At 73.5% G+C, this 57,671-nt stretch carries 45 protein-coding genes (2 of these 45 cut by a window edge); 20 read left to right on the top strand and 25 right to left on the bottom strand.

Features of this window, described 5'->3' with window-relative positions; all coding sequences use genetic code 11:
- The 6 genes from ACH5A8_RS08300 to ACH5A8_RS08275 all read left to right on the top strand — a co-directional run.
- Positions 1–3,672, top strand: the 3' portion of a protein-coding gene (locus ACH5A8_RS08300; protein ID WP_398999275.1) for a hypothetical protein. The gene continues 2,406 nt to the left of window position 1, outside the view; 3,672 of the gene's 6,078 nt are visible here — the last part of the coding sequence; its start codon lies off the left edge, out of view; it ends in the stop codon at positions 3,670–3,672.
- A complete protein-coding gene (locus ACH5A8_RS08295; protein WP_398999273.1) occupies positions 3,669–5,219 on the top strand; it encodes a hypothetical protein in 1,551 nt (516 codons plus the stop codon). The genes ACH5A8_RS08300 and ACH5A8_RS08295 overlap by 4 nt, the downstream gene beginning before the upstream one ends.
- A 204-nt stretch (positions 5,220–5,423) precedes the next feature.
- The gene (locus tag ACH5A8_RS08290; RefSeq protein ID WP_398999271.1) at positions 5,424–5,789 is read left to right on the top strand and encodes a DUF6479 family protein; all 366 of its coding nucleotides are present in this window, start codon (positions 5,424–5,426) and stop codon (positions 5,787–5,789) included.
- 171 nt (positions 5,790–5,960) lie between these two features.
- Positions 5,961–7,091, top strand: coding sequence for an ABC transporter ATP-binding protein (locus ACH5A8_RS08285; RefSeq protein ID WP_398999269.1), 1,131 nt, complete (start codon positions 5,961–5,963; stop codon positions 7,089–7,091).
- On the top strand, positions 7,088–7,807 hold the full coding sequence (locus ACH5A8_RS08280) for an ABC transporter permease (protein ID WP_398999267.1): 720 nt from the start codon (positions 7,088–7,090) through the stop codon (positions 7,805–7,807). Before ACH5A8_RS08285 ends, ACH5A8_RS08280 begins: the two co-directional genes overlap by 4 nt.
- Positions 7,804–8,472, top strand: coding sequence for an ABC transporter permease (locus ACH5A8_RS08275; protein WP_398999265.1), 669 nt, complete (start codon positions 7,804–7,806; stop codon positions 8,470–8,472). The genes ACH5A8_RS08280 and ACH5A8_RS08275 overlap by 4 nt, the downstream gene beginning before the upstream one ends.
- A 71-nt stretch (positions 8,473–8,543) precedes the next feature.
- On the opposite strand, the gene ACH5A8_RS08270 is transcribed toward ACH5A8_RS08275, so the two are convergent.
- From ACH5A8_RS08270 to ACH5A8_RS08255, 4 genes are read right to left on the bottom strand one after another with little or no spacing between them, the layout of a single operon-like run.
- The gene (locus tag ACH5A8_RS08270; RefSeq protein WP_398999263.1) at positions 8,544–9,149 is read right to left on the bottom strand and encodes a GTP-binding protein; all 606 of its coding nucleotides are present in this window, start codon (positions 9,147–9,149) and stop codon (positions 8,544–8,546) included.
- Positions 9,136–9,552, bottom strand: a complete 417-nt coding sequence (locus tag ACH5A8_RS08265; protein ID WP_398999261.1) for a DUF742 domain-containing protein — start codon at positions 9,550–9,552, stop codon at positions 9,136–9,138. The genes ACH5A8_RS08270 and ACH5A8_RS08265 overlap by 14 nt, the downstream gene beginning before the upstream one ends.
- A 35-nt stretch (positions 9,553–9,587) precedes the next feature.
- Entirely contained in the window at positions 9,588–10,064 is a 477-nt protein-coding gene (locus tag ACH5A8_RS08260) for a roadblock/LC7 domain-containing protein (protein ID WP_398999259.1), read from the bottom strand.
- A complete protein-coding gene (locus tag ACH5A8_RS08255) occupies positions 10,061–12,766 on the bottom strand; it encodes an ATP-binding protein (protein WP_398999257.1) in 2,706 nt (901 codons plus the stop codon). Before ACH5A8_RS08255 ends, ACH5A8_RS08260 begins: the two co-directional genes overlap by 4 nt.
- A 339-nt stretch (positions 12,767–13,105) precedes the next feature.
- Here ACH5A8_RS08255 and ACH5A8_RS08250 point away from each other — a divergent pair, with 339 nt between their 5' ends.
- On the top strand, positions 13,106–14,071 hold the full coding sequence (locus tag ACH5A8_RS08250) for an ABC transporter substrate-binding protein (protein ID WP_398999255.1): 966 nt from the start codon (positions 13,106–13,108) through the stop codon (positions 14,069–14,071).
- Between the two features lie 303 nt (positions 14,072–14,374).
- Positions 14,375–15,835, top strand: a complete 1,461-nt coding sequence (locus tag ACH5A8_RS08245; RefSeq protein WP_398999802.1) for an aromatic amino acid ammonia-lyase — start codon at positions 14,375–14,377, stop codon at positions 15,833–15,835.
- A gap of 113 nt (positions 15,836–15,948) precedes the next feature.
- On the opposite strand, the gene ACH5A8_RS08240 is transcribed toward ACH5A8_RS08245, so the two are convergent.
- A complete protein-coding gene (locus tag ACH5A8_RS08240; protein WP_398999253.1) occupies positions 15,949–16,404 on the bottom strand; it encodes a tellurite resistance TerB family protein in 456 nt (151 codons plus the stop codon).
- Positions 16,405–16,823: 419 nt separating this feature from the next.
- Between ACH5A8_RS08240 and ACH5A8_RS08235 the strand changes: the two genes are divergently transcribed.
- The 5 genes from ACH5A8_RS08235 to ACH5A8_RS08215 all read left to right on the top strand — a co-directional run bounded on the left by ACH5A8_RS08235 (position 16,824) and on the right by ACH5A8_RS08215 (position 22,578).
- Positions 16,824–17,507 carry a ScbR family autoregulator-binding transcription factor gene (locus ACH5A8_RS08235; protein ID WP_398999251.1) on the top strand — a complete coding sequence of 228 codons (684 nt, stop codon included), beginning with the start codon at positions 16,824–16,826 and terminating at the stop codon, positions 17,505–17,507.
- Positions 17,508–17,611: 104 nt separating this feature from the next.
- Complete coding sequence (gene cyc2 / locus ACH5A8_RS08230; protein ID WP_398999249.1) at positions 17,612–19,801, top strand: germacradienol/geosmin synthase Cyc2; 2,190 nt, start codon at positions 17,612–17,614, stop codon at positions 19,799–19,801.
- A 46-nt stretch (positions 19,802–19,847) separates the two neighbouring features.
- Positions 19,848–20,072, top strand: coding sequence for a hypothetical protein (locus ACH5A8_RS08225; protein ID WP_398999247.1), 225 nt, complete (start codon positions 19,848–19,850; stop codon positions 20,070–20,072).
- Between the two features lie 378 nt (positions 20,073–20,450).
- Entirely contained in the window at positions 20,451–21,578 is a 1,128-nt protein-coding gene (locus ACH5A8_RS08220) for an aminopeptidase P family protein (RefSeq protein WP_398999244.1), read from the top strand.
- A gap of 46 nt (positions 21,579–21,624) precedes the next feature.
- On the top strand, positions 21,625–22,578 hold the full coding sequence (locus ACH5A8_RS08215; protein WP_398999242.1) for an aminoglycoside phosphotransferase family protein: 954 nt from the start codon (positions 21,625–21,627) through the stop codon (positions 22,576–22,578).
- A gap of 137 nt (positions 22,579–22,715) precedes the next feature.
- Here ACH5A8_RS08215 and treZ read toward each other — a convergent pair whose 3' ends face one another.
- Positions 22,716–24,470: a malto-oligosyltrehalose trehalohydrolase gene (treZ, locus tag ACH5A8_RS08210; RefSeq protein ID WP_398999240.1), complete on the bottom strand. Its 1,755-nt coding sequence runs from the start codon at positions 24,468–24,470 to the stop codon at positions 22,716–22,718.
- Positions 24,471–24,799: 329 nt separating this feature from the next.
- Between treZ and ACH5A8_RS08205 the strand changes: the two genes are divergently transcribed.
- Together ACH5A8_RS08205 and ACH5A8_RS08200 are read left to right on the top strand one after the other, a co-directional pair.
- The gene (locus ACH5A8_RS08205) at positions 24,800–26,119 is read left to right on the top strand and encodes a M14 family zinc carboxypeptidase (RefSeq protein ID WP_398999238.1); all 1,320 of its coding nucleotides are present in this window, start codon (positions 24,800–24,802) and stop codon (positions 26,117–26,119) included.
- Positions 26,116–26,565, top strand: a complete 450-nt coding sequence (locus tag ACH5A8_RS08200) for an SSI family serine proteinase inhibitor (protein WP_398999237.1) — start codon at positions 26,116–26,118, stop codon at positions 26,563–26,565. Before ACH5A8_RS08205 ends, ACH5A8_RS08200 begins: the two co-directional genes overlap by 4 nt.
- Positions 26,566–26,726: 161 nt before the next feature.
- Here ACH5A8_RS08200 and ACH5A8_RS08195 read toward each other — a convergent pair whose 3' ends face one another.
- The 3 genes from ACH5A8_RS08195 to glgX form a co-directional block, all read right to left on the bottom strand.
- Entirely contained in the window at positions 26,727–27,977 is a 1,251-nt protein-coding gene (locus tag ACH5A8_RS08195; RefSeq protein ID WP_398999236.1) for a M14 family zinc carboxypeptidase, read from the bottom strand.
- A 177-nt stretch (positions 27,978–28,154) separates the two neighbouring features.
- The gene (gene treY, locus ACH5A8_RS08190; RefSeq protein WP_398999235.1) at positions 28,155–30,521 is read right to left on the bottom strand and encodes a malto-oligosyltrehalose synthase; all 2,367 of its coding nucleotides are present in this window, start codon (positions 30,519–30,521) and stop codon (positions 28,155–28,157) included.
- Positions 30,522–30,774: 253 nt separating this feature from the next.
- The gene (gene glgX, locus ACH5A8_RS08185; protein WP_398999233.1) at positions 30,775–32,910 is read right to left on the bottom strand and encodes a glycogen debranching protein GlgX; all 2,136 of its coding nucleotides are present in this window, start codon (positions 32,908–32,910) and stop codon (positions 30,775–30,777) included.
- 310 nt (positions 32,911–33,220) lie between these two features.
- Here glgX and ACH5A8_RS08180 point away from each other — a divergent pair, with 310 nt between their 5' ends.
- Together ACH5A8_RS08180 and ACH5A8_RS08175 are read left to right on the top strand one after the other, a co-directional pair.
- Positions 33,221–34,459 carry an SAV2148 family HEPN domain-containing protein gene (locus ACH5A8_RS08180; protein WP_398999231.1) on the top strand — a complete coding sequence of 413 codons (1,239 nt, stop codon included), beginning with the start codon at positions 33,221–33,223 and terminating at the stop codon, positions 34,457–34,459.
- Between the two features lie 127 nt (positions 34,460–34,586).
- The gene (locus ACH5A8_RS08175) at positions 34,587–35,309 is read left to right on the top strand and encodes a 3'-5' exonuclease (protein ID WP_398999229.1); all 723 of its coding nucleotides are present in this window, start codon (positions 34,587–34,589) and stop codon (positions 35,307–35,309) included.
- Between the two features lie 101 nt (positions 35,310–35,410).
- Here the strand turns inward: ACH5A8_RS08175 and ACH5A8_RS08170 are convergent, their stop codons facing one another.
- Positions 35,411–36,274: a phosphotransferase enzyme family protein gene (locus tag ACH5A8_RS08170; protein ID WP_398999228.1), complete on the bottom strand. Its 864-nt coding sequence runs from the start codon at positions 36,272–36,274 to the stop codon at positions 35,411–35,413.
- A gap of 99 nt (positions 36,275–36,373) precedes the next feature.
- Between ACH5A8_RS08170 and mgt the strand changes: the two genes are divergently transcribed.
- On the top strand, positions 36,374–37,618 hold the full coding sequence (gene mgt, locus ACH5A8_RS08165; protein WP_398999226.1) for a macrolide-inactivating glycosyltransferase: 1,245 nt from the start codon (positions 36,374–36,376) through the stop codon (positions 37,616–37,618).
- Positions 37,619–37,746: 128 nt separating this feature from the next.
- On the opposite strand, the gene ACH5A8_RS08160 is transcribed toward mgt, so the two are convergent.
- The gene (locus tag ACH5A8_RS08160; RefSeq protein WP_398999224.1) at positions 37,747–39,993 is read right to left on the bottom strand and encodes an MMPL family transporter; all 2,247 of its coding nucleotides are present in this window, start codon (positions 39,991–39,993) and stop codon (positions 37,747–37,749) included.
- A 291-nt stretch (positions 39,994–40,284) separates the two neighbouring features.
- On the opposite strand from ACH5A8_RS08160, the gene ACH5A8_RS08155 reads away from it, so the two are divergent.
- Positions 40,285–40,839 carry a DUF1697 domain-containing protein gene (locus ACH5A8_RS08155; RefSeq protein ID WP_398999222.1) on the top strand — a complete coding sequence of 185 codons (555 nt, stop codon included), beginning with the start codon at positions 40,285–40,287 and terminating at the stop codon, positions 40,837–40,839.
- Between the two features lie 170 nt (positions 40,840–41,009).
- Here the strand turns inward: ACH5A8_RS08155 and ACH5A8_RS08150 are convergent, their stop codons facing one another.
- From ACH5A8_RS08150 to ACH5A8_RS08085, 14 genes are all read right to left on the bottom strand, one after another.
- Positions 41,010–41,750, bottom strand: coding sequence for a sirohydrochlorin chelatase (locus ACH5A8_RS08150; RefSeq protein ID WP_398999220.1), 741 nt, complete (start codon positions 41,748–41,750; stop codon positions 41,010–41,012).
- A 6-nt stretch (positions 41,751–41,756) separates the two neighbouring features.
- A complete protein-coding gene (locus tag ACH5A8_RS08145) occupies positions 41,757–42,647 on the bottom strand; it encodes an ABC transporter permease (RefSeq protein WP_398999218.1) in 891 nt (296 codons plus the stop codon).
- Positions 42,634–43,413 carry an ABC transporter ATP-binding protein gene (locus ACH5A8_RS08140; protein WP_398999216.1) on the bottom strand — a complete coding sequence of 260 codons (780 nt, stop codon included), beginning with the start codon at positions 43,411–43,413 and terminating at the stop codon, positions 42,634–42,636. Before ACH5A8_RS08140 ends, ACH5A8_RS08145 begins: the two co-directional genes overlap by 14 nt.
- Positions 43,414–43,449: 36 nt before the next feature.
- On the bottom strand, positions 43,450–44,562 hold the full coding sequence (locus ACH5A8_RS08135) for an aliphatic sulfonate ABC transporter substrate-binding protein (protein WP_398999214.1): 1,113 nt from the start codon (positions 44,560–44,562) through the stop codon (positions 43,450–43,452).
- A 226-nt stretch (positions 44,563–44,788) separates the two neighbouring features.
- Positions 44,789–46,144, bottom strand: a complete 1,356-nt coding sequence (locus tag ACH5A8_RS08130) for a sulfate adenylyltransferase subunit 1 (RefSeq protein ID WP_398999212.1) — start codon at positions 46,142–46,144, stop codon at positions 44,789–44,791.
- Positions 46,145–46,146: 2 nt separating this feature from the next.
- Entirely contained in the window at positions 46,147–47,085 is a 939-nt protein-coding gene (gene cysD, locus ACH5A8_RS08125; RefSeq protein ID WP_398999210.1) for a sulfate adenylyltransferase subunit CysD, read from the bottom strand.
- Positions 47,082–47,618, bottom strand: coding sequence for an adenylyl-sulfate kinase (gene cysC / locus ACH5A8_RS08120; protein ID WP_398999209.1), 537 nt, complete (start codon positions 47,616–47,618; stop codon positions 47,082–47,084). The genes cysD and cysC overlap by 4 nt, the downstream gene beginning before the upstream one ends.
- Positions 47,619–47,644: 26 nt before the next feature.
- Complete coding sequence (locus tag ACH5A8_RS08115; RefSeq protein ID WP_398999207.1) at positions 47,645–48,355, bottom strand: phosphoadenylyl-sulfate reductase; 711 nt, start codon at positions 48,353–48,355, stop codon at positions 47,645–47,647.
- Positions 48,352–48,534, bottom strand: coding sequence for a hypothetical protein (locus ACH5A8_RS08110; protein WP_398999205.1), 183 nt, complete (start codon positions 48,532–48,534; stop codon positions 48,352–48,354). Before ACH5A8_RS08110 ends, ACH5A8_RS08115 begins: the two co-directional genes overlap by 4 nt.
- A complete protein-coding gene (locus tag ACH5A8_RS08105; RefSeq protein ID WP_398999203.1) occupies positions 48,531–50,222 on the bottom strand; it encodes a nitrite/sulfite reductase in 1,692 nt (563 codons plus the stop codon). The genes ACH5A8_RS08110 and ACH5A8_RS08105 overlap by 4 nt, the downstream gene beginning before the upstream one ends.
- A gap of 591 nt (positions 50,223–50,813) precedes the next feature.
- Positions 50,814–51,386, bottom strand: coding sequence for a GNAT family N-acetyltransferase (locus ACH5A8_RS08100; protein WP_398999201.1), 573 nt, complete (start codon positions 51,384–51,386; stop codon positions 50,814–50,816).
- A gap of 215 nt (positions 51,387–51,601) precedes the next feature.
- Positions 51,602–53,023, bottom strand: a complete 1,422-nt coding sequence (locus tag ACH5A8_RS08095) for a hypothetical protein (RefSeq protein ID WP_398999199.1) — start codon at positions 53,021–53,023, stop codon at positions 51,602–51,604.
- A 286-nt stretch (positions 53,024–53,309) separates the two neighbouring features.
- Positions 53,310–54,584, bottom strand: a complete 1,275-nt coding sequence (locus ACH5A8_RS08090; protein WP_398999197.1) for a GAF domain-containing protein — start codon at positions 54,582–54,584, stop codon at positions 53,310–53,312.
- Positions 54,585–55,149: 565 nt separating this feature from the next.
- Entirely contained in the window at positions 55,150–56,784 is a 1,635-nt protein-coding gene (locus ACH5A8_RS08085) for an acyl-CoA dehydrogenase family protein (RefSeq protein WP_398999195.1), read from the bottom strand.
- A 276-nt stretch (positions 56,785–57,060) separates the two neighbouring features.
- Between ACH5A8_RS08085 and ACH5A8_RS08080 the strand changes: the two genes are divergently transcribed.
- On the top strand, positions 57,061–57,671 hold the 5' portion of the coding sequence (locus ACH5A8_RS08080) for a YihY/virulence factor BrkB family protein (RefSeq protein ID WP_398999800.1). 427 nt of this gene lie beyond the right edge of the window; the window shows 611 of its 1,038 coding nt (coding positions 1–611); it begins with the start codon at positions 57,061–57,063; the stop codon falls past the right edge of the window.

Genomic DNA, 57,671 nt, shown 5'->3' with positions numbered 1-57,671 from the left:
AAGAACGACATCCACTCGGCGGCCCGCGAACAACTGCGCGCTCACATCAAGACGGTCCAGGACCTGCTGAAGACGGCCTTGCGCATCGCCTCGTCACCGCGTCCGTCGGGCGGCCGCGACGTCGGCCGGGACCTGATGAGAGCGGTCGCGGCCGCGCGCCAGGCCGAGCCGCTGGCCGGGGTGGGCGGAGCCCTGCTCGCCCTTCTGCTGCGCTGGCTCGACGGCTCCTACACCCCCGAGCCTCGTGACACGGCGTTCCGGCCGCCCGCCGCAGGCCTGTTGCACCTGCCCAAGCTGCACTGGCGCGTCCGGGCGGAGGAGGACGAACCCGACCTCGGGCACCCCGACGCGCTCGCGGCGCTGCTGGGCCTGCTCGGCCCGGCCGACCCCGCCGTCGCGCTGCGACGTCACCAGGACGAGGGCGACCTCCATCTCGCCGCCCGTCTGCTCGAACAGCTCGAGCGGGGCCGCGTCGTCGGCGCGGCCCTGTCCGCGGCCCAGATCGCGGAATGGCGGCAGCGCCTCGCCGACGCGGCCGTCACCTGGCGCCGCAGGTGCGCCGAGGAACACCGAGGCGTCCAGCTCGCTCTCGCCCAGATCCGGGTGCAGAACCTGCTGAAGCCGGAGGAGGAGCACGAGTTCACCGCTCGTCTCCTCGACCTTGCGGGCGACGACCACGGCGACCGCCTCGGGGAGCGCTTCCGCGCCGTCGCCGCGATCGGCGACGAGCTGCGCGCCCTGGAGAAGCAGCAGACCGAGAAGCTCTACCGCCAGCTCGGCGCCGCCTCCCTGCCCGAGGCGGACGACCTGCGCGTCCGTCGGCTGCTGGACGGCGGCAAGACGGTCGCCGCCGAGGAACTGCTGTCGTTCGCTCGCCGTGGTGTGGCCCTGCCGCCCCCGGCGGAACCGGCCGGCGAGGAACTGGCCCGGTTCCTGGCGGGCGTCGCGCATGCCAAGGCCCCGCAGCCCACCCGGCACGGCGTCAGCGCCCGCTGGTGGGCCCAGCACTACGCGGGCGACGACTCGCTGGTGCAGAACGCGGTCGCCGGACTGGACTCCTGGGAAGGACTGATCCGCGAGCGGGACCAGCGGAAGATCCGCGGCCTGGTCAAGAGCACCCTGCGCCTGCTCGGCCTGACCGTGAACGAGGCCAACGTCGAAGAGGCGCGGCACGGCGTCACCCGGCTGGGCGTGCGCGCCGACATCACCGAGAGCACCCCGGGTTACGTCGCCGCGCTCGGCTCGCAGGCACGCCGCATGTACAAGGTCGTCGTCATCGCGGACGAACTGCGCGGCGAGGGCCCGCTGCGCCACCTGCCCGAGTCGGCCATCGGCGCCAACGTGATCCTCTACCTGCAGCCGCTCGGCATCGAGGGGCGCCGTCAGCTCGCGCTCGCCTCACGCAACCGCGGTCAGCAGGCCCTGGTCGTCGACCCTGCCGTCGTCGGCTGGATCGCCGCCCGCGCCCCGCGGTCGTTCCGGGCGACTCAGCGCGTCACCCTGCCCTGGACGGGCTACACCCCCTACACCCCGCACGTCGCCGGGCTCGTCCCGCCGGAGGTGTTCAAGGGGCGGGCCGAGGAGATGCAGGAGGTCCTCAGCCCCGACGGGTCCATCTTCCTGTTCGGCGGTCGCCAGCTCGGCAAGTCGTCGCTCCTGCGGCAGGCGGTCAAGGTGTTCCAGAAGGCCGACCCGAACCGTCACGTCGCCGTCTACATCGACCTCCTCAAGGCCGACATCGGACACGCGGAACCCCCGGAGGGGATCTGGCGGGTGCTGCTGGCCGAGCTGAAGCGCCGCGGCGTCATCGGAGCGAACGTCTCGGACCGCACCACCGACGTGGACGTGATCGCCGACGCGGTCAGGCAGTGGATCGAGGCCGAGCCCGGCCGCCGTGTCCTCCTGCTCGCCGACGAGGCCGACGCCTTCCTCACCGCCGACTCCAAGGCCGTCTACACCGGCGGCGGCCAGTCGACCTTCCGCACCGTCAAGCGCCTCCAGCGTCTGATGGAGACCACCAACCGGTCGTTCAAGGTCGTCTTCGCCGGTCTGCACCAGGTGCAGCGCTTCAACCACCTCACCAACGTGGTGACCGCCCACGGAGGGCCGGGCGTCCTCGTCGGCCCGCTCAAGCCGCAGGCCGCCGTCGGACTCGTCGAGGAACCCCTGGCCGCCGTCGGCCTCACCTTCGAGACCCCCGACCTGGTCTGGCACATCCTCGGCGTCACCAACTACCAGGCCAACCTGGTGCAGATCTTCTGCGACCACCTCGTCGCCTACATGCAGCAGCGCGCCATGCCCGCCGACGGCCGCCACGCCCCCATCACCTGGGACGACGTCCAGGCGGTCGCGAATCTGGAGCGGGTGCGCGAACTCATCGCCGAACGCCTGCGCTACACCATCAACCTGGAGGACCGTTACCGCGTCCTCACCCTCCTGGTCGCCCTGCGCAGCCTCGAGCACGGCTACGCGCACGCGTCCCGGCCCAGCGAGCTGCTGGAGGCCGCCCACGGCATCTGGGAGGAGGGCTTCCCCCTCAACAGCGAGCGCCAGCTCACCATCTTCCTGGACGAGATGGTGGGCCTGGGCCTGCTCATCCGGGTCCCGGGCGAGGAACGCGCCTACGCCATGCGCAGCCCCAACGTGGTGAACATGCTGGGCACCCAGAACGAGCTCGAGAGCGAGCTGCACGACACCGAGTTCGACCTGCCCCACGACTACAACCCCCGCGCCGCCCGCCGCTCCATCGGCTTCGCGCGGGGCGGCGTCCAGCGGATGAGCCCGCTCACCGAAGGCCAGTTCGGCGACATGTGCGGCCCCGTCGGCCGCACCACCCTGGTGCCGTGCACGCGGGCCCTCGGCGACGACCACGTCGAACGCGGGCTGCGCCTGTACGGCGACGGTTACGGCCTCGACGTCGTCAGCGTCGGCCCCGAGGACAACCTCACCGACGTGATCACCGCCAACTCGCGCCGCAAGGGCTCCCGGCTCCTCTACGTCGACCTGCGCGGCCGGACCGCCGACCAGGTCAGGGAGGCCGCCGGGCGGCTGGTCAAGCACACCGGCGGCACGGCGTCCGACACGGACACGACACCCGGGGCGCCTCGCCGGTACGCCGTGATCCTCTGCGCTCCGGACGCCGCGGCGGAAGCCGAGACGACCGGCGCCGGCCTCGTCCTCCCGCAGCGGTGGACCGTCGACAGCCTGCGCGCCTGGCCGGAGTCGCCGTTCGGCTCCCCGCAGGAACGCCGCGGCCTCATCGACGCCACCGGAGGATGGCCCGGCCTGGTGGAGACCGCCATGCACAACGTGCGCTCCGGCATGAGGCAGAAGGAGGTGCTCGAGGGCCTGCGCGAGATCATGGAGACCCCCGCGGCCGCCTCAGCCCATCTGGAGGCGGCGGGTTTCACCGCCCCCGACGTCTCCCGCCTGTCGGCCTGGGCCCAGTTCTACAGCGACGAGGAGTACGCGCAGGGCAAGGCCGCCATGACTCCGGGCGACCTCGCCGCGGCGTTCTTCGACCAGAGCGACGAGGAGGACGCCCTGCGGGAGGCCGAGCTGCTCCTCAAGCGGCTCGACGGTCTCGCGGTCCTCGACCCCAACAGGCCCGAGGGAGTCCGTCTGGACCCGGTCAGCTTCCAGGCGCTGAAGACGATCGAGAGCGCGCAGTGACCACCACGGGCGTCGGCGCCGCGGAGTCCGCGGCGCCCGCGCCGGAGCCGGCCGCCGCCACGGCCGCCGCCACGGCCGGCCCTCGGATCGAGGACGCGGATCTCGCCCGGCTGCCCGGCCCACGTCGGCACCTCGACGTGATCGAGGAGGATCTCCTGGCCGGCCGCAGTTGCGTCTGGTACTTCCCGGACACCGTCGTGGCCTCCGGCCGCGCCGATTTCTTCGTGCGCGAACTCGCCCACCGCCTCGACGCGGTGGTCCCCGTCCCCGGCGTCGCCTCCCCCGCCGCCCGTGACGCCGGGCCGGCGTCCATTCCCGCTCAGCGAGCGGCGACGGACCAGCCGCACCGGCCCTGGGCGGACGCCGAGGACGAGTGGGAGACGGAGGACGGGTGGGACACGGACCTGCCCGACGACCCGTACAGCAGCCTCCTGGGCCGTCTCGTGGTGCCCGGCGGCACAGGCGCGGGCCGGGCGGGCGTCGCTCCGGCTGTCCAGGAGACGACGACGCTGGAGGAGCGCCTGGCCAAGGAGCTCGGGGTCACGGGCGACCCCGTGGAAGCCCTCGCCGAGCGGGCAGCCGCCGGTCACACACCTCACCTCGTCGTCGTGCGCTGCTGGGACGAGAGCTCTCCCGAAGAGGCCGCCCGGCTGCTGCGCGTCGCCCAGGCCACGTTCCACGAAGCCGGTCTGCCCGGCCCCGCGAGGCCGCGCCTTCTCCTCACCGCCCGTGCCGACGACCTGCCCCGCGCCGCCCTCGGCAGCCAGGGCCGCGCCGTCGTCCACTGGTGGTGGCGGGTCTGGACCCGCCTCGACACCGAGGTCCTCATGGCCTGGCGGACGCGCACCGGCGCCGCCGACGCCGCCGGCCACCTCCTGCGCCGCGTCACCGACGCCGTCGTCGCCGAGGTCTGCGGCCCCGACATCGACCGCGCCCTCGCCCTCCGCGACACCTGGGACGGAGGCGACCTCACCACACTCCGCGACGCTCTGCGCCGCGTGCTGCCCGCACACCCCACGGACGGCGCCGAGCCCGTGCCGCACCGGCGCATGTCCACCGCCCATGCCTCCGCCCCCGATGCCGAGATCCACGACGCCTGGGCCCGGGGCGCCGCCGACAGCTGGGACGGACGCATCCGCCCCCTGCACAGCCACTCCCTCCTGGACGCCGACTCGCAGGAACTGCGCGTTCTCGTCTGCCATGCCCAGAACCGCGTCCTGCTCCCTCTCATCGAGGAGGCCCGTACAGCCCTGATCCACCTCGTGCCGGGACTGCTGCGCACGCAGTTCTTCACCCTCGCGGACTTCTGCGAGAAGGCCCGCCCCCCGCACGAGAAGGCCCTGAGCGCCACCCTTCCCGACCTCGAGGAACTGGAGATCGGCGGCCTGGACCACGCCTCCTACATGCTCAACCTGACCACCGGGCAGCGGCAGCGCCTGCACATCATGCGCAAGGCCCGTAATCGGCTGTCCCACCGGACGCCCTTGGACCACGACGCGCTCGTGGTCCTGACGAAAGCCCTGATCACGGACTGGACGGCGAGCTGACCACGCCCCTCGGGGGCTGAGCCGGGCGCGTGCGGGACGGGGTGCGGCCGTCCCGGCCCGCACCGCTGTGCGGGGGCTTCCCGGGGGCCGCCCGGTCCGCACCGCTTTGCGACGTCTTCCCGGAGTGGGACAATATGGGGCACAGGTGGTGTCGCCGACACCACCGGTACTCATGCCGCACCTCCGCAGAGGCGGGTGGAAAACATGGTCACAGCCTCCTATGTCGTCCTGGCCGCGGGACCGCACGTGTGGGCCGTCCTCGGCGCCTTCGTCGGCGGCCTCGTCATCGTGTGCGCGTTGCTGTGGGCCGTCGGGATGGGCATCGGCGTGATGCGCCGGGAGCCGGACCGGCCCGATGCCGCCGAGCAGCCGCGCCTGCCGGTCACCGGCGCCGTCGAGGAGATCAGCGAGATGCGCGAGCCGGACGAGGTGGAGTGCGAGGACGGGAAGAGGATCCTCCCGCACGAACTGCACGCCGCCGGCACCCGCCGCAGCGACGACCAGCACCGGCACCGCTGGGCCCCGGGCGGCAGCGGATCCTTCGGCAGCGGAGGGCCCGGCGCCCACTGACACCCCACCAGGCCTTCGCACGCACACGGGGCGGTCCCGCAACGGGACCGCCCCGTACGGGTGCTCGCGGCCCGCCGCGACCCGGGCGTCTAGACTCTTGGCGCAACGGCCCGCGTGACCGTGGCCGAGAGCGGGCAGCTACTGCCAGACACCCGAAGGGTATTCGGCGTCTTGATACGCATAGATACAGTCACCAAGCGGTACCCGGACGGCACGGTGGCGGTCGACCGGCTCTCGCTCGAGATACCGGACCGCTCGATCACCGTCCTCGTCGGACCGTCCGGCTGCGGCAAGACCACCACCCTGCGCATGATCAACCGGATGGTGGAGCCGACCGAGGGCGCCATCCTTCTCGACGGCGCCGACATCAGGAAACAGCCCGTCAACTCCCTGCGCCGGTCGATGGGTTACGTCATCCAGAACGCCGGGCTCTTCCAGCACCGCACCATCGTCGACAACATCGCGACCGTGCCCCGGCTGCTCGGCTGGAGCAGGCAGAAGTCCCGTGCCCGGGCCGCGGAGTTGATGGAGCGCGTCGGGCTCGACACGGCGCTCGCCAAGCGCTACCCCTACCAGCTCTCCGGCGGCCAGCAGCAGCGCGTCGGCGTGGCGCGGGCCCTCGCCGCCGACCCGCCGGTGCTGCTGATGGACGAGCCGTTCTCGGCCGTCGACCCGGTGGTGCGCAAGGGACTGCAGGACGAACTCCTGCGCATCCAGGCCGAACTGGGCAAGACCATCGTCTTCGTCACCCACGACATCGACGAGGCCGTCAAGCTCGGCACCATGGTGGCGGTGCTGCGCACCGGCGGCCGGCTCGCCCAGTACGCGCCGCCCGCCGAGCTGCTGACCGCGCCCGCCGACGCCTTCGTGGAGGACTTCCTCGGCGCCGACCGCGGCATCCGCCGGCTGTCGTTCTTCGCCAGCGGAGGGCTGGAGTTGAGGACGGAGCCCATCGTCGCCGTCGACTCCACCGCCGAGCAGATCGCCGCCCGGGCCGCGGCCGACGTCCCCTACCTCCTCGTCACCGACCTCGACGGCAGGCCGCTGGGCTGGAGCGCACCCGAGGACGTCACCGCGGGGCAGCTCGATCCGGCGCGGCTCCTGTCCTGCGGGCGGCCGTTCGAGCACGGCGGCGACTCCCTGCGCGCCGCGCTCGACTGCGCCGTGCTCTCCCCGACCGGCTGGGCGGTCGCCGTGGACGGCGACGGCCGGGCGGTCGGCGTCGTCTCGCAGCAGACCATCGGCGAGGCGATCCGGGGCGCCCACGCCGAGGGGCGCGCCGAGGTGAAGGCCGTCCGGTGAACCGCTTCTTCGACCTCCCCAGCGACCTCCAGCACGACTGGCTCGGTCTGATCGGGCTCCACCTGCGCGAGGCGCTGCTGCCGGTCCTCGCGGGTCTCGTCGTCTCGCTGCCGATCGCCCAACTGTGCGTGCGCTTCCGCTGGTTGTACGCGCCGGTGCTCGGCCTGACGACGGTCCTGTACGCGATTCCGTCGCTGGCCTTCTTCGTGGTCCTCATCGACTACACCGGCCAGACCGAGCTGACCGTGATGATCCCGCTCGCCGTCTACAGCCTGGTGGTGCTGGTCCCGGCCATCGTCGACGGCGTCCGCTCGGTGCCGCAGGAGACGCTCGCCGCGGCCACCGCCATGGGCCTGGGACCCGTACGCCGCTATTTCCAGGTGCAGTTGCCGATCGCCCTGCCCGCCATCTTCGCCGGTCTGCGCGTGGCCGCCGTCTCCAGCATCTCCCTGGTGAGCGTCGGCATGCTGATCGGCAACCAGGGCGCGCTGGGCAACCTGCTGAACGACGCCAACATCTACCACCGGCCCGAACTCGCGGTGAACTCCGTGGTCACCACGGCGGTTCTGGCCATCCTCGTCGACGCGGCCCTGGTCCTGCTGCGACTGCTGCTGACCCCCTGGATGCCGCGCGGCGGCCGCCGACGCGGGCCCCGGGCCGCCGCCGAGGCCCGGCCCGAGCCGGCCTCTTCCACAGCCGAGGAGGCCGCCCGGTGAACGTGCTGCACTTCGTCAACGCCTTCTTCAGCGACAGCGCCCACTGGCACGGCTACGACGGCATCCCCACCCGGCTGGCCGAGCACATCCGCTACTGCCTGATCGCGCTCGCCGTCGCCGCCGCCATCGGGCTGCCCGTCGGCCTGGTCACCGGGCACTACGGGCGCGGCGGCAACACCCTCGCCTTCCTGGCCACCGCCGGGCGGGCCCTGCCCAGCTTCGGCCTGCTGGTGCTGATGACCATCATGGTCGGCTTCGGTCTGCTGCCCGTCATGGTCCCGCTGGTCGTCCTCGCCGTCCCGCCGATCCTGGTGACGACGTACGAGTCGATGCGCTCCGTCGATCCCTCGCCGGTGGACGCCGCGCGGGGCATGGGCATGCAGGAGTCGCGGATCCTGTTCCAGGTGGAGCTGCCCGTCGCGCTCCCGCTGATCCTCAGCGGCCTGCGCTCGGGCGCCATCCAGATCGTCTCCACGGCGACCATCGCCGCCTACGTCGGCATCGGCGGCCTGGGCCGCTACATCATCGACGGGCTCTACCAGCGCAACTACGAGAAGGTCGTGGGCGGCGCCTCCCTGGTCGCCGCGCTGGCGCTGGCCACACTCGCCCTGTTCTGGGCGGCGGCCCGGTTCACGGTGTCCCGGGGCGTGCGGCGCGGCGCGTGAGGCGAGGGCCGCGGCCGCGCGGGCGGAGGCCGTGCCCCCGCCCGCGCGGCCGCGGCCGGCCGCCTCGGCGGTCAGCCGCCGTTCGCGGTCAGCGCCAGTTCCAGCACCACCAGCAGCGCGTCCCGTACGGAGCCGCGCTCGCGGGCGTCGAAGACGACCAGCGGGACGTGTTCGGACACGTCCAGCGCCCAGCGGACCTCCTCCAGGGAGTGCTCCAGGCGGCCGTCGAAGGCGTTGAGGGCCACCGCGAACGGGATGCGCCGGTGCTCGAAGTAGTCGACGGCGGCGTAGCAGTCGTCCAGCCGCCGGGTGTCGACGATGACGAGTCCGCCGACCGCGCCCTCGACGAGGTCGTCCCACATGAAGCCGAAGCGCTCCTGCCCGGGCGTGCCGAACAGGTACAGCTTCAGCGTCGGGTCGATGGTGATGCAGCCGAAGTCCATCGCCACCGTGGTCGTGGTCTTGCGCGGGGTGTGGGTGAGGTCGTCGACACCCGCCGCGACCTCGGTGATGGCCGCCTCGGTGGTGAGCGGCTCGATCTCGGAGATGGAGCCGACGGCGGTGGTCTTGCCCACCCCGAAACCGCCCGCGATCACCATCTTGACCGGCAGCGGCGGACGTACGGCGGGCTGCCCGGCCGTCGGCATGCCGCGGACGAGTTGTTCAGTCGGTGTCACGGAGTACTCCCCGGGAGTCGGGGATGGCCCGCAGGCCATCGATAACCCTGCGCAGGACGGCGGCGTCGTGGGTGGCGCCGGAGTCGGGCACGTGCACCGTCAGATGCCCGGCGGCGCGCAGGTCCTCGGCGAGGACCCGCACCACGTTCAGGTGCAGCCGCAGCCGGGCCGCGAGTTCCGCGACGGACTGCGGCCGGCGGCAGGCGGAGACGATGTCGTGCTGTTCGAAGGCGAGGCCGTCCAGCGCCGTGAGACCGGCGGCGGTGGCCACCACCTGGGTCTCCACGGGCACCGGCCGGCCGGCCGCGGTGGGCGCCACCCGGCCGGCGGTGACCAGGAACGGCCGCACGGCGGGGGCGGGGCCCACCGGGTCGGGGCCCGGGGGCACGGGGCCGTCCGCCATGGGTCCTTCTTCCTTCCTCGACCGGCTGCGGCCGGTCAGCGCGTCGCCGCGGCGCCGACGCTGTTCTTCAGTTCGAGCACCAGCTGCGGGCTGAGCGCCGCGCCGGCCCGGTTGGCGAACAGGGTCATCTCGTAGGCGATGTTGCCGAGTTTCGCCTCCTTGTCGGTGACCACGCCGAGCACCGCGCCGCTGCCGATCGCGGAGACCAGGACGTGGCCGCCCTCCAGGTCGATGATGACCTTGTTGAGCCCGCCGAGCCGGTAGTTGCCGGACGCGCCGGCCGCCAGGCTGGTGATGCCGGAGACGATGGCCGCCAGCCGCTCGGAGTCCGCGTGCTCGCGCAGCTGCGACACGGCGATCAACAGCCCGTCGGAGGAGACGGCGATGGCGTCGACGACGCCCGCGGTCTCGGTCGCGAAGCGGTTGAGCAGCCAGGTGAAGTCTGCTGCGGCGGCCTGCAGGTCGGTCGGCGTGGCGCCTCCTGTCGGCGTGCCACCTGTCGACGTGCTCACTGCTCGGCTCCTTCCGGGAGGTCCTTCTGGTGATGCGTGCGGGGGATGCTGGTCGGGGCGCCGCCCGGGGTGTCGTCGGGGGCGGGGTCGGGCTCGGGCCGCGGGTGCGTGCCGGTGTCGCGGTGCGCGCGTTCCACGGCGGCCTCGAACTCCTCGAGCGCGGACCGTACGGCGTCGGCGTCGGCCTGCCGTACGGGCTCGCGCGGCGGCTGGTGGGCGGTGCCGTCGGCGGCCGTCCGCAGGGTGGCGCCGCGTACGCGGCGGCGCAGGGGGCGGGAGGATGCGCCCTCGGGTGCGGCGGGGCTGGGCGCCCCGGTGTCGGGGGTGACGCCGGGCGCGGTGCCCGTCGTCGTACCGCCGGGGGTGGACTCCGTGCGGGCGCGGGGGATGAGCGGGAGCCGTTCGGCCGCGCCGTCGTGCTCCGGCGCGGTCTCGCGCCGCGGGACGCGACGGGGGAGCGGACCGGGCTGCTCGTCACCGTCGCCGGCCCGGGCGTGCTCCGCCGCCTCGGCGGCTCGCGGCGCGGCAGGGGCTGCGGCGGGCGGGGCCGATGCGGTCGGCGTGGGCGGCTGGGGGGCGGAGAGGTCCAGCGCGGCCGGGTCCGGTGCGAGGGGGCTCAGAGCGGTGCTCGTGGCGGTGGCGTCCGGGGAGCCGGGCGCGGGCCGGCCGGCGGTGTTCAGCCCGTCGGTGTCCGGCCGTCCGGCCGTGTCGCCGGCGTCCACCGCGCTCATGGTCAGCAGCAGGGCGGAGGGGATCAGCACTTCCGCCGTCACCCCGCCGCCCGGCGTGCGGGACAGGGTGACGGACACCTCCCAGCGGCGGGCGAGGGCGCCGACCACGAACAGGCCCAGCACCTTCGTCGGCACCACGTCGAGGCGTTCGCGGCGGATCAGGCGGGCGTTCTCCTCGGCCAGCCGCTCGGCGCTCATGCCCAGACCGTGGTCGGCGACCGCGATCGACGCGCCCTCGGCGCCGGAGCGCACGCCGACCTCGACGGTGCTCCCCCCGGGGGAGAACGACACCGCGTTCTCCAGGAGTTCGGCCACCATCAGCGTGAGGTCGCCGATGATGTCCGGCTGGACCATGACCTCCGTCTCGGCGTGCAGCCGCACCCGCCGGTAGCCCTCGATCTGGCCGAGCGCCGCGCGCACCACGTTGGTGAGCGCGGTGGGGCCGGAGTCCATGACCGTCTCGCGGATGCCGGCCAGCAGCATCAGGCTGTCGGCGTTGCGGCGCAGGCGGACGGCGATGTGGTCGATGGAGTAGAGGCGTTCGAGCAGGACGGGGTCGGTCTCGCCGCGCTCCACCGAGTCGATCAGAGCGAGCTGGCGGGTGGTCAGGTTGCTGACGCGGCGGCCGATGTTGCCGAACATCTCCCCGATGTTGCGGCGGCTGAGCACCTGCCGTTCCAGGAGCGCGGCGGCCCTGGTCTGCACCTGGTTGAACGCCTCGGCGAGGTCGCCGATCTCGTCGCGCGCGGTGACCGGCACGTCCCGCAGCCGCGGCGGGCCGCTGTCGTCGGCGTCGTCGTCGGCCACCCGGGCCAGTTCCCGGCCGGTGGCGGCGGAGACCTCCTGCGCCGCTCCGGTGAGCGCCTGTACGGGCCGGACGACCGAGCGGCGTACGGCCACCGAGAAGGCGAGCCACAGCAGGAAGCCGAGCAGGGCCGAGGCCAGCAGCGCGGCGGCCCGCCACCAGGCGTCGGAGGAGGCGGCGTCGGCCGAGTCGGCGATGTCGTCGATGAGCGAGGAGGCGATCCGGAGCCGGGCGGCGGCCTGCTCGGGGTAGGCGGGGTAGTCGGCCAGCGCGTCTTGGAAGGTGCGCCGGATCTCCTGCGCGCCGTTCGCCTGCAGCCCGCTGGGGTCGATCTGGAGCTCGGCGTACGCCTCGGCGATCTCGCGCTGCGCGGGGGAGTGCTCCATCTCCGCGAGCCGGTCGGCCTGCGCCTCGCCGGCGAACCGGGCGAAGCGGTCGGCCTGGTAGGTGTACAGCTGGTAGGAGCCGACCGCGGCGGTGAACTCGATGAGCGCGTTGGTGTCGCCGGTCGTCGCCGAGAAGACGCTGGTCTCGAAGGAGCTGTGGGCGGCGTCGGCGCGCAGCAGCGAGTCCAGGAGGTTGCCGGTGAAGGTCGCCGCGAGGGCGGCGTTGCGGTCGAGGCCGAGGCCGTCGATCAGGTTCTTGGCGGCGCCCGTGTAGGCCGGGTCGATGTTGTCGGCGGGCAGATGGCTCTGCTCGATGGTGTCGCGCAGACTGCTCAGGCCCTCGATCTCCCGCAGCGCCTGTGCCTCGGTCTCCGGCAGCCGGTCGCCGAACGTGCGCCGTACGACGGCGACCTGGCCGTCCACGGCGGCCTGCGCCTTGCGGTAGGCGGCGGTCGAGGGCCGGTCGCCGAAGCCCGCGGCCTCGTACCGCACGGAGAGCAGGACGGCCTGCTGGTGTTCGGCCTCCACCCGGTCCACCAGGATCGCCACCTGCGAGCTGTCGCGCACCAGTTGGGCGGCGGCGGCCGCGTCCCGGGCCTGTCCGGCCTGGTCGGCGATCAGGTAGGAGAGCAGCAGGGCCACCACCGCCAGCGGCACGCCGACCAGGACGTTGAGCTTGCGCCGGAAGGGCCACCGGTCGGCGAACGCCCGGATGCCGCCCCTGCCGGGCGGGGGCGGCGGAGCCGGCCGGTCGGACGCGTCCACCTGATTCGTGGACACCGGGCCTCCTTCGAAGGGTGTCTCCACCCGGGACGATCGGGACGACGACGAGGCGTGACGACACCCGAGCGGCCCCCGTATACCGCTGTGCCCGACGCCAACTCCCGTGAAATCTACCGTCTTCGGCGAGCGGCCCCCGGCTCGCCCCATGTCAAGAATGGGTTACGAAGCAATCGCTTGTGCTGCACAAGTCCCCACGGATCGAAGCCAATCGGTGACCCGAGGGCTCTTGACTGACCGAGAACCGGCTGGATTGGATCAGTAAGGTGCGGCGTCCCGCATGCCGCGCGCCCTGCCATAGCCCTGATCCCAGCAACTTCTGAGCCCGGAACGGGAATTGTGACTTCTTACGCGAAGAGCACCAGGTCCAGCACGAGGAACTCCGGCGCGATCGCCGTCGCGCTCGCCGCCACCGCGGCACTCGTCGCCGGGTGTTCGTCGTCCTCCGACGGCAAGTCCGGCAGCGACCCGCTCTCGGGCGGCAAGGCGAGCGGTGACGGCGTCGTCGTCGGCTCCAACAACTTCGCCGAGAGCATCCTGCTCGCCGACATCTACGGCGAGGCCCTGAAGGCCAAGGGCGTCAAGGTCACCTACAAGCCCAACATCGGCAGCCGCGAGACCACTTACGGGCTGCTGAAGAACGGCTCGATCACCGTGCTGCCCGAGTACAACGGCGCGCTGCTGGCCTACCTCGACAAGAACGCCGCCCCCAAGACGGTCGCCGCCACCACCGCCGCGATCAACGCCAAGCTCGACCCGGCGCTCACGCTGCTGGAGCCGGCGCCCGCGCAGGACAAGGACTCGGTCACGGTCAACGCCGAGACGGCGAAGAAGTACCACCTGACCGCGGACTCCTCCATCGCCGACCTCAAGGACGTCGCCAAGGACCTGGTCATCGGCGGCTCGCCGGAGTTCCAGACCCGGCAGCAGGGCCTGGAAGGCCTGAAGTCGGTCTACGGGCTGCAGTTCAAGTCCTTCAAGGCGCTGGACGCCGGCGGCCCGCTGACGCAGGCGGCGCTGAAGAAGAACACCGTGCAGGCCGCCGACCTCTTCACCACGGACACGACCATCAGCAAGGAGAAGTTCATCGTCCTGAAGGACCCGAAGAACCTCTTCGGGTTCGAGAACGTCCAGCCGCTCGTCTACAAGAGCGGGCTCGACCAGAAGGGCGTGGAGGCGCTCAACGCGGTCTCCGCCAAGCTGGACACGGCCACCCTGCTGGAGCTGGACACCCAGGTGCAGTCGCAGAACAAGGACCCGCTGGACGTGGCCAGGGCCTGGCTGAAGTCCGCCGGCCTGGTCTGACGCTCCAGGGACCGCGCGGACAGGCACGTGGACACGACCGCCGACGGCACGGGACGGCCGCCCGAGGTCCCTCCGGCCGTCCCGCTCGCGCCTGCCGCCTCGCTCGTCCCCGCCGATCCGGCCTCGCCGGCCGATCCGGTCCCGCCGGGCGTCCCGCTCCTGCCCGACGGCCCCGTCTCGCCGGGCCGCCGGGACGCCGGGGCCGTGACGGACCACGGGGACGTGCGAGTCGCCCCGGACCGGGAGCACGCCCGCCCGGCCCCGGACGGCGGGGAGAGCGGCGGCGCGCCGGAGCACGGGCGGATCCGGGTCGTCCTGGACGGCCGGGGACTCGGCCTGGCCGGGCTGATCCGGCTCGCCGACGCCACGGCCGAGCCCGTGGTGGCGCCGGAGGCGTTCGAACGGGCGCACCGCTCCTGGCGGGCGGCCGGCCGGCTCGCCGGGGCGGGCCGCCTGTACGGCAGGGGCACGGGGGTGGGCGCCCACCGCTCGGTGCCGGTCGACGCCCGGGAGGAGACCGGGCACGGGCTGCGGCTGCTGCGCAGCCACGCGGGCGGCGCGGGCGCCGAACTTCCGGTCCGGCAGGTGCGGGCGATGCTGGCGGTCCGCGCCAACCAGCTGCTGGCCGGCGGCTCCGGCATCCAGCCCGCCTTCGTCACCGCCCTCGCCGAGGCCCTCCGCCTCGACGTCCACCCGGCCGTCAACGAGTACGGCGGCCTCGGCACCGGCGATCTGACGGCCCTGGCCCAGACGGGCCTGACGCTGATCGGGGAACGCCCCTGGCACCGGGGCCCGGACGCCGCCGACGCCTCGGCGCGGCTGCCCGCGCCGGTCGCTCTGCGGCCCGGTGACGCGCTCGCCCTGCTCAGCAGCAACGCGCTCACCCTCGCCCAGGCCGCACTCGGCTGCCACGACCTCGACGTGCTGCTGCGGGCCACCCACGCCGTGGCGGCCCTGTCGCTCGCGGCCGTCTCCGGATCCCTTGAGGCGTACGCCGCCGAGGTGCACGCCGTGCGGCCCTATCCGGGAGCCGCCCGCGCGGCGGCCGAGGTGCGGCGGCTGCTCGGCGCGCCCGACGGGCCGCCCGGCACGGCCGGCCGCCGGATCCAGGACCCCTTCGGCTTCCGGGCCTTCCCTCAGGCGCACGGACCCGCCCTCGACGCCGCCGACGCGCTGCGCCGCATCGTCGAGGTCGAGGTCAACTGCCCCTCGGAGAACCCGCTGATCGCCCCCGACGGCACGGCGGCCCACCACCACGGCGGCTTCTACGCGGCGCCGGTCGGCCTCGCCCTGGACGGCCTGAACCTCGCCGTGCTGCAGACCGCCCAGCTGTCCGCGGCCCGGCTCGCCGCACTGGGCCGCCCCGACCTCACCGCTCTGCCGGCCTTCCTGGCCGCCGGACCGGCGGGCAGCTCGGGCACGATGATCCTGGAGTACACCGCCCACTCGGCCCTCGCCGAACTGCGCGGCTGTGCCGTACCCGCGTCGGCCGGTCATGCGGTGCTGTCCCACGGCCTGGAGGAGGCCGCGAGCTTCGCCTCCCAGGCGGCCCGGCAGACCCTGCGCGCGGTGGACGCCTACGCCACCGTACTGGCCTGCGAACTCGTCGTCGCCGTGCGGGCGTTGCGCATGCTTCCGGATCCGCCGGCCGTCGCGGCGTTCACCGTCGCGGACGCGGCCCTGCCGACCGGCGCCGAGGACCGCCCGCTGACGGCGGACGTGACGGCCGCGGTGGAACTGCTGCCGGCCCTGGCCGGGCTCTGACGCCACCGGCCCGCCCGGTCTCCCTCCCCCGCGCGCCGCGCGCCGCACTCGGCCGGGCCGGCCGCCGGACGCGGCCGGCCCGGCGCGGGTTCACCCGGCGGGCGGGCGCCGCGTCAGAGGTCGAACTCGTGCGGGGGCAGGTCCAGCGTGAAGCAGGCCTCGCGGACCACGGCCTGCTCGCTCTTGTCGAAGTCGCCGTCCGCGCCGCCGATGACGATGCCGATCTGGATGACGGCACGCGCCTCGGCCGGCTTCTTCTTGGCCTTGGCGATCTCCTGGAGCACGCTCACCTTGCCGAACGCGAAGTCGGCGGTCAGCTTGTTCAGGTTCTCCTCGAAACGGCGGCGCAGGTCGTCCGCGGGGAAGTTCTGCAGGACCTCGTTGGTGGCGATCAGCTGGGCGACGCGCTGCCGCTCCGAGGGGTCGACGGTGCCGTCGGCGGCGGCCACGAGCGCGCACATCGCCATGCTCGCGTCGCGGAACGCGCCGCTCTTGAGGTCGTTCTTCTTCGCCACCAGCTGGGTCTGCATCTGCGTCGCGGAGTCCTTGATGCGGTCCCACAGGGCCATGTGCTCTCCAAGTGTCGTGTCAGCCCCGCACGAAAGGCGCCGTACGGGGGTGGTGCCTGAAGCCATTTCTGTTTCTACAACGACGTAGAAACTGACGGCGTCCCGGAAAGGTTCCCGGGACCGCTCCGGTAAGCGGGCCGGGGAAGAAGCCGCCCGGTGATGTCACGGAGGCGGGCGGCATCGGCGGCGAGGTGCCGCCCGGAGCACACCCGAACGTTCGCAGTGCAAACACGACGACCGTGCGCACGGCCCGCCCGCGCCGGTCCGGCGGGGCCCGAGCGGACGAGGGCGACCGAGGTCATTGCGGGTTCAACTGCCCGTGGCGGCACCCTTGTCGGGCACCGAGGGGGGTGGGTTATCGTGTGTATGCAGCAAACGAACGGCACGCCCGTGCGTCACCACCCTGGAGTGCTCTCTCCATGCCGAGGCAGTTACGCGCCGAGCAGACGCGCACGACCATCATCACGGCGGCGGCCGACCTGTTCGACCGGCGCGGCTACGAACGGACCAGCCTCGGCGACATCGCCGAGCACGCCCGCGTGACCAAAGGCGCCCTCTACTTCCACTTCGCGGCCAAGGAAGACCTGGCCCACGCCATCATGGAGCTCCAGTCGCGGGCCGCCCGCAAAGCGGTGAGCGACGTCGACGGGCGGGGCTGCCCGTCGCTGGAAGCCCTGATGCGCATCACCTTCGCCTTCACCCGGCTCTGCGTGGAGGACCCCGTCGCCCGCGCCGAACTCCGGCTCGTCACCGGGGGAGTGGGGGTGCGGCCGCCGCTGCGGCACCCCTTCACCGAGTGGCTGGAGATCGCCACGCGCAAGCTCGTCGGCGCGGTCCGGGAGGCAGACGTCCACCCGGACGTCGACGTGCACGCGGCCGCGCACTCCCTCGTCTGCCTCCTCGTCGGCGCCCGGCTCACCGGACCGGCCCTGGAACCGGTGGCACGGCTGCCGCGCCGGACGACCGAGATGTGGCACCTCGTGATCCGCGGACTGGTGCCGGTGCCCCGCCGGCCCCGCTATCTGTCCCTGGCCACCCAACTGGCGCGCGAGGTCCGCGTGGTGCCGGCGTCCGTGGGCAGGGCGGCCGGGCCGCCGCGTTGACCGGCCGCGGCCGCCGACAGGCCGTTTCGGCCCCGGTTCACGCGATGGTGTGATCGCGCGGGGGCGGACGGATGGCGCCGGAGCGTCCCGGGTAGGGCCGGGCCATGACGCAGCAGCCCTTCCGACTCCCGCACTTCTACATGCCGTATCCCGCACGGCTCAACCCGCACCTCGACGAGGCCCGCGCCCACTCCACCCGGTGGGCGCGCGAGATGGGCATGCTGGAGGGCTCCGGCATCTGGGAGCAGGCCGACCTCGACGCGCACGACTACGGACTGCTGTGCGCCTACACCCACCCCGACTGCGACGGGCCCGCGCTCTCCCTCATCACCGACTGGTACGTGTGGGTCTTCTTCTTCGACGACCACTTCCTGGAGACCTTCAAGCGCGGCCAGGACCGCGCCGGCGGCAAGGCCTACCTGGACCGGCTGCCCCTGTTCATGCCGCTCGACCTCGCCGCCCCCGTCCCCGAGCCGCGCAACCCGGTCGAGGCGGGACTCGCCGACCTGTGGGCGCGCACCGTCCCCTCGATGACCGAGGACTGGCGACGGCGGTTCGCGGTGGCCACCGAGCACCTGCTGAACGAGTCGATGTGGGAGCTGTCCAACATCAACGAGGGGCGGATCGCCAACCCCGTCGAGTACATCGAGATGCGCCGCAAGGTCGGCGGCGCGCCCTGGTCGGCGGGACTCGTGGAGTACGCGACCGCCGAGGTGCCCGCCTCCGTCGCCGGGTCGAGGCCGCTCAGGGTGCTGATGGAGACGTTCTCCGACGCCGTGCACCTGCGCAACGACCTGTTCTCCTACCAGCGCGAGGTGGAGGACGAGGGGGAGCTGAGCAACGGCGTGCTCGTCCTGGAGACCTTCTTCGGCTGCACCACCCAGGAGGCCGCCGACAGCGTCAACGACGTCCTCACCTCGCGGCTGCACCAGTTCGAGCACACCGCGCTCACCGAGGTACCCGCACTCGCCGTGGAGCACGGCCTCACCCCGGACCAGGTGGCGGCGGTCGCCGCGTACACCAAGGGACTGCAGGACTGGCAGTCCGGCGGCCACGAATGGCACCTGCGCTCCAGCCGGTACATGAACAAGGGGGCCCGCCCGGACAGCCCCTGGCGGCGACCGGCCGGGCCCGGCGTCTCCGCGGCCGACGTGGGTGCGCTGCTCGCGGCGGCGGGCGCCGAACGCCTGCGCGCCTACACCCACGTGCCGTACCAGAAGGTCGGTCCCTCGCTCCTCCCCGACTTCCGCATGCCCTACCCGCTGGGGCTCAGCCCGCACCTGGACCGCGCCCGGCGCACGCTCCTCGACTGGTGCCACCGAACGGGCATCCTGGAGGAGGGCGTGTGGGACGAGGACAAGCTCGCGGCCTACGACCTGGCGCTGTGCTCCGCGGGCATCGACCCGGACGCCACTGCGGAGGCGCTCGACCTGAGCGCCCAGTGGCTCGCCTTCGGCACCTACGGCGACGACTACTACCCGCTGGTCTACGGCCACCGCCGCGACCTGGCCGCCGCGAAGGTGACCACGGCCCGCCTGTCCGCCTGCATGCCCGTCGACGGGGAGGAGGCGATCGTTCCCCGGGACGCGATGGAGCGCGCGCTGAGCGACCTGTGGGCGCGCACCACCGGCGAGATGACCCCCGACCAGCGGCGCACCCTCAAGCACGCGATCGACTCCATGACCGAGAGCTGGGTGTGGGAGCTGTCCAACCAGCTGCAGAACCGGGTCCCCGACCCCGTCGACTACCTGGAGATGCGCCGCGCCACCTTTGGCTCGGACCTCACCCTGAGCCTGTGCCGGATGGGGTACGGCCCGGCGATCCCGCCCGAGGTCTACCGCTCCGGCCCGGTCCGCTCCCTGGAGAACGCGGCCGTCGACTACGCCTGCCTGCTCAACGACGTCTTCTCCTACCAGAAGGAGATCGAGTACGAGGGCGAGATCCACAACGCGCTCCTCGTCGTGCAGCACTTCTTCGGCATCGACTACCCGGCCGCGCTCGCCGTCGTCCACGACCTGATGACCCAGCGCATGCGCCAGTTCGAGCACGTGGTCGCCCATGAACTGCCCGTCGTGTACGACGACTTCGAGCTGTCGAAGGAGGCCCGTACGGCCATGGAGGGGTATGTCGCCGACCTCCAGAACTGGATGTCCGGCATCCTCAACTGGCACCGGGAGGTCGACCGCTACAAGGCCGAGTGGCTGGCCGGCCGCGCCCACGTCTTCCTGCCCGACCGCCCGCCGGCCCCCGCCCTGCCCGTCCGTCCGCCGGCCCCCGTCCTGCCGGTCGGCTGACCCCCGCGCGGCCGGCGTCCGCGCGGGCGCCGGCCGGAGGAGACCGATGGAACCCACCGTGTTGCGTCCCAAGCCCATGCCCGGCCAGGAGCCCGGCGGGGCGGCCCGGCGCGGACCCGTCCGCCGGCCGTCTCCCGAGCAGCCCCGGCGCGGCCGGCGGCTCGCGGCCGTGGCGTCCGTCCTGCTCGCCGGTCTGATCCTGCTCCTGGCGGGGATCGGCCTCGGCACGGTGGGCGCCACGCTGATCGGACTGAGGCTGGCGGGCGGGTAGCGGCGGCGGGCGGGCACGGGCGTGCGGAGCGCGCCGGGCCGGGGCGTGGGCGGGGCCGGACCGCCGGGGGAGCCGGACCGCAGGGGGGCCGGGCCGCCGGGGGAGCCCGACCGCCGGCTCCCGCCGCCCGGGGACGACGAGCCACGGCTGCCCCGGCGGACACGCACCGCAAGGGACGACAGAGGCCCGCGCACCGAGCCGGCAGGGCCCCACGCACTAATATGTGCGTGAAAACCACTGGTCGCGCGGTCGCCCGGCCGGCCAGGATCAGCGCGCGCCGCTAACGAGGGAGGCCGACCGCTCGCGCGGCTCCGTGCGTGCGGGCAGGATGCTGCCCGTAGCCCCGCATCGCACGCCCGACCGCACAGGGAGGCCTGGATGACCGGCATCGCGCCCGCGCCCTTCACCGCCGACGACTACCGGGCCCGGATGGCACGCGCGTCCCGGGCCGCAGCCGACGCCGGACTCGCCGGACTGCTGGTGTCCCCCGGCCCGGACATGGTCTGGCTCACCGGCTACGCGCCCACCGCCGTCACCGAACGGCTCACGCTGCTCGTCCTGGCCGCCGGGCAGGACCCCGTCCTCGTCGTCCCCACACTGGAGGCCCCGGACGCCGCCCGGGCCGACGGCGCCCCCGCGCTGACCCTGCGCGACTGGACCGACGGCAAGGACCCCTACGCCGTCACCGCCTCCCTGCTCGACGGCGACGGGCGCTTCGGCATCAGCGACAACACCTGGGCCATGCACCTGCTCGGCCTGCAGCGGACCCTGCCCGGCACCGCCTACACCTCCCTCACCACGGCCCTGCCCATGCTGCGCGCCGTCAAGGACGCCGCCGAACTGGACCTCATGGCGGCCGCGGCGGCAGCCGCCGACGCGACGTTCGAGGAGATCCGCAAGGTCCCCTTCAGCGGCCGGCGCGAGTCCGAGATCGGCGCCGAACTCGCCGGACTGCTGCGGATGTTCGGCCACTCCCAGGTGGACTTCACCATCGTCGGCTCCGGACCCAACGGCGCCAACCCGCACCACGAGATGGGCGACCGCGTCATCGAGCGCGGCGACATGGTCGTCCTCGACTTCGGCGGTCTGAAGGACGGCTACGGCTCCGACACCACCCGCACCGTCCACGTCGGCGAACCCACCGACGAGGAGCGCCGCGTGCACGACATCGTGCGCGAGGCCCAGGAAGCCGGCTTCCGCGCCGTGCGCCCCGGCGTCGCCTGCCAGGAGGTCGACCGGGCCGCCCGCGCGGTCATCGCGGAGGCCGGGTACGGCGAGTACTTCATCCACCGCACCGGCCACGGCATCGGCGTCACCACGCACGAGCCGCCCTACATGATCGAGGGGGAGGAGCAGCCCCTCGTGCCCGGCATGTGCTTCTCCGTGGAGCCCGGCATCTACCTGCCCGGCCGCTTCGGGGTGCGTATCGAGGACATCGTCACCGTCACCGAGGACGGGGGCCGCCGCCTCAACGACACCACCCGCGACATGGTCCTGGTGGACTGACCGGCCCGGCAGCCCCTCCCGCAGATCGGAACGACACGGCGCGACGATGACCCAGGCACCGACCCCCACCGCGGACACCGTCCGCCGGCTGGTCCGCACCCTGCTCAAGGACGGCGGGGACACCGCGTCCGGCCCCGACGTCCGGCCCGTCGCCGAAGGCGGCGGGCACGGCGCCTGGTGGGTCGGCTCCCGCCATGTGCTGCGCCTCGCCCCCGACCGGGAGGCCGCCGTGCGCCGGCGGTGCGAACTGCGGCTGCGCGATCTGGCCCGCCCGCACCTGCCGACGGCGGTGCCGACGAGCGTCGCGCACGGCGAGTGGGCGCCCGGACTGACGTACACGCTGGACGCGAGGATCCCCGGCGGCACGGCGGAGAGCCATGAGGTGTCCGCGCTCGGCGAGGACGATCTGGCCGGGCTGCTCACCGGACTGCGTGAGGTGCCCGTCCGGCAGGCCGGGACGCTCGGCGTGCCGCGCACCGCGCCCCGCTCGCTGGAGGCGCTGCGCCGGATGGCCGCGCACGCCGCCGAACAGCTCGGGAAGGCGGACGAGTTCGATCCCGCGCGCATGGCCCAGCTCGCCGGACCGGCCGCGGCCCAGCTCGCCGCCCAGCCGAACACCGCGGTGCTCGTCCATCACGGTCTCACGGCCGAACACCTGGTGGTCGGCGCCGACGGACGGGTGCGCGGCGTCCTCGGCTGGGGGGACGCGGTGATCGGCGACCCGGCCGAGGACATCGCCGGGCTCGCCCGCGCCGTCGGTTCCCCCGCCGCCGTGCGCGCCGCCACCTTGGCCGGCTACGGCGCCCGTCCCTGTCTGCGCGGCCTGTGGCTGGCCCGCTGCGACACCGTGATCCGGCTCGCCGAACGCCTCGAGGGCCGCGATGACACCCCGCTGCCGTTGCTGCGGACCCAGCTGCGGCACGCCTGGGAGGCGATCCTGCTGGAGCGGGTGACGGAGTTCCGCGAGGACGGCACGGACCCCGGGGACCAGGAGCCGTAGCGGCCCACCGGACGGGCACCGTGGCCCGTACGGCGCCCACGCCCCCGCCCCGCGCCCGCGGAGCCGCCCGCCACGCCACGAGCCGCGACCGCCCGGCGGGCGCGGGCGTGGGCCGGTGGCCGTCCGCGCGTCCCCGCTCAGCCCTGGAGCAGCACCACGCACGACTGGCCGGGCAGGTGCAGCATCCCGTCCTCGCCGGGCGCCGCCACCGGATCCCACGCGGCGAGCACCCGCACCGGACGGGAGCCCAGCGGGATCGCCGCCGGCTCCTTGCCCAGGTTCACCGCCACCCGCACGTCCCCGCGCCGGAACGCGAGCCAGCGGCCCCCCTCGTCGAAGGCGACCTTCGTGTCGGCGAGGTCCGGGTCGGTGAGGTCCGGCTGCTCGCGCCGCAGCGCGGTCAGCCGCCGGTACCAGTCGAGCACGCGCGCGTGCGGCTCGCGTTCCGGCTCGCTCCAGTCCAGGCAGGAGCGGTCCCGGGTGGCCGGGTCCTGCGGATCGGGCACGTCCTCCTCCGCCCAGCCGTGCGCGGCGAACTCCCGCCGACGGCCCCGGCGCACCGCCTCGGCCAGCTCCGGGTCGGTGTGGTCGGTGAAGTACTGCCACGGCGTGCCGGCCGCCCACTCCTCGCCCATGAACAGCATCGGCGTGAACGGCGCCGTCAGGGTCAGCGTCGCCGCGCAGGCCAACAGGCCGGGGGAGCCGGCGAGGAGCGAGGACAGCCGGTCGCCCTGGGCCCGGTTGCCGACCTGGTCGTGGGTCTGGCTGTAGCCGAGCAGCCGGTGCCCGGCCACCCGGGTCCGGTCCAGCGGCCTGCCGTGCCGCCGCCCCCGGAAGCTGGAGAAGGTGCCGTCGTGGAAGTAGCCGCCGGTGAGCGTCTTGGCGAGGGCCGCGAGCGGAGCCCGCCCGAAGTCGGCGTAGTACCCCTGCGCCTCGCCGGTCAGCGCGGTGTGCAGCGCGTGGTGGAAGTCGTCGTTCCACTGGGCGTCCAGACCCAGGCCGCCCTCCGCGCGCGCGGTGACCAGTCGCGGGTCGTTCAGGTCCGACTCGGCGATCAGGAACAGCGGACGGCCCAGGACGGCGGCGAGCGCGTCCACCGCCGCGGACAGCTCCTCCAGGAAGTGGCACGCGCGCGTGTCCACCAGCGCGTGCACCGCGTCCAGGCGCAGGCCGTCGAGCCGGTAGTCGCGCAGCCACGCCAGCGCGCTGCCGACCAGGAAGTCCCGCACCTCGTCCGAGCCGGGCGCGTCCAGATTCACGGCGGAGCCCCACGGAGTCTGGTGCGTGTCGGTGAAGTACGGGCCGAACGAGGGCAGGTAGTTGCCCGAGGGGCCCAGGTGGTTGTGCACCACGTCCAGCACCACGCCGAGGCCCAGTTCGTGCGCCCGGTCCACGAACCGCTTCAGACCCTCGGGACCGCCGTACGGCTCGTGCACCGCCCATGGCGAGACCCCGTCGTACCCCCATCCGTCGCGGCCGGGGAACGGGCACACCGGCATCAACTCGACGTGCGTCACGCCGAGTCCGACCAGGTGCTCCAGACGGGCGGCCGCGGCCTCGAAGGTGCCCTCGGGCGTGAACGTGCCCACGTGCAGCTCGTAGAGCACCGCACCCGGCAGCGGGCGTCCGGGCCGGTCGGCGGTGCGCCACGCGTAGCGCGCGTGGTCGACGACGGCGCTCAGCCCGTCCGGGCCGTCCGGCTGCCGCCGCGAACGCGGATCGGGCAGCACCTCGCCGCCGTCCAGCGCGAACCCGTACCGCGAGCCGTCCCGCGCCTCGGCCTCGCCGGTCCACCAGCCCGCGCGCTGCGGATCACGCTCCAACGCGCGCGTGGCGCCGTCGCACTGGAGCGTCACTCGGCCGGCCTGTGGTGCCCACACCTCGAACTGCACGGACGGTTCCCCTTCGTCTGCTCACCGTGATGTAGCCCGTCCATGGTGCGGCAAACGAGATCAATCCGCTTCGGAATCCGCCCTTTTACGGCGGGTGTCGCCGGATCCGGCCGACGGCGGTCCCTTTCCGTCATACCGGACGGGCGCGGCCGCGCCCGGCCCGTGGCCCGGACCTCACCCTGGGAAGCCGGTCAAGTGCGTTTTCGGACGGAGGCGTTGACGCCCGGGCCGCGACGTGACTGACTGTGCGTACAGCATGCACATGCGGTGAACCGACTGTGCCGTCCTCGCGGAGGTGCGCCCTGCCGCCACTGCAGCGTTTCCCGTCCGTGGACGAGCTGGGCGCCCGCGCCGCCGCACTCGTCGCCCGCCGTCCCGTCGACGCCCGGCTGCGCCGCGTCGGCGCCTCCCGCGCCGGTACGCCCCTGTGGCTGCTCTCCGTGGGCCACGGAGACCGCCAGGCTCTGGTCGTCGCCGGACCGCACGCCAACGAACCCGTGGGCGGCGCCACCGTCCTGCGACTCGCCGAACGGCTCCTCGCCGACGGCGCGGCCGGCGAGGGCGCCGACGTCACCTGGAACCTGCTGCTGTGCCTCGACCCCGACGGCTCGCGCCGCAACGAGGGCTGGCTCACCGGCCCTTACACCCTCGGCACCTACTTCCGGAACTTCTTCCGGCCGGGCTTCCTCGAACAGCCCGAATGGCTGCCCGACGGCGCCGCCTCCGCCGCCCTGCCGGAGACCCGCGCGCTGCTCGCCCTCCAGGACGAACTGCGGCCCTTCCTCCAGTGCTCGCTGCACGGCGTCGACGTCGGCGGCGGCTTCGTCGAACTGACCCGTGAGCTGCCGGGCCTCGCCCAGCGCGTCGCCCACACCGCGGCCCGCCTCGGCGTCCCGCGCGAACTGGGCGCCTACGACTGCCTGTACTGGCCGGGTCTCGGCCCCGCCGTCTACCGCATACCGCCGCCCCGCCCGAGCGGTCTGGTCGCCGCCATCACCGAGGCGGCCGTCGAGTCGACCTGGCTCCATCCGCACCGGCACGGCACCCTGACCGCCGTCGTCGAGGCCCCGATGTGGGGCGTCGCCGCCGTCGCCGACGGCTCGCCGCCCGCCGACCGGGACGCGGTCCTGCGCGCCGTGAGCCGGGCCCTGCGCCACGACACCCAGCTCCTGCGGCGGCTCCTGGACCGGGTCCGTCCGCACCTGGCCGCCGTGCCGGACGCGGCCGTGCTGCTCGCGCCGGTCGACGACTACCTCCTCGTCTGTCCCGAACTCGCCGACGCCTGGGACCCCGACACCGGCGTGGCGCGCCCGCTGCCGCCGCTGACCAACGCCCATCTGACCGCCCTGCGCATCGCCGGCCGCCGGCTGGCCCTGCGCACCGCCGGACTGCTGCACCGGCTGGTGCGCGCCGCCGGGCACGACCGGGCCGGCGTGCTGCCCGACCTCGACCGGCTCGTCGACCAGTGGTGCGCCGACTACCGCGAGAACCTCCAGGCGCGCTGGATACCGGTCGCCCGGCAGGCCGAGTTCCAGACCCGCGTGGTGCTCGCCGCCTGCGAACTGGCCGCACGGCGCCCGAGTGCGCGTTCCCGTTCGGGTGAGCCGGACTGGGGTGCGCCGGCCATCGTGCCGATACCCGGGGAATGAACCACTTCACCAAGGCGACGGCCCTGCTGCGGCGCGGTGCGACCGCGGCGGCGGCCGTCCTCCTCACGGCGGCCCTCCCGGTCCAGGCCGCCCACGCCGTGCAGGCGCCCCGGCCGCACCCCCGCCACACCGACCAGGGCGACTGGCTCTACCTCCAGGTCACCCGCGGCGACGAGCGCACCGGCGACAGCCGGGGCGCCCTGCTGCGGTGCGACCCGCCCCAGGGCCACTCGCACGCCTCCGCCGCCTGCGCCCAGCTCCGCTCGGCCGGCGGCGACATCCGCGTCATCCCGCGCAAGGAGGTGTTCTGCTCGATGATCTACGCGCCGGTGACCGTGCAGGCGCGCGGGCAGTGGCAGGGGCGGGCGGTCGACTACACGGAGACCTTCCCGAACGCGTGTGTGATGAGGGCCCGGACGGGGGACGTGTTCGCGCTGGACGGGTGAAGGCGCGGAGGGCCGCCGACGGCAGGCGGCCATCGGTCGTCGGCCGGTGCCCCGGTGCCCCGGTGACCAGTGGCCGATCGACGGTGACCGGGCGTTCGCGTCTCCGCGCCCGTCCGGTCACCAGCCGTGTCAGGGAAGCGACCGCGCGGAGGATCGTTTCATCAGATCGTCAGCTCGCGAGCGTGGTGGGCGGTCGCCAGCACCGTACGGCTCTGGTGCTCGACCTGGTGGTCCACCGGCACCCAGCGGGCCCGGAAGCGGGAGGCGAAGGCCTCGCTCCAGCCCGCCACCAGGCGCTCCAGCTCCGGCACGGCCGGGTCGCCGGCCTCCCGCAGCACCCGCAGCAGCATCGCCGCCGCCCTGAGCGGCAGCCGGCGGCCGAACGCGTCCACGCTGCCGATGTACGCCCGCGTCGTGTCGGCCGGCGGAGTGCGCACCCAGTCCGCGGCCAGACCCGGCACCAGGCCCAGCCCCCACTTCGCCGCCCGCAGCAGCGGCCCGTTCTCGCCGTCCAGCCGGGGCAGCGCCTCGGCGAGCACCACCTCCACCTGCCGAGCGTCCCGCAGCAGCCGGGCCGCCAGCCGCCGTTGCGCCCCCGCCGGATCCGGGTGCGGAGCCGGATCGTCGACCAGATCGCTCGCCCACATCGGCACCTCCACCACGGCGGTCAGGCCGCCGTGGCGGTGCGCGTCGTACCAGGTGCTGCGCCGGGCGTCGTCCGGCAGACTCGGGTACGCCGGGTCGGCGCCGGGCGCCGGCATCACCCGCACACCCGGTCCGGACACCGGCCAGCCCGCCGCGTCGCAGGCTCCCGTCTCCACCGGTATGTGCAGTTCGGCCGCCGACTTGCCGAACGGCTCGGCGAGTCCGGGCACGTCCCGGGTCAGCTGCACCCAGCTGCCGCCCAGCTCGGTGCCGTGCAGCGACACCTGGAGGTAGGGCCGCAGCGCGTCGAGGACGCCGGTCAGCGCGCGCGTCTCGGGCGGCAGCCGGTCGGGCGGCAGCGCGGACGGCGACCACTCCGGCTGCTCGGGCCCGGCGGGCCGGAAGAAGCCGAGGTGGTAGTCGAAGAGGCTGCTGGGGGCCGGCGTCACGTGCAGACTCGCCCCGTCCGGGTCGGCGCACAGCAGGAAGTGCCAGGAGACGCCGTCCCGCAGCCGGGGCTCGTCCACGACCCGGCGGACCAGGGCGAGGAGGGTGGCGCCGCCGGAGGGCTCGTTGGCGTGCGCGCCGGCGACCACCAGCACGGCCCGCCGGGCGTGCCCGACGGACAGCAGGCGCAGCGGCCTGCCCGCGCGGGACGCGCCGACCTGCTCCAGCCCGCACAGGTGCGGGCGGCGCGCGGCCACTTCCCGGGCCGAGGAGACCAGTTCGGGAACGCTGGGATAGCGCGGATCCGGCAGCAGACTCACCCCCGTACTCGTCCGCCAGGCTTCGCCTTCGCAGTACCCCACGGACACGGGCGGCTGTCAAGAACGAACCGCCCCCGCGCCCCGCCCACGACCGGCCGTCCCGAACCCACGCCCGCCTGCCGCCGGCTGTCCGTCCGGCGCACACGCCCGCCCGTCCGCCACCCGCTCGCGGACCGCTCACCGCGTCCCGGACGGCTCCGCCACGCGCTCCAGCAGTGCCACCGGTAGCCGCTCGAACAGCTCCGCCGTGCGCACCTCCCCCTCGAACTCCCGCTCGGGCGCCAGCACGTCCGCCCACCGGCCCGGCGGCAGCGGCAGCCGGGTGTCGCGCCAGCCGCCCGCCTGCGCCAGCCGCAGCGACAGCCGGGTCACCGCGGTCAGCACCTGCCCGGAGCGGGTGAACGCCACGCAGTGGGCCGCCGCCGTCCCCTCGGCGGTCAGCGGCGCGTACGCCGCCCGGTCGCCGAAGACCTCGGGCAGGCGGGCGCGCAGCCGCAGCGCCGCCGCCGTCACCGCGCCCTTGTCGCCCGCCCCGTGCGCCGGGAACCGGGCCGGTCGCCGGTTGTCCGGGTCCACCAGGGCCCGGTACTCGGCCTCCGTGCCCTGGTACAGGTCGGGCACGCCCGGCATCGTCAGGTGCACCAGGGCCGTGCCGAGGACGTTCGCCCCGATGTGCGGCTCCAACGCCCGGAGCAGGGCCGCGACCCGCTCGCCCGGCGCCCCGCAGGGCCCCTCGGTGACGAACCGCTCCACCGCCTCCTCGTACGGGGGTTCCTGCTCCGTCCAGCTGGTGCCGAGACCGGCCTCGCGCACATGCTTGAGCATCGCCTGCCGCACCCGCTCGGGCTCGGCCGGTCCCAGCCCGAACACCGTCTGCCAGGCCGCCCAGGCCAGTTGGCCGTCCGGGGCGGTGACACCGGCGTCGGACACCTCCGCCAGCACGTCCGCCCACCGCTGCGGGCACTCGGTCAGCACGGCCAGCGCGGCCCGTACGTCCGCGCTGCGCTTGGTGTCGTGCGTGGAGACGACGGTCCCGGTCGCGGGCCACTCGCGCTGGAGGTGCGCGCAGTACGCGTGGAAGTCCTCAGGGGAGACGGCCGGACGCCCCGGGTCGCCGCCGACCTCGTTCGCCGACAGCAGCGGCACGTACCGGTAGTAGGCGGTGTCCTCGACGGACTTGGCGCGCAGCGCGGAGGCGGTCTGCGCGAAGCGGGTGCGGAACTCCTCCGCGTCCGGTCCCTCGCCGGCGCGGCCCAGCACCAGATCGCGCACGACGTCCACGGCCTCGCCCTCCTCGGGCACCGCGAAGGCGAGCCGGGCCTCGGCGGCGGCCTCCTCGGTGACCACCGAGGCGGGGTCCACGGAGGCGTAGGGCCGGTAGACCTGGAGGCGGACCAGCAGTTCCCGCAGCGCGGTGCGCAGCGCCCAGGGGGCGCGGTCGCGCAGCGCGGGGTCGGGCGAGGCGGTGCACACGCGGTGCGCGGCGCGGGTCAGCCGCTCCGTCTCGGCGGCCAGCTCGTGCGTGATCACCTCGTACGCCGCCCGGCGCGCCGTCGCCGCCCAGTCGCCGCCGCGGTCGGTCTGCGGGGCGGCGAAGCGCCGGTAGGCGGCGAGCAGTTCGGCGGCCCCGGTCGGGTCGGCGAACAGGCCGTCGACGTGGCGCAGGGCGTCGTAGCCGGTGGTGCCGGCGACGGGCCAGGACGCGGGCAGGTGCTCGCCGTCGGAGAGGATCTTCTCCACGACCGTCCACCGGCCGCCGGTGGCCGTGTGCAGCCGGTCGAGGTAGGTGTCGGGGTCGGCGAGCCCGTCGGGGTGGTCGACGCGCAGGCCGTCGACGACGCCCTCGCGCAGCAGCTGGAGGACCTTGGCGTGGGTCGCCTCGAACACCTCCGGGTCCTCCACCCGCACCCCGATCAGCTGCGAGATGCTGAAGAAGCGCCGGTAGTTGAGCTCGGTGCGGGCCAGCCGCCACCACACCGGGCGGTACCACTGGGCCTCCAGCAGCTCGGGCAGGGGCATCCCCGCGGTGCCCTCGCGCAGCGGGAGGACGTGGTCGTAGTAGCGCAGGACGTCGCCGTCGGCCTTCAGCTCGCCGAGCTCCTTGCCGACCGGACGGCCGAGTACCGGCAGCAGCACCTTGCCGCCCTGGGCCTCCCAGTCGATGTCGAACCAGCGGGCGTACGGCGACGCCGGCCCCTCCCGCAGCACCTCCCACAGGGCGCGGTTGTGCTCGGGCGCCACCGCCATGTGGTTGGGGACGATGTCCAGGACCAGGCCGAGCCCGTGCTCGCGCGCGGTGCGGGACAGCGCGCGCAGCCCCTCCTCGCCGCCGAGCTCGTCGCGCACACGCGTGGGGTCGACGACGTCGTAGCCGTGCGGGGATCCCGGGACGGCCTCCAGGACCGGGGACAGATGCAGGTGGGAGACGCCGAGCGAGGCCAGATGGGGAACGGCCGCCGCGGCGGCGGCGAACGGGAGGTCCGGCTGGAGCTGGAGCCGGTAGGTGGCCGTGGGCACGACGGGTTCGGGGCGCTCGGGTGTCATGGAGAGCTACGTACCCGCCCGGCCGCCTTTCGTGCCGCCGGCCCGCCGGGCGCCCTCGGCCTCACCCGGGCGGACCCGGCGGCCCGCCCGGGCAGAACCCGGCGCCCACCCGGATGGGCGACCGCCAGGGTTCACCCGACTGGGGGACCGAACGGCCCCCCGGCCTCGGGTCTCTCGTCGGGATCAGGCCGGAGCAGGGCGCGGTGCCGGGGCACGCGAGCCCTGACATGGTCCGAACGAGAGGCCCTCCGGGTCAGGCCGGCCGTCGCAGCACGGTCAGGCTGCGGTCTGCCAGCGTGAGCCGGTCGCCGGCCCGCACCTTGCGCCCGCTGCCGGCGGGGAGCGGCCGCGGGCGCGCCGTGTCGACGACCACCTCCCACTGGCGGCCGTGGTCCACCGGCACGACGAAGTCGAGCGGCTCGGGCGCGGCGTTGAACATCAGCAGGAACGAGTCGTCGGTGATCCGCTCGCCGCGCTGGCCCGGCTCCGAGATCGCGTTGCCGTTGAGGAACACCGTGAGCGCGGAGGCCTGTGCCGAGTCCCAGTCCCGCTGTGCCATCTCCTTGCCCTCCGGGGTGAACCAGGCGATGTCGGACAGGTCGTCGTGGGTGCCCTCCACCGGCCGGCCGTGGAAGAAGCGGCGCCGGCGGAAGACCGGGTGGTCCCTGCGCAGGGCGGCCATCGCCCGCACGAAGTCCAGCAGGCCGCCGGCCTCCTCGCTCTCGCCGTCCTCCTCCCCGGACCCGGGCCAGCGCACCCAGGACAGCTCGTTGTCCTGGCAGTAGGCGTTGTTGTTGCCCCGCTGGGTGCGGGCGAACTCGTCGCCGTGGCTGATCATGGGCACGCCCTGGGAGAGCATCAGCGTCGCGACGAAGTTGCGCATCTGTCGCGCCCGCAGCCGCAGCACGTCCTCGTCGTCGGTGTCGCCCTCCGTGCCGCAGTTCCAGGACCGGTTGTGGCTCTCGCCGTCCCGGTTGTCCTCGCCGTTGGCCTCGTTGTGCTTGTCGTTGTAGGACACCAGGTCGTGCAGGGTGAAGCCGTCGTGGCAGGTGACGAAGTTGATCGAGGCCAGTGGGCGACGGCCGTCGTCCTGGTAGAGGTCGGAGGAGCCGGTGAGCCGGGAGGCGAACTCCGCGAGCGCCCGCGGCTCGCCCCGCCACAGGTCGCGGACCGTGTCGCGGTACTTGCCGTTCCACTCGGTCCACAGCGGCGGGAAGTTCCCCACCTGGTAGCCGCCCTCGCCGACGTCCCACGGCTCGGCGATCAGCTTCACCTGGGAGACCACCGGGTCCTGCTGGACCAGGTCGAAGAACGACGACAGCCGGTCCACCTCGTGGAACTGCCGGGCGAGCGTGGCCGCGAGGTCGAAGCGGAAGCCGTCCACGTGCATCTCGGTGACCCAGTAGCGCAGCGAGTCCATGATCAGCTGGAGCACGTGCGGGGACCGCATGAGCAGCGAGTTGCCGGTGCCCGTGGTGTCCATGTAGTAGCGCGGGTCGTCGGTGAGCCGGTAGTACTGCGGGTTGTCGATGCCCTTGAAGGACAGCGTCGGGCCCAGGTGGTTGCCCTCGGCGGTGTGGTTGTAGACCACGTCGAGGATGACCTCGATCCCGGCCTCGTGCAGCGCCCGGACCGCCGACTTGAACTCCAGCACCTGCTGGCCGCGGTCGCCCCAGGAGGCGTAGGCGTTGTGCGGGGCGAAGAAGCCGATGGTGTTGTAGCCCCAGTAGTTGGACAGGCCCATGTCGGCCAGCCGGTGGTCGTTCACGAACTGGTGTACGGGCATCAGCTCCAGCGCCGTGACGCCCAGTTCGGTCAGGTGCTCGATGACCGCCGGATGGGCGAGGGCCGCGTAGGTGCCGCGCAGCTCCTCGGGCAGCCCCGGGTGGCGCATGGTGAGGCCCTTGACGTGCGCCTCGTAGAGCACCGTCTCGTGGTAGCCGCGCCGCGGGCGCCGGTCGTCGCCCCAGTCGAAGTACGGGTTCACCACGACCGACGTCATCGTGTGCGGCCCCGAGTCCAGGTCGTTGCGCCGCCCGGGATCGTCGAAGTGGTAGCCGTACACCTCCTCTCCCCAGTCGATCGCACCGCTGATCGCACGCGCGTACGGATCGAGCAGCAGCTTCGCGGAGTTGCAGCGCAGCCCGCGCTCCGGGGCGTACGGGCCGTGCACCCGGAACCCGTACCGCTGTCCCGGCATGACCCCCGGGACGTACGCGTGCCGGACGAACGCGTCGCTCTCCCGCAGTTCCACCGCCGTCTCCGAGCCGTCGTCGTGCAGCAGACACAGCTCTACTCGGTCCGCGGCCTCCGAGAAGACCGCGAAGTTGGTGCCGGCGCCGTCGTACGTGGCGCCGAGCGGATACGCCTCTCCAGGCCAGACCTGCATGGACACGACTCTTTCAGGTGTGCGGCGCCGGGGTGGCGCCCTGGCCCCGAGTGTCCCCGAAAGTGAGAGCGCCACCTATGACTTCTGCCGGGTGCGTCGCCCGGGTCAGCGGACCTTCCTGCCCGGGACGGTGCCCGTCAACGCTATGAATAACCTCACTCCGCCCCGGCACGCGGACCGGAACGGACGGAAAGCGTGGGGAAGTTGAGAAAGGAGCTGCCCATCCGGCTGCACCGCGGACCGCTCCCGGAGTACCCTTCCTTGATCGTTGGGACGGGGAGAGCTCGGGGGAGCGGAAGGCGGTGCACGGGTGGGCTCGGGAGGCCTGGAGCTGCCCCCTGGTGACGAGGGTCACGAGGGGAACTCCACAGACGTCCCGCCCGGCGCGGTGTCCCTGGCCCGGCCGATGGACGCCGGCGCCATCGGCCCGGAGCTGGACTGGGACGCCGACGCCTGGCGCGAGGTGCGCACCCGCGCCCAGCGGGCCGGCCGGGCCTACATCTGGCTGAACCTGGTCGAACAGAGGCTGCGCGCCGTCGTCGCCGCCGTGCTGCGGCCCGTCTACGAACCCGTCCACGGCGACGACTGGGTGGTCGCCGCCGCCGGGCCGGCCGGCCAGGAGTGGGCGCAGCGCGCCGTCGCCGTCCGCGAGGTCAGCCGCCGCAAGGGCTATCTGCTCGACCCGGCCGACGACAACGTCATCAGCTTCCTCACCCTGCCCCAGCTGCGCGAGCTGATGGTGCAGCACTGGCCGTGCTTCGAGCCGTACCTCGACGACCGCCGCGACGTCGAACTCGCCCTGGACGAGCTGGAGGTGACGCGCAACGTCGTCTCCCGCAACCGGGCCCTGTCCGAGGCGGTGCTCGCCCAGGCCGAGCGGGCCTCCGCACGCCTGCTGGAGATCCTCGGCACCGGTGGCGACGTGCCCTCCGCCCGGCGGCTGCCGGTGGACGCGGTGGAGGACCTGATCGGCGACCGGTACGCCGACGTGGTCGCCGTCCACTCGGACCGGGTGCGGCTGCTGCGCCAGTTCCCGGCCGAGGACATCTTCGGCGGCGCCCGTCGCCTGGACGCCATCGGCATCGGCCTCAACCTGCTCGTGCAGAACTTCTCCGGCCGCCGCCTGGTGCGGCTGGCCGAGTCCGGCTGCCGGGTGCGGCTGCTGTTCCTGAACCCGGCCTCCAGCGCGGTCAAGCGGCGCGAGCGCGAACTCGGTCTCAAGCGCGGCGAGCTGAGCCGGTCGGTGGAGATGAACATCCTGCACATGCGCCGGGTGCGCGCCCGCCTGCGCGACCCGGGCGCCTTCGAGATCCAGGTCTACGACGAGACGCCGCGCGTCACGGCCTACCTGGTGGACGGCGACGGCGCCGACGGCATCGCGGTGACCCAGTCCTATCTGCGGCGAAGCCGGGGCATGGAGGCGCCGGTGTTCGTGCTGCGCAACGGGAGCAAGGTGGTCAAGTCGGGCGAGGTCGACGAAGGGGGACTCTTCGCCGCCTATCGCGAGGAGTTCGAGATGATGTGGGTCGATTCGCGCCCGGTGTCCTGAGACGTCCTCGACCTCCGGTCGAGCGGACGGTGCGAGGCTGCCGGGCGGAACGCGGTCCTCTGATTGTCAGTGGCTCGTGCGAAGGTGAGAGCAACTGGGGGAGAGCACCACGAGAAGGGGGGCCGCCATGGGCTGGCACCAGGAGCTGCTGATCGGCTTCGACCTGGAGACGACGGGGACGGATCCGCGTGCGGCGCGCATCGTCACGGGAGCCGTGATCGAGGTCAGGGACGGAGAGCCGGCCGGGCGCCGGGAATGGCTGGCCGACCCGGGGGTCCCGATCCCGCCGGACGCGGTCGCCGTGCACGGCATAAGCAACGAGCGGGCCGCCGCCGAGGGCGCCCCCGCCGACCGGGTCGCGGACGCCCTCGCCGACGTCCTGACCGGCTACTGGCGGGCGGGGGCGCCGGTGGTGGCGTACAACGCGGCCTTCGACCTGACCCTGCTCTCCGCGGAACTGCTGCGGTACGGGCTGCCGTCGCTCAGCGACCGCCTGGGCGGCGCGGAACCGGGCCCGGTCGTCGACCCCTACACGATCGACCGCTGGGCCGACCGTTACCGGCGCGGAAAGCGCACCCTGGAAGCGGTCTGCACGGAGTACGGCGTGGTGCTGGAATCCGCCCACGACGCCTCGGCCGACGCGCTGGCGGCGGCCCGACTGGCCCGTGCGATAGCCGTCCGCCACCCCAAGGTCGCGGCCCTCGGTCCGGCGGAGCTGCACCGCGCCCAGATCGAGTGGTACGCCGCCTGGGCGGCGGACTTCCAGGGCTTTCTGCGCCGCAAGGGCGATCCGACCGCGGTGGTCGACGGGGCGTGGCCCTTGCGGGAGCTGACGGGCGAGCGGGTCTGAGCCCGACGCTGCCCGCGGTGGGGACGCGTGGCGCGGGACGTCCCTGACCGGGGCGGCCGGGTCCGGTGCTCGCGCCCGGCGGGCGGGCCGGGGCGCCGGCTTCAGAAGGGGTACCAGCGCACCGATTCGTCGCCGTCCCGCAAAGACGCCACCCGGCGTTCGAACTCGGCCAGCGCCTTCGGGTTGCTCGGGGCGTGCTGGGCGACCCAGGCACAGCTCGCCGTCTCGCGGGCGCCGCGCAGCACCGAGCAGCCCGCCCACTCCCGCACGTCCCAGCCGTACGCCGCGGTGAAGGCGTCGTACGCCTCGGCGGGCAGGCCGTAGCGGTCCCGGGACAGGACCATGACCACGAGATCGTGCTCGCGCAGGTCGGCGGAGAAGGTCTCCAGGTCCACCAGGACCGGTCCGTCCGGTCCGATGTGCACATTGCGCGGCAGCGCGTCGCCGTGGATCGGGCCGGGCCGCAGGTGCGGGACGAGCGCGGCGGCCGCTGCCGCGAACCCGTCGCGCCGTTCGCGCAGATACGCCGCGTCCGCCGGGTCGATCGCGTCGCCCGCGAGCCGCAGCCAGCGCTCCACTCCGCCCAGCAGTTCGCGGGGCGGCAGCCCGAAGCCGGGGGCGGGCAGCGCGTGCACGACGCGCAGGAGCTCTGCCAGGTCCCGGGATTCGGCCGGCCGCACCGGGTCGGGCAGCCGGTGCCACACGGTCACCGGGTGCCCGTCGACCAGCCGCGCCTCGGGCTCCGCCGCCCGCACCGCGGGAACGCCGGCCTCGGCCAGCCATCGCGCGATCCGCAGCTCGCGCCGGGCGCGGTCCAGCAGCTCGGCGTCGCGGCCCACCTTGACGACGAGGTCGCCCGCGGCGAAGACCGCGTTCTCGCCCAGGGCGAGCAGCCGCGCCTCGTCCGCCGCTTCGGCCGCCACTTCCGCCGCGGCCAGTACAGCCCGCGCCCGCGCCTCGTCCATCGTCCGCCTCCCTGTCCGTCATCGTCCGGCGGCGGCTGTCGTCATCCGCCGCCGGAGGGTCAGTGTCGCATCAGCACTGGTGGAAGGCGTGCGCGGTTAATGCTTTGTACGAGACGTCTCGTCTCGTCTAGGGTCTCGGGCATGACCAGTCGCGCTCATATCGCCATGTTCTCCATCGCCGCACACGGCCACGTGAACCCCAGCCTGGAGGTGATCCGCGAACTCGTCGCCCGGGGCCACCGGGTGACGTACGCGATCCCGCCGCTGTTCGCCGAGAAGGTCGCCGAGACCGGTGCGGAGGTGAAGCCCTGGAACTCCACGCTGCCCACCCCCGACGACGACCCGTCCGCCTGGGGGACGACGCTGCTGGACAACGTCGAGCCGTTCCTGAACGACGCGATCCAGGCGCTGCCCCAGCTCATCGACCTCTACCGTGACGACGAGCCGGACCTCGTCCTGCACGACATCACGTCCTATCCGGCCCGCGTCCTGGCCCACCGCTGGGGCGTGCCCGCCGTCTCCCTCTCGCCCAACCTCGTCGCCTGGGAGGGCTACGAGGAGGAGATCGCCGAACCGATGTGGGCCGAGCCCAAGAAGACCGAACGGGGTCGGGCCTACTACGCCCGCTTCGAGTCCTGGCTCAGGGAGAACGGCATCACCCAGCACCCGGACCCCTTCACCGGCCGGCCCGCCCGCTCGCTCGTCCTGATCCCGCGCGCGCTGCAGCCGCACGCCGACCGGGTCGACGAGCGGGTGTACTCCTTCGTCGGCGCCTGCCAGGGCGACCGCGCGGAGCAGGGCGACTGGGAGCGGCCCGCCGGCGCGCGGAAGGTGGCGCTGGTGTCGCTCGGCTCCGCCTTCACCCGTCAGCCCGCCTTCTACCGCGAGTGCGTCGAGGCCTTCGGCGACCTGCCGGGCTGGCACCTGGTGCTCCAGATCGGCAAGCGGGTCGACCCCGCCGAGCTCGGCGAGGTGCCCGGGAACGTGGAAGTGCGCTCCTGGGTGCCGCAGTTGGCGGTCCTGCGCCAGGCCGACCTGTTCGTCACGCACGCCGGGGCAGGCGGCAGCCAGGAGGGGCTGGCCACCGGCACACCGATGATCGCCGTACCGCAGGCCGTCGACCAGTTCGGCAACGCCGACGTGCTCCAGGAGCTCGGCGTCGCCCGCCACCTGCCCATGGAGGAGGCGACCGCCCGGACCCTGCGCGATACCGCCCTCGCGCTGGTCGGCGATCCCGAAGTGGCCCGGCGGCTCGAGGAGATCCAGGCCGGCATGGCCGAGGAGGGCGGGACGCGTCGGGCGGCCGACCTGATCGAGGCCGAACTGCCCGCCGCCCGCCGCTGACCCGGCCCGGCGGCCCGGGCCCCGGGAAGGGCGGACACCGCGCCGGGGCGCGCGGCACGGCACGCGAAAGGGCGGGGCCCGCCGGCTCATGAGCAGCCGCGGGCCCCGCCCCCGAGGACCGGGGAGACTCACACCCCCAGACGCTCGCCCCGCCTCGGAGCGGGCGGGGCGGCCACCGCCTCCGGGGACTCGTCGTGGGTGAGGTCGGGCAGGCGGTGCAGCCACCTGGGCAGGTACCAGTTGCGCTCGCCCAGCAGCGACATCACCGCCGGCAGCAGCACCCCGCGGATGACCGTGGCGTCGATCAGCACCGCGGCGGCCAGGCCCACACCCATCTGCTTCATCGACTGCATCGAGAGGGTGCCGAAGATCGCGAACACGGCGACCATGATGACCGCGGCGCTGGTGACGACCCCCGCCGTGGTGACCACGCCGTGCTGGACGGCGTCCTTGGTGCTGCGGCCGCGCAGTCGCGCCTCACGGATCCGGGACACCACGAACACGTGGTAGTCCATCGACAGGCCGAACAGGATCACGAAGAGGAACAGCGGCAGCCACGTGACGATCGCGCCGACGCCCTCCGCGCCCACCAGGGAGGCGCCCCAGCCGTGCTGGAAGACGGCGACGAGGATGCCGTAGGCCGCGCCCACCGACAGCAGGTTGAGCAGGATCGAGGTGATCGCCACCGTCAGCGAGCGGAAGGACAGCAGCATCAGCAGGAAGGCGAAGACCACCACGAACGCGAAGACCGGGACGACCGAGCCGAGGAGCTGGTCGTTGAAGTCGACCGAGCCGGCGACCTGACCCGTGATCGGCGCCCGTACGCCCTCGACCTTGCCGAGCGTGGCGGGCCGTACCTCGTCGCGCAGCTCGGCCAGACTCCTCCCGGCCCGGTCGACGTCGGAACCGCCCACCAGCGGGACGGAGACCAGGGCGATGTTCCGCTCCTCGTACAGCTTGACGTCCACCGGGCCGCGCGAGGCACCCGAGGAGACGGCCCGCTCCTTGAACGCGGCCAGCGCGGAGCGCACCTCGGGGGCCTTGATGTCCTTGGCGCTGACGATCACCTGGGCCGGCTCGGAGCCGCCCGGGAAGGCGTCGTTGACCCGGTTGTAGGTCTGCACGATGGGCAGCGAGTCGCCGAACTCCTGGTCCAGCGTCAGCTGCGAGGTCTTCATGCCGAGCGCCGGCGCGGCGACGGCCAGCAGCGCCCCGACCGCGACGACCACGCTGACCACCGGCCTGGCCAGTACCCGCCGCAGCACGGCGGTCCAGAACCGGCTGCCCTGGTCGGGCGTGGTGCGCCGCCGCCTCAAGAAGGGGATGCGGCCCTTCTCGACCCGCTCGCCCAGCAGCGACAGCAGCGCCGGCAGCACGGTCACCGAACCGACCATGGCGACCGCCACCACGATCAGCGAGGCCAGACCCATCGCCTCGAACTCGGCGATCCCCGTGAACAGCATGCCCGCCATCGCCACGCACACCGTGACACCGGAGACGACGATCGCCCGGCCACTGGTCGCTGCGGCGATGCGCAGCGCGCTCTCCGCGTCCCGCCCGGCGGCCCGCTCCTCACGCTCGCGGCGCAGGTAGAACAGGCAGTAGTCGACACCGACCGCCATGCCCACCAGCAGCATCACCGAGTTGGCGGTGTCGCTCATCGGCTGCAGATGGCTGACGATGCCCATCACGCCCATCGTCGCCATGATCGCGGTGATGGCCAGCGCCACCGGCAGGAGCGCGGCCACCAGCGCGCCGAAGGCGATCAGCAGGATGCCGAGCGCCACCGGCACGGCGGAGAACTCGGCCTGCTGGAAGTCGTCCCCGAAGGCGTCGGAGTACTGCTTCTGCATGCTCGCGCCGCCGATCTCCTCGATCCGCAGCGACGCGTGCGCCTTCTGGACGCCCTCGACGGCCTTCAGCACCGGCTCGATCCGGTCCCCGGCGGTCTCCGCGTCACCGCGCACGTCGAACCGCACGAGCGCGCTCCGGCCGTCCCGGGACACGGTCTTCGTGTCGTACGGCGACTTGACGTTCGTGACCCGGCCGGTGGTGCCGACGGCCTCGACCACGTCGGCCACGGCGGCCCGGAAGCCGGCGTCGGTGGCCTTCACGGACCCGTCCCTGCCCTGGATCAGGACGGTCTCGCTCGCCGGCTCCTTGATCCCCGCATCCTCGATGATCTTCGCCGCGGTGTGCGTCTCGCCGCTGAGCTGGTCGCTCTCCTTGACGTCCACCCGGCCCGCGGCCGAGCCGAGCCCCATCGCCAGCACGACGAACAGCACCCATATGCCGACGGCCGACCAGCGGTGCCGGGCGCTCCAGCCGCCGGCCCGCGCGGCGACGCCCCGCACCCGTGATCCCCGGTTCCCCATGACGGGCTTGCCCCCTTAAGGCCCTCTCGTCGGGCCCCTGCGCGCGGCGCCGGCCCCCTGCCGCCGCCTTCCGTGTCGAAGGTATGGGCCGGACCACGCCATCTCGTCGTGCTCCTCGGTGAGGTGCGGCCGCCGCCCGTCCTCCCCTCGTAGCCCGGTTCCTCCGCACTGGGGAGGACAACGGCCCCTTACACCTACCTCCGCCTCTCGGGGGCCGTGGTCAGGGTGGTCCCTTCGGTGCCGGGCGTCGCGAACCGGCGGACCGTTCCGGACAGCCCTTAGGCTGAGCGGATGACGACGTACGCGGCGCTGCTGCGCGGGATCAACGTGGGCGGCAACCGCAAGGTGCCGATGGCGGAGTTGCGCGACCTGATGGAGGAGCTGGGGCACGGCGCCGTCCGCACCTACCTCCAGAGCGGCCAGGCGGTCTTCTCCCGCGACCGCGGTGACGAGGAGTCGCTGGCGGCGGAGCTCGCGGCGGCGATCGAGAAGCGGTTCGGTTTCGCGGCGGACGTGATCGTGCGCGGTCACGACTATCTGCGGGCGGTCGCCGAGGCCTGCCCGTTCCCGGCCGCCGACCTCCAGCCCAAGCAGCTCCACGTCACCTACTTCTCCGCCCCCGTCACCGAGGACCGCTACGCCGGGATCGACCGGGCCGCCTTCCTGCCCGAGGAGTTCGCGCTCGGCGACCGCGCCCTGTACCTGTACGCCCCGGACGGCCTCGGCCGCTCCAAGCTGGCCGAACAGCTCTCCAGACCGCGTCTGAACAAGGACCTGACCGCGACCAGCCGCAACTGGAACACCGTGCTCAAGCTCGTGGAGATGACGGCGCCCGCCAGGGACTGAGCCGGCCCGGATCCGTCACCGCGCGGTGACACAGTGACACCCGGGCGCCGTCTGACGCTGAATCAAGTGAACCGGCCACCGGCCCCCGGGAGGCCGCCGCCCGACGGGCGGGGCCGGGTGCGCCCGCGGGCCGGCACCACAGGGGAGCGCCGGCCCGCGGACGTCCGGTGTCACGCGCCGACGGCCGCCACCACCGGCCGCCGGGCGGCGTCGTAGCGCTCCAGCAGCACCCGCGCCACCTCCGGCGCCGGGCCCAGCACATCGGCCAGGACGTCCGCCCCGGCCGCGCCCCGCGCGATGCGGTCCGGCAGGAAGCCGGGGGCCAGCACGTACGGCGCGACGGCGACCCGGGCGCAGCCCAGATCGCGCAGTTCGCGCACCGCGTCCTCGGTGCGCGGAAGGGATGCGGAGGCGAACGCAGGCCGCACGGCGCACCAACCGGTGTGCCGCCACTCCCGCGCGATTTCTGCGATCACTGCGATCGCCTCCGGGTCGGTGGACCCCGCCGAGGCCAGCACGACCCCGGTCGAGGACTTGTCGGCGGGGGACAGCCCCGCCTCGCGCAGCCGGCGCTCCAGGGCCCGCGTCAGCAGCGGGGACGGGCCCAGGACGTCGGCCTGTCGGATCCGCAGCCGCGCCGGCGCCTGGCGCAGCACCGCCGGGATGTCCGCCTTGGCGTGGAAGGCGCGGGTCAGCAGCAGCGGCAGCGCCACCACGTCCCGCACGCCCTCGGCGGCCAGGGACTCCAGCACACCCGGGACGGAGGGCACGTTGAAGTCCAGGAAGCCGGTCTCCACCCGCACGTCGGGGCGCGTCGCCCGCACCCGCCGTACCAGGGCGTGCACGGTCGCGGCATGGCGCGGATCGCGGCTGCCGTGGGCGATGACCAGGAGAACCGGCTTGTGGGTCACGGGCGTTCAGCTCTTCACGAACAGGCCGCGGCTGCGCAGCACCCACCGCTCCAGCGGACTGAAGATCAGCAGGTCGATGGCGATGCCGACGAACAGGATCAGGACGATGGCCTCGAAGACCATGGACATGGAGCTGGCGTTGCGGCCGTTCTCCAGCAGCGCGCCCAGGCCGATGCCCAGGTCCGGCGAGGAGGCGATGATCTCCGCCGCCATCAGCGAGCGCCAGGAGAACGCCCAGCCCTGCTTGAGGCCGGCCAGATAGCCCGGCAGCGCCGCCGGGAGGACGATGTGCCAGGCCCCCCGCACGCCGGTCGCGCCCATGGTGCGGCCCGCCCGCAGGAACAGCGGCGGCACCTGGTCGATGCCGGAGACCAGGCCGTTGGCGATGGAGGGCACCGCGCCGAGCAGGATCACCGCGTACATCATCGAGTTGTTCAGGCCCAGCCAGATCACCGCCGGCGGCACCCACGCCACCGACGGCAGCGACTGCAGGCCCGACAGCACCGGGCCGATGGCGGCGCGCACGAACTTCACCCGCGCCACCAGCAGTCCCAGCGGGGTGCCGATCGCCAGCGCGAACAGGAAGCCCAGCAGACCGCGCGAGACGGACGTCCAGATGAACCCGAGCAGGGTGCCCTGCAGCCAGGCGTCCTTGAACTCGGCGCCCACGTCGGACGGGGAGGGCAGCTTGGTCGGGTCGTCGACCACCTCGAAGGTGATCAGCGCCTGCCACGCCAGCAGCACCACCACGGCGGCCACGACGGGCGGGAGGATCTTGTTGACGAGGGTCTGCCGGAACGGCGTGCGACCGCTCGGGGCGGTCTCCAGCGCGTCGAGTCCGGCCTCCACGCCGGCCAGTCCGGCGCCCTGGGCCGTCTTCGTCTCAGTGCTGGCCATGGCGGCGGATCTCCCCACGCAGTACTTCGGTGATCTCCAGGGACAGTTCCGCGACCGGAGCGTCCTCGATGCGGCGCGGCTGCGGGATGTCCACCGTCCACTGACGGGCCACCCGGCCCGGCCGGGAGGACAGCAGCACCACGCGCTGCGCGAGCCGCACCGCCTCGCGCACGTTGTGCGTGACGAACAGGACGGAGACCCCCGTCTCCTGCCAGACGCGGGTCAGCTCGTCGTGCAGCACGTCCCGGGTGATGGCGTCCAGAGCCGCGAACGGCTCGTCCATCAGCAGCAGGTTGCTCTCCTGGGCGAGCGCGCGGGCCAGCGCCACGCGCTGGCGCATGCCGCCCGACAGCTCGTGCACGCGCTTGCCGTACGCGCCGCTCAGCCGCACCAGGGCGAGCAGCTCCTCGGCCCGGCCGCGTCGCTCCGGCTTCGGCACGCCCCGCAGCTTCAGGGCGAGTTCGATGTTCTTGCCCGCGGTCAGCCACGGGAACAGGGCGTGCTCCTGGAACATCAGGGCGGGGCGGCCGTCCGTGGTGATGGAACCGGCGCTGGGCCGGTCCAGGCCCGCTACCAGGTTCAGCAGCGTGGACTTGCCGCAGCCCGAGGCTCCCAGGAGGGTGACGAACTCGCCCGGGGCGACATCGAGACTGATGTCGTCCAGGACCAGCTGCTGCCCGCCCGGAGCCGCGAAGGACTTCGAGACGTTCTCAAGGCGCGCCGCGTGCTCTACGGACTCGGCGGCCTTGGCGAAGGTCGTGGCCATGGTCGTCACCTCCTGGGAACTCTTCGGCTACGGGCTCTACTTGACGCCGAGACCGGCGTCGCTGACGGTGGGCTCGCCCTCGGTCTTGAGGACCTTGTTCAAGAGGGTGAGGTCGTAGATGCCGTCCAGCTCGGGCTGCTTGAGCAGACCGGCCTTCACCGCGTGCTCCGCCTCGGTGTCGAGGGTGGCGGCCAGCGGGTCGTCGATGATCTGGATGGACTTCCACGCCGGGTCCAGGACCTCGGCGGGCAGCGCCTTGCCGGAGTCGACCGCCAGCTGCTGGTTGGCCGCCGCCTTCGCCTCGTCGGGGTTGGCGTTGATCCACTTGTTGGCCTCGACGGACGCCTTCAGCACCGCCTCGACGGCGTCGGGGTGGTCCTTGAGGAAGCCCTGCCGCACGATGATGTTCGTGATCACGAACTTCTTGTCCGGCCACAGCGTGGACTCGTCCAGGAGCACCTTGGCGCCCTCGGCGACCAGCTTGGAGGCGGTCGGCTCCGGCACCCAGGCGCCGTCGACGGAACCGGACTTGTAGGCGTCCGGGGTGACCTTGTTGTCGGTGCGGACCACCGACACGTCGCCCTTGCCGCTCTGCGCGTCGACCTTCCAGCCCTGCTCGGCGATCCAGTTGAGGAACGCCACGTCCTGCGTGTTGCCCAGCTGCGGGGTGGCGATCTTCTTGCCCTTGACGTCCTTCAGGGACTTGATCTTCTCCGGGTTCACCACGAGCTTGACGCCGCCGGAGGCCGAACCGCCGATGATCCGCAGGCTCTTGCCGTCGGACTTGGTGTAGCCGTTGATCGCCGGGGAGGGGCCGATCCAGCCGATGTCGATGGAGCCCGAGTTCAGCGCCTCGATCTCGGAGGGGCCGGCGTTGAAGATCTGGTACTTGGCCTCGGTGGCCCCGAGCGACTTCTGGAAGAAGCCCTTCTGCCGCCCCACCAGGGCGGAGGCGTGCGTGATGTTGCCGAAGTAGCCGATCTTGACGGAGTCGAGTCCGTCGATCTTCTTCGCCCCGGCGGCGACCTTCTGTGCGGAGTCGTCGTCCTTGGCCTGGGATCCGTAGCTGCAGGCGGCCAGTGCGAGCAGTGGAAGGGCGACGGCGGCCGCGAGGCCGCGGCGGAGTATGGCGGAGGTGTGGACAGGCACGGGAGGCGGTCCTCTCGGAGGCCCGGCGGTCACGGTCTCTCAGGTCGTGGCCGGGAGGTCGGCAGGTCTTCGTCTGCTACGGCGGTGGGGGGTGAGGGCGCGCAGGCAGTGCGCGTACGTCAGCGCACACATCGGGCCACTCCGCCCTGTCCGCTGCCGAGGGCGCCGCTGCCGATCCGGCCGCCCTCCTTCGCGAACGTCGAGTAGACGTCGTAGTGGGTCATGGTCAGAAGTCCCAGCCGTCCTCGTCGGCGGCGTCCTTGACCGGCTCCGGCGCGGCGAACGACTCGCCGACCATGCCGGCGGTCAGCGTGGTGCCGTCGCTGGGGTCGATCAGGATGAACGAGCCGGTGCGCCGCGAGTCGGCGTAGGAGTCGACCGGCAGCGGCTCGGCGGTGCGGATCTTCACCCGGCCGATGTCGTTGGCGACGAGCTGCCCCGGGTGCGGGTGCAGGGACAGGTCGTCGAGGGTGAGCCGGGACGGGATGTCCTTGACGATCGCCTTGACGGTGCGGGTGCCGTGCTTGAGCAGCACCCGGTGGCCGACGGTCAGCGGGGCGTCGGCGACGTGGCAGACGGTCGCCTCCACCTCCTGGGTGGTGGCCGGGGCGTCCTTGCTCGGCACGATCAGGTCGCCGCGCGAGACGTCGATGTCGTCCTGGAGCAGCACGGTCACCGACTGGGTCGTCCAGGCCACGTCGACCGGCTCGCCGAGCAGATCGATGCCGGAGATCTTCGACGTCCGGCCCGAGGGCAGGACGGTGACCTCGTCGCCGACGCGGAAGGAACCGGCGGCGATCTGGCCGGCGTAGCCCCGGTAGTCGGGGTGCTCGGCGCTCTGCGGGCGGATCACGTACTGCACGGGCAGCCGCGCGTGGCAGTGGCTCAGGTCGTGGGTGACCGGCACCGTCTCCAGGTGCTCCAGCACGGTCGGGCCGCCGTACCAGTCCATGACCGCGGACGGCTCCACCACGTTGTCGCCGGCCAGCGCCGATATCGGGATCGCGGTGACCTCGGGGACGCCCAGCTCGGTGGCGTACGCCGTGAACTCCTCGGCGATCCGCGCGAAGACGGCCTCCCGGTAGTCGACGAGGTCCATCTTGTTGACGGCGAGGACCACGTGCGGGACCCGCAGCAGCGCGGCGATCGCGGCGTGCCGGCGGGTCTGCTCGACCACGCCGTTGCGGGCGTCGACGAGGATCACCGTCAGCTCGGCGGTGGACGCGCCGGTGACCATGTTCCGCGTGTACTGCACGTGGCCCGGCGTGTCGGCCAGGATGAACCGGCGGCGCGCCGTGGCGAAGTAGCGGTAGGCCACGTCGATGGTGATGCCCTGCTCGCGCTCGGCGCGCAGGCCGTCGGTGAGCAGCGCGAGGTCGGGGGCGTCCTGGCCGCGGCCGGCCGAGGCGCGCTCCACGGCCTCCAGCTGGTCGGTGAGGACCGACTTGGAGTCGTGCAGCAGCCGGCCCACCAGAGTGGACTTGCCGTCGTCGACGGATCCGGCGGTGGCGAACCGCAGCAGGGTGGTCTCCGACAGCTGCTCGACCGACAGCGGCTCGGCGGGTTCGGTGGTGCTGGACATGGTTAGAAGTACCCCTCGCGCTTGCGGTCTTCCATCGCGGCCTCGGAGAGCTTGTCGTCGGCGCGGGTGGCGCCGCGCTCGGTGAGCCGGGAGGCGGCGATCTCGGCGATCACCTGCTCCAGCGTCACCGCGTCGGAGTCGACGGCGCCGGTGCAGGACATGTCGCCGACCGTGCGGTAGCGCACCAGCCGCTTCTCGACGCTCTCGCCGTCCTTGGGGCCGCCCCACTCGCCGGCGGTCAGCCACATCCCGCCCCGCTGGAACACCTCGCGCTCGTGGGCGAAGTAGATCTCCGGCAGCGCGATGCCCTCGCGGGCGATGTACTGCCACACGTCCAGCTCGGTCCAGTTGGACAGCGGGAAGACCCGCACGTGCTCGCCGGGCGCGTGCCGCCCGTTGTACAGGTTCCACAGCTCGGGGCGCTGGCGACGCGGGTCCCACTGGGAGAACTCGTCGCGCAGCGAGAACACCCGCTCCTTGGCGCGGGCCTTCTCCTCGTCGCGGCGCCCGCCGCCGAAGACCGCGTCGAATCTCGCCGACTGGATCTTCTCGGTCAGCGGCAGCGTCTGCAGCGGGTTGCGGGTGCCGTCCGGGCGCTCCTTGAGCACACCCCGGTCGATGTAGTCCTGCACGGAGGCGACGTGCAGCCGCAGCCCGTGCTCGGCCACGGTCCGGTCGCGGTACTCCAGCACCTCGGGGAAGTTGTGCCCGGTGTCCACGTGCAGCAGCGCGAACGGCACCGGCGCCGGCGCGAACGCCTTGAGCGCCAGGTGCAGCATCAGGATCGAGTCCTTGCCCCCGGAGAACAGGATCACCGGGTTCTCGAACTCGCCCGCCACCTCGCGGAAGATGTGCACCGCCTCGGACTCCAGCGCGTCCAGGTGGGTCAGGGCGTACGGGCTGCCCGTGCCCTCCCCGACCTCGGCGACGGTCGTCGTCATGCCAGTCCCCTTTCGCTGAGCAGGGCGTACACCGACGCCGCGGACTCCTGCACGCTCTGGTGCTGCGACTCGATCCGAAGGTCCGGCGCCTCGGGCTGCTCGTACGGGTCGTCGACGCCCGTCAGCCCGGTCAGCTCGCCGGCGGCCTGCTTGGCGTACAGGCCCTTCACATCGCGTACGGAGCACACCTCGACCGGCGTCGCCACGTGCACCTCGACATACGCGGTGCCGTTGCCCTGGTGCCGCTTGCGGACCGCGTCCCGGCTGTCCGCGTACGGCGCGATCACCGGCACCAGCGCGAGGACGCCGTTGCGGGCGAGCAGTTCGGCGACGAAGCCGATGCGCTGGACGTTGGTGTGCCGGTCCTCGCGGCTGAAGCCGAGGCCCGCGGAGATGAACTCGCGGATCTCGTCGCCGTCGAGCACCTCGACGCGGTGGCCCTCCTCGCGCAGCCGGCCCGCGAGCTCGTGCGCGATGGTGGTCTTGCCGGCGCTCGGCAGACCCGTGAGCCAGACGGTGGCTCCGGTCGTCACGTGTGTCTCCTGTATGTGTGTCATGGTCAGCCGTGCAGCCCGCACTCGGTCTTGGCACGGCCGGCCCAGCGGCCGGCGCGCGCGTCCTCGCCCTCCAGGACCCTCCTGGTGCACGGCGCGCAGCCGACGGAGGCATAGCCGTCCGTCAGCAGCGGGTTGGTGAGGACCCCGTGCTCGGCCACGTACGCTGCCACATCTTCCTGTGACCACCGTGCGATGGGGGAGATCTTCACCTTGCGCCGCTTCTCGTCCCAGCCGACGACCGGGGTGTTCGCCCGGGTCGGGGACTCGTCGCGGCGCAGCCCGGTCGCCCACGCCTGGTAGCCCCCGAGGCCCTCCTCCAGCGGCCGCACCTTGCGCAGCGCGCAGCACAGGTCGGGGTCCCGGTCGTGCAGCTTCGGGCCGTACTCGGCGTCCTGCTCGGCGACCGTCTGCTTAGGGGTGAGGGTGATGACGTTGACGTCCATCACGGCCTCCACCGCGTCACGGGTGCCGATGGTCTCCGGGAAGTGGTAGCCGGTGTCGAGGAACACCACGTCGACGCCGGGCATGGCCCGGGAGGCGAGGTGGGCGACCACCGCGTCCTCCATGGACGAGGTCACGCAGAACCGCTCGCCGAAGGTGTCGGCCGCCCACTGGAGGATCTCCTCGGCGGAGGCGTCCTCCAGGTCGCGTCCGGCCTGCTCGGCCAGCTGCTTCAACTCTTCGTCACCGCGCTTGAGCTGACTGTCCGTCATGTGAGCTCGTCCCCTCCGTCGTCGGCCCGCTGGAATCCCCGGGCCAGCAGCCCGAGGAACTTCAGCTGGAATGCGCGGTTGCACGCCCCGCATTCCCACGCACCGTGCCCTGCTTCACCGGGACGCAGGTCCTCCTCGCCGCAGTAGGGGCAGTGGAACGGCGCGGCGCGCTCGCTCACGACAGGGCCTCCTCGGAGGCGCGCGCGGCCCAGGCGGCGAAGCGCTCGTCGTCCTCGCGCTCGGCCTGGAAGCGCTTGAGGACCCGCTCGATGTAGTCGGGCAGCTCGGCGGAGGTCACCTTCAGGCCGCGGACCTTGCGGCCGAAGGACGGCTCCAGGCCGAGGGCGCCGCCCAGGTGGACCTGGTAACCGCCGACCTGCCGGCCGTCGGCGTCGGTGACCAGCTGGCCCTTGAGACCGATGTCCGCGGTCTGGATGCGGGCGCAGGCGTTGGGGCAGCCGTTGAGGTTGATGGTGAGCGGCTCGTCGAAGTCGGGCAGCCGGCGCTCGAGTTCGTCGATGAGGTCGCTGCCGCGCTCCTTGGTCTCCACGATGGCGAGCTTGCAGAACTCGATGCCCGTGCAGGCCATCGTGCCGCGCCGGAACGGCGACGGGCTGACCCTGAGGTCCAGCGCCTCCAGACCGTCCACCAGCGAGTCGACCCGGTCCGCCGGGACGTCGAGGACGATCATCTTCTGCTCGACGGTGGTGGACACCCGTCCGGAGCCGTGACCCTCGGCCAGTTCGGCGACCTTGGCGAGCAGCGAGCCGTCCATCCGGCCCACGCGCGGGGCGAAACCGACGTAGAAGCGGCCGTCCTTCTGGCGGTGCACGCCGATGTGGTCGCGCCACCGCTGGGCGGGCATCTCGGGCGCCGGTCCGTCGATCAGCTTGCGGCCGAGGTATTCGTCCTCGACGACCTGGCGGAACTTCTCCGCGCCCCAGTCGGCGACCAGGAACTTCAGCCGGGCGCGGTTGCGCAGCCGCCGGTAGCCGTAGTCGCGGAATACGGAGGTGACGGCCTCCCAGACGTCCGGCACGTCGGCCTCGGGCACCCAGGCGCCCAGCCGCACCCCGAACCGGGGGTTGGTGGACAGACCGCCGCCGACCCACAGGTCGAAGCCGGGGCCGTGCTCGGGGTGGACCACGCCGACGAAGGAGATGTCGTTGATCTCGTGGGCGACGTCCAGCAGCGGGGAGCCGGAGACGGCCGTCTTGTACTTGCGCGGCAGGTTGGAGAAGCGCGGGTCGCCGACGAAGCGGCGGACGATCTCGTCCAGCGCGGGGGTGCCGTCGATGATCTCGTCCTCGGCGACCCCGGCGACCGGGGAGCCGAGCATGCCGCGCGGGCAGTCGCCGCACGCCTCGGTGGTGGACAGGCCGACCGCCTCCAGGCGCTCCCAGATGGCGGGGACGTCCTCGATGCGCACCCAGTGGAACTGGATGTTCTGCCGGTCGGTGATGTCCGCGGTGCCCCGGGCGTAGGTCTCGGAGACCTCGCCGATCACCCGCAGCTGCTCGGTGGTGAGCCGGCCGCCCGTGATGCGCACGCGCATCATGAAGTACTGGTCCTCGAGCTCCTCGGGCTCCAGCAGACCCGTGCGCCCGCCGTCGATGCCGGGGCGGCGCTGGGTGTAGAGGCCCCACCAGCGGAAGCGTCCCCGCAGGTCGTTGGGGTCGATGGAGTCGAAGCCACGCTTGGAGTAGATCGTCTCAATGCGTGTCCGCACATTGAGACCGTCGTCGTCCTTCTTGAACTGTTCGGCGCCGTTGAGCGGGGTCAGGTGCCCCACGGCCCACTGGCCCTCGCCGCGGTGACGGCTCACCTTGCGGCGGGGCGCGACGGAGTTCTGCGAAGAGGCGGCCATGGTCGATACGTCCTTCGGGACAGCGGGGAATGCGGCTCTGACCTGCGCGGATGCGAGCATGGGCAGACAGGCGTGCGTGCGCGTCATTGCGCGGAGGCAGGGGAGAGAACAGAAGATCCGGTGATGCTGGGCCCGTGGCCCAGGGCCACTGAGGGCGGGTCAGCTCGCCGGACAGATGGCGCTGGACATGCGGCCGTGGTCGACGTGCCGTCGGCTCACCAAGGCGATTCCAGTTCCAGACATGACGGCAGCGTGGCACGGCGATCTGGACACAGTCCAGCTTCATCCAAAATGCGGACACCCTTGTCCCGCATCATGGGACAAGGGTGTCGTTGATCACATGCCGGGAGAGCGGCCGTGGCCCCTCGGCGGCGGGTGCGGATCCGGTCCTGGCGGGGCCGGGTCGGAGGTGTGTCGGGGCCGCGACAGGCCGATTTCAGGCCGGGCCGGTCGAAGGCTCGAGCCGGGCCGATCGAGGGCTCGGGCAGGTCGATCGAGGGCTCGGGCAGGTCGATCGCGGGTTCGGGCCGTGTCGGCCGGGAGCTTCGCGCCATGTCGGCCGACGGCCGGTGCCGGGCCGGCCGGGGTTCCTCAGGCCGGGTACGCCCCCGGCCAGGGGCCCGGGGCGGCGACCTCCGCCTCCTCCTCGACCTTGGTGTCGAACAGCTTGAAGCCACGGCGCTGGTAGTTGTCCATCGCGTGCTCGCCGTCCTTGCTGCACGTGTGCAGCCACACCCGCTTCGTCGTGGCCAGCCCCGGCCAGCGGTCGGCGAGGTCCCAGGCGCGGGCGGTGCCGTACGACAGCAGGTGACCGCCGATGCGCCGGCCGCGGAACGCCTCGATCAGCCCGAAGTAGACGATCTCCACCACTCCGTCGTCCTGCGCCTCCAGCTCCACGTAGCCGGCGGGCGTGCCCCGGTCGTAGGCCACCCACGTCTCGACCCCCGGACGCTCCAGGAACTCCCGCCACCGCGCGTGCGTCCAGCCGAGCCGGTCGGTCCAGCGGATGTCGCCGCCGACCGACGCGTACAGGAACCGGCTGAACTCGGGCGAGGGCACCTCGGAACGGACGATCCGGACGTCGCCCTCGGGTGCGGTGGCCGGCAGGAGGTCGGTCGGGGCGGTCTGCTCCAGGGACCAGGTGGTCACGGCGATGTTCGTCATGCCGGCCAGGGAATCATCCGGCTCGGGCCCGTGTCGAACGGGAGTGCCTGGTCTCACGCGCCCGCGCCGTCGTTCGCTCCCGTCGTCACGCCCCGCGCGCCGGTCTCACGCGCCCGCGCCGTCGCCCGCTCCCGTCGTCACGCCCCGCGCGCCGGTCTCACGCGCCCGCGCCGTCGCCCGCTCCCGCCGCGACGCCTCCACGGCCGGCCGCCCGCCTACCGCAGCGCCCGCTCCACCGAGGACAGGGGAACCGCGAACAGGGTGCGCCCGGACAGCGACCAGACCTCGCCGGTCTGCGGCCAGTAGGACAGGGAGCCGGTGCCGTCGCCCCAGCAGCGGTGGGTGTCGTAGGAGGACCCGCACTCCGTCGTTCCGGCGCCCCGCAGGTCCTGCCGCCACAGCGTGCCGTGCGCGCTGTCGGGGCCGGCGGCTCGGGACAGGTACCAGGCGGTGCCGCCGGACGGGCCGGTGCGCCGGGACAGGACGCCCCGCACACCGTCGACCTTCGTCTCGTAGGCCTCCCGCGCGGTCACCGTTCCGGCGGAGTCGGTGGCCAGCAGACCGGCACGGGTCGGGTCCGTGCTGAAGGAGTAGCGCCACAGCCGGGTGTGCCGGCCGCTGCCCCGGGGCGCGGCCTCGCTCGCGACCAGGCTGCCCGGCTCCGAACTGCGGTCGACGGAGAGGCTGTTGGGGCAGGGGGCGGCGGTATCGCCCGACTCCGACGGGGAGGCGAAGTCCCCGGCGTCGTCGCCGTCGGTGGAGTCCGAGGGGTCGGCCGACCCGTCGGGACCGGCCGTCTCGGCGCAACTGCCCGTCGTCGGACGGTAGGAGGCGACCGCGGGCAGCACCCAGCGGTAGCCGTGCGCGGACCAGCCGTCCGGCACCCGGCCGACCGTGTCGCCGGCCACGGTGGCGCGCTGGATGCGGCGCAGGTCGTAGACGTACAGCGCGTCCCGCTCGCCGGCGGAGGTGGTGACCAGCAGCTTGTCCCGGTACCAGACCATGCCCGACACGCGCGAGGCGAGCCCGCGGTAGTCACGTCCGCCGTCGACCGGGACCGCCAGCAGCGCCCAGGTGTAGGTGAGGTGGTCCGGGTCGTCGGCGTTGACGAAGGCGACCCGGGCCAGGTCGCGGTCGGGGCCGCTGCCGCCGTGCCGCGTCCAGCCGGAGAGGATGACCCGGTGCGTGCCCCACAGGCCGTCGTCGGCGGCGTCCCCGGAGGTGGTCACGGACTCCGGCCGCCACTGCGGGGTCGCCGAGTCGGCGGCGTTCCAGCAGTAGGCGCGCGTGGCCGCCGGCTCCACGGGCAAAGCCTTTTTCTCGTCCGCGGTGCAGTCGTCCGCGTCGCGCAGGACGCGGTCGGCGCTGTCCAGCACCGCGCCGGCGTCGACCGGCCGGCCCATCGCCGCGGCGAGCCGGTCCAGGGACCGTCTCGGCACCGGCTGTTCCGTCAGCCGCAGCCCGTCGAGCCGGGTGGCGGAGGCCGGCGTCCTCAGGGCGCCCGGGTTGTCGGCGATCGTGGCCTGCGAGGTGCTGATCAAGGTGGCGGCGGCGGTCAGCGCGAGACCGGTCCCGGCCAGCGCCGCCCGCAGCGCCCGGCCTCGCGCGCGTCTGCGGTGTCTGCCGCGTTGCCTCATCCAACCCCCCTGTCCAGGGCTCGGTCCGCCGGGACGCCCGCCGGCCTGGCGGACCAACTGCGTCACGCTGGTCGAGCGTTGACCGTGGAACGGATGGGACGACCCGTGAGGGATGCTACGGCAGTCCGGCGCGCCTGAGGGCGAAGACCTCGCAAATATGCGGAAGATGCCACCGAAGGACCAGCCGGGCGGCCCCGCCGGGCGGGGGGCGCCGGGCGGCCCCGCCCGGCTGCGGGCCGCCCTCTCGCGCGCCGCTCACACTTCGGGTGCCCCGCGCGGCCATCGCTCACGCCCCCTGCGCCGCTCCGCGTCCCCGCCTCACCTCAGGCGCCCGCGAATGCGGCAGCAGGTCGCGCGGGTCGTCCGGGAACAGCACCCGGACCTCGGCGTCCTCACGCAGCCGGTACGGCCGGTGCTCCAGGAACGCCCCCAGATAGCGCCGTATCCGGGACATCTCGGCGCGTACGGTGACCGTGCGGGCCGGATCGCCGAACACCTCCCCGGCCAGATCGGCGGCGGTGCGCCCGGCCCGTCGCGCCGCCAGGAGGTACAGCAACTCGGCATGCCGGGGAGACAGTTCGTGGGACCAGGAGCCCGCGGGGCCCGTGACGGCGACCGACCAGGCCCGGGGCCGGGCCAGGTCCAGCACGATCCGGGTACCGCCGTGCTGGACGGGCTCCCCACCGGCCCGCACCAACCAGCCGTCCGCCACCGGCTCCAGGAAGCAGAGGCCGATCGCCGGCAGCCAACCGGGGCCCGGCGACGGGGACTTGGGCAGCGCGATGCGCGGCGAGTACGGCATGCCCGCCACCGCGGCGGTCCAGCCGTCCCGGTCCACCACCGCCGCCCTGCCCCCGACCCGGGCCAGCAGCGGCGCCGCCACCGCCCGCAGCCGCTCCAGCGAGGCCATGTGCAGCTCCCGCAGCCGCGCCTCGGCCAGCTTGGCCACCGAGTCCACCCAGGCCAGCGTCGCCGGGTGCATGGTCCTCAACGGCCCGCTGAGGTCCACCACGCCCAGCAGCCGGCCGTCCCTCGGGTCGGTGACGGGGGCGCCGGTGCACGTCCAGGTGGTGTGCGAACGCGCGAAGTGCTCGGCGGCGAAGACCTGCACGGGCCGGCGCACCACCGCCGGAGTGCCGACGCCGTTGGTGCCGACCACCTCCTCGCGCCAGTCGGCGCCGAGTTCGAAGCCGAGGCCGTCGGCCTTGCGGAGCACCGACGGGTGCCCCTCGCGCCACAGCACCCGGCCGTCCTCGTCGGCGACGACCATGATGTGGTGGCTGACGTCGGCGACGGACAGCAGCCCCTCGCGCAGCACCGGCAGCACGCGCCGCAGCGGGGACGCCGCCCGCCGCCGCTCCAGTTCCGCACGGCCGAGCAGGCCGGTGCGGACGTCGTGTTCGGGGTCGACGCCGCTGCGCAGCACCCGCTCCCATGACTGGCCGATCACCGGGCGGGGCGCCACGGGCGTGCGTCTGCCGGCGAGCGTCGCGGAGCGCACCTCGTCGAGCAGCCGTACCGCCCGCGCCGCGTCGACGGCGGCCAGTCGCGTCACGTCCACCGGCGCCTCCGCCACTGGGTCCTCCCGTTGAAAGGGGCACCGGCAAGCGGTTTCCCCGAAGTGTTCCGGCCACGCGCCGTAGCCGCTTCCCGACTGTCCGGTTCATAGTGCCGTCCGCCGGCGCCCGGGGGATGCCGTCCGGCCACGGCTGCCGCCGGGTTGCAACCTCGTGCAACCCTGGTGAACAGGGCGACGGTTGATCGAGACTCGTGCGGCGCCGCCCGTGCGGCGCCCATGGCCCGTGACGGCCGGTGGCGGGGGTGGTGCCGTGTCGGCGCGGCACCACCCCCGCGTCGTGTCCGAAAACGACGGGTCGTCCGGCCACCGGGGCGCCGCTTCCCGCCGGGCGCTGCTCGCCCGTCCGCTCACCGGCTTCCCGCGGGACGGCCGCTTCCGGCCGGGCCGCGGCTGCCCACCGAGCGCCCCGGCGGGCCCCACCGAGCGCCCCGGCGGGCCCCACCGGGCGCCCCGCCGGTCCTGCCGCGGGTCTGCGGGCTCCTGCCGGGGCTCTGCGGACCCCGGTCGCAGCTCTGCGGGCTGCGGCCGGCTCCGCGGACCGCCGCCGTCAGTCCACCGGCCGGGCCCGTTCCACCAGCGCCGCCAGGTTCAGCGTGTGCGGCAGGGTGCCGAACGTCGCGCCGCCGTCGCCGCCCAGCCGGGAGGCGCAGAACGCGTCCGCGACCTCGGGCGGCGCGTACCGCACCAGCAGCGCGCCCTGGAGCACCAGCGCCAGCCGCTCGGCAAGGCGCCGGGCGCGGGCCTCGACCCCCTCCAGGTCGGCGAGTTCGGTGAGCAGATCCCTGATCGCGACGTCCAGCCGGTGGTCGGCGCCGCGTGCCCGGCCCACCTCCCGCAGATAGGCGTCGAACGCCCCGGGCTCGCGCCGCAGCACCCGCAGCACGTCCAGCGCCTGCACGTTGCCAGCGCCCTCCCAGACCGAGTTGAGCGGCGACTCGCGCACCAGCCGGGGCATTCCCGACTCCTCGACGTACCCGTTGCCGCCCAGGCACTCGGACGCCTCCACCGCGAGCGGCGCGCACCGCTTGGTCACCCAGTACTTGGCGGCCGGCACCGCGATCCGCAGGAACGCCCGCTCCTGCTCGCCCCCGTCGTCGTACGCCGCCGCGAGCCGCAGCCCGAGCGTCGTCGCCGCCTCCGACTCCAGCGCGAGATCGGCCAGTACGTTGCGCATCAGCGGCTTGTCGACGAGCCGGCCGCCGAACGCCTCGCGGTGGGCGCAGTGGTGCACCGCCTGCGCCACCGCCTGCCGCATCAGTCCCGCCGAGCCGAGCACGCAGTCCAGCCGGGTCGCCGCCACCATCCCGAGGATGGTGCGCACCCCGCGCCCCTCCTCGCCCACCCGTCGCGCCCAGGTCCCGTCGAACTCGACCTCGGCGGAGGCGTTGGACCGGTTGCCCAGTTTGTCCTTCAGCCGCTGCAGGCGGAACACGTTGCGCGTGCCGTCCGCCAGCACGCGCGGCACGAGGAAGCAGGTCGGTCCGGCGGGAGCCCGGGCGAGCACCAGGAAGGCGTCCGACATCGGGGCCGAGCAGAACCACTTGTGCCCGGTCAGCTCGTACGCGCCGTCCTCGGCGAGCGGCCGCGCGGAGGTGGTGCCCGCCCGGACGTCGCTGCCGCCCTGCTTCTCGGTCATGCCCATCCCGACCAGCGCCCCGGCCTTCAGGTGCGCGGGCCGCAGCTCGCGGTCGTAGACCATGGACGTCAGCCGGGGCTCCCACTCGGCGGCCAGCTCCGGCTCGGCGCGCAGCGCGGGCACCGCCGCGTGGGTCATCGACAGCGGGCAGCCGTTGCCCGCCTCGACCTGCGTCCACACCAGGAACGCCGCCGCGCGCCGCACGTGCCCCGCCGGGCGCGTCCAGGCGGCGGTCAGCCCCGCCGAGACTCCCTTGCCCAGCAGCCGGTGCCAGGCCGGGTGGAAGTCCACCTCGTCGATCCGGTGGCCGTAGCGGTCGTGGGTGCGCAGCCGCGGCGGGTTCTCGTCGGCCTGCGCGCCCCACTTCTGGAGCTGGGCGGAGCCCGCGGCCCGGCCGAGCGCCGACAGTTCGGCGCGCACCTCGTCGAGCGGGCCGGCGCCGATGTGGCGCCCGACCGCCTCGGCCAGGACCCGGTCGGCGGTGAAGACGTCGTAGCCGACCAGCGGCGGCGGCTGGTTGGTCACGGTGTGAGTGCTGGCTGCCATGGCACGGAACCTACCCGCGGCGCCGCGCCGGTCACCAGGCGGACCGCGGCCGCCCGCCCCGCCCGCCGCGGCCGGGCGCGGGATGCCGTGCGGCGGCCGTCCCCGGCGGATGAGGGGCACCGGCCCGGACAGGGATACCTTTAGGGCGTGCAGCAGCAAGCCAGTGAAACCCCCGACAGGCCGACCGGCCGTTTCCACCGGGCCAGAGCCCTCTACCGGAACGTCTCCAAACGCAGGACCGCCTGGCTGCTGCTCAAGGACACCGTCAACTCGTGCATGGAGTACCGCATCCTCGGCCTGGCCGCCGAGGCCGCGTTCTTCACACTGCTGTCGGTGCCGCCACTGCTGCTCAGCCTCATCGCCCTGCTCTTCTACGTCGACTCCTGGACCGGCGCGCACACCATCGCCAGCCTGGAGCGCAACATCCTCGACGCCTCCCGCACGGTCCTGTCCGACCAGGGCGTCAAGGAGATCACCCAGCCGATCCTGAAGGACGTGATGCGGGGCGGCAGACCCGACGTCATCTCCATCGGCTTCGTGTTCGCCCTGTGGTCGGGCTCCCGCGCGGTGAACGTCTTCATCGACACCATCACCGTGATGTACGGCCTCGACGGCGTGCGCGGCATCGTCAGGACCCGGCTGATGGCGTTCGCGCTGTTCGTCGTCGCGCTGCTGATCGGCTCGGTCGCGCTGCCGCTGATGGTGGCGGGTCCGGACGCGGTGGTGCGGGTCGTGCCCTGGTCGACGACGGTCGTGCAGGTCCTGTACTGGCCCGTCGTGATCGTCCTGTCCATCGCCTTCCTGACCACGCTGTACCACGTCTCCGTGCCGGTGCGCTCGCCGTGGATCGAGGACGTGCCCGGCGCCCTCGTCGCCCTCGCCATGTG

The sequence above is a fragment of the Streptomyces sp. NPDC018610 genome, from assembly GCF_044391765.1.
In the GTDB taxonomy this organism is placed as follows: Bacteria; Actinomycetota; Actinomycetes; order Streptomycetales; family Streptomycetaceae; genus Streptomyces.
The sequence above is the reverse complement of the archived record's forward strand: the minus strand, read 5'-3'. Positions and strand labels throughout refer to the sequence as shown.

What these genes read in the sequence shown, in the direction of transcription:
- ACH5A8_RS08105 (WP_398999203.1), bottom strand. Translation starts at nt 50,222, where the DNA reads ATGGCCGCCTCTTCGCAGAACTCCGTCGCGCCCCGCCGCAAGGTGAGC.
- cysD (WP_398999210.1), bottom strand. Translation starts at nt 47,085, where the DNA reads ATGACGACGACCGTCGCCGAGGTCGGGGAGGGCACGGGCAGCCCGTAC.
- ACH5A8_RS08085 (WP_398999195.1), bottom strand. Translation starts at nt 56,784, where the DNA reads ATGGCAGCCAGCACTCACACCGTGACCAACCAGCCGCCGCCGCTGGTC.
- ACH5A8_RS08140 (WP_398999216.1), bottom strand. Translation starts at nt 43,413, where the DNA reads ATGGCCACGACCTTCGCCAAGGCCGCCGAGTCCGTAGAGCACGCGGCG.
- ACH5A8_RS08200 (WP_398999237.1), top strand. Translation starts at nt 26,116, where the DNA reads ATGAACCACTTCACCAAGGCGACGGCCCTGCTGCGGCGCGGTGCGACC.
- ACH5A8_RS08130 (WP_398999212.1), bottom strand. Translation starts at nt 46,144, where the DNA reads ATGTCCAGCACCACCGAACCCGCCGAGCCGCTGTCGGTCGAGCAGCTG.
- ACH5A8_RS08215 (WP_398999242.1), top strand. Translation starts at nt 21,625, where the DNA reads ATGACCCAGGCACCGACCCCCACCGCGGACACCGTCCGCCGGCTGGTC.
- ACH5A8_RS08095 (WP_398999199.1), bottom strand. Translation starts at nt 53,023, where the DNA reads ATGAGGCAACGCGGCAGACACCGCAGACGCGCGCGAGGCCGGGCGCTG.
- cyc2 (WP_398999249.1), top strand. Translation starts at nt 17,612, where the DNA reads ATGACGCAGCAGCCCTTCCGACTCCCGCACTTCTACATGCCGTATCCC.
- ACH5A8_RS08100 (WP_398999201.1), bottom strand. Translation starts at nt 51,386, where the DNA reads ATGACGAACATCGCCGTGACCACCTGGTCCCTGGAGCAGACCGCCCCG.
- ACH5A8_RS08170 (WP_398999228.1), bottom strand. Translation starts at nt 36,274, where the DNA reads ATGGACGAGGCGCGGGCGCGGGCTGTACTGGCCGCGGCGGAAGTGGCG.
- ACH5A8_RS08265 (WP_398999261.1), bottom strand. Translation starts at nt 9,552, where the DNA reads ATGGCGGACGGCCCCGTGCCCCCGGGCCCCGACCCGGTGGGCCCCGCC.
- ACH5A8_RS08155 (WP_398999222.1), top strand. Translation starts at nt 40,285, where the DNA reads ATGACGACGTACGCGGCGCTGCTGCGCGGGATCAACGTGGGCGGCAAC.
- ACH5A8_RS08235 (WP_398999251.1), top strand. Translation starts at nt 16,824, where the DNA reads ATGCCGAGGCAGTTACGCGCCGAGCAGACGCGCACGACCATCATCACG.
- ACH5A8_RS08115 (WP_398999207.1), bottom strand. Translation starts at nt 48,355, where the DNA reads ATGACGGACAGTCAGCTCAAGCGCGGTGACGAAGAGTTGAAGCAGCTG.
- ACH5A8_RS08145 (WP_398999218.1), bottom strand. Translation starts at nt 42,647, where the DNA reads ATGGCCAGCACTGAGACGAAGACGGCCCAGGGCGCCGGACTGGCCGGC.
- ACH5A8_RS08160 (WP_398999224.1), bottom strand. Translation starts at nt 39,993, where the DNA reads ATGGGGAACCGGGGATCACGGGTGCGGGGCGTCGCCGCGCGGGCCGGC.
- mgt (WP_398999226.1), top strand. Translation starts at nt 36,374, where the DNA reads ATGCTTTGTACGAGACGTCTCGTCTCGTCTAGGGTCTCGGGCATGACC.
- ACH5A8_RS08240 (WP_398999253.1), bottom strand. Translation starts at nt 16,404, where the DNA reads ATGGCCCTGTGGGACCGCATCAAGGACTCCGCGACGCAGATGCAGACC.
- glgX (WP_398999233.1), bottom strand. Translation starts at nt 32,910, where the DNA reads ATGCAGGTCTGGCCTGGAGAGGCGTATCCGCTCGGCGCCACGTACGAC.
- treY (WP_398999235.1), bottom strand. Translation starts at nt 30,521, where the DNA reads ATGACACCCGAGCGCCCCGAACCCGTCGTGCCCACGGCCACCTACCGG.
- ACH5A8_RS08175 (WP_398999229.1), top strand. Translation starts at nt 34,587, where the DNA reads ATGGGCTGGCACCAGGAGCTGCTGATCGGCTTCGACCTGGAGACGACG.
- ACH5A8_RS08220 (WP_398999244.1), top strand. Translation starts at nt 20,451, where the DNA reads ATGACCGGCATCGCGCCCGCGCCCTTCACCGCCGACGACTACCGGGCC.
- ACH5A8_RS08225 (WP_398999247.1), top strand. Translation starts at nt 19,848, where the DNA reads ATGGAACCCACCGTGTTGCGTCCCAAGCCCATGCCCGGCCAGGAGCCC.
- ACH5A8_RS08290 (WP_398999271.1), top strand. Translation starts at nt 5,424, where the DNA reads ATGGTCACAGCCTCCTATGTCGTCCTGGCCGCGGGACCGCACGTGTGG.